At 60.9% G+C, this 56,173-nt stretch carries 55 protein-coding genes and 1 pseudogene (2 of these 56 only partly in view); 23 read left to right on the top strand and 33 right to left on the bottom strand.

Annotation, left to right across the window (positions count from 1 at the left end; translation table 11 throughout):
• The 4 genes from ACRWA7_RS10275 to ACRWA7_RS10290 form a co-directional block, all read right to left on the bottom strand.
• Positions 1-23 carry the 5' end (the start) of an amylo-alpha-1,6-glucosidase gene (locus ACRWA7_RS10275; protein WP_438392561.1) on the bottom strand. The gene continues 1,909 nt to the left of window position 1, outside the view, so 23 of the gene's 1,932 nt are visible here — the first part of the coding sequence; its start codon is at positions 21-23; its stop codon lies off the left edge, out of view.
• Positions 20-496 carry a nuclear transport factor 2 family protein gene (locus ACRWA7_RS10280; protein WP_060856671.1) on the bottom strand — a complete coding sequence of 159 codons (477 nt, stop codon included), beginning with the start codon at positions 494-496 and terminating at the stop codon, positions 20-22. The genes ACRWA7_RS10275 and ACRWA7_RS10280 overlap by 4 nt, the downstream gene beginning before the upstream one ends.
• A 44-nt stretch (positions 497-540) precedes the next feature.
• Complete coding sequence (locus ACRWA7_RS10285) at positions 541-1,821, bottom strand: DUF445 domain-containing protein (protein WP_438392562.1); 1,281 nt, start codon at positions 1,819-1,821, stop codon at positions 541-543.
• A gap of 63 nt (positions 1,822-1,884) precedes the next feature.
• Positions 1,885-2,289 (bottom strand): ACT domain-containing protein, encoded by a 405-nt coding sequence (locus ACRWA7_RS10290; protein ID WP_438392751.1) that lies wholly within the window; start codon positions 2,287-2,289, stop codon positions 1,885-1,887.
• A gap of 91 nt (positions 2,290-2,380) precedes the next feature.
• Between ACRWA7_RS10290 and cynS the strand changes: the two genes are divergently transcribed.
• Positions 2,381-2,830, top strand: a complete 450-nt coding sequence (gene cynS, locus ACRWA7_RS10295; protein ID WP_060856674.1) for a cyanase — start codon at positions 2,381-2,383, stop codon at positions 2,828-2,830.
• On the opposite strand, the gene uvrA is transcribed toward cynS, so the two are convergent.
• From uvrA to ACRWA7_RS10310, 3 genes are all read right to left on the bottom strand, one after another.
• Complete coding sequence (gene uvrA, locus ACRWA7_RS10300) at positions 2,824-8,661, bottom strand: excinuclease ABC subunit UvrA (RefSeq protein WP_438392563.1); 5,838 nt, start codon at positions 8,659-8,661, stop codon at positions 2,824-2,826. The two genes, cynS and uvrA, sit on opposite strands and share 7 nt — an antisense overlap.
• A 157-nt stretch (positions 8,662-8,818) precedes the next feature.
• Positions 8,819-9,280 carry a RidA family protein gene (locus tag ACRWA7_RS10305; protein WP_060856751.1) on the bottom strand — a complete coding sequence of 154 codons (462 nt, stop codon included), beginning with the start codon at positions 9,278-9,280 and terminating at the stop codon, positions 8,819-8,821.
• A 75-nt stretch (positions 9,281-9,355) separates the two neighbouring features.
• The gene (locus ACRWA7_RS10310) at positions 9,356-10,207 is read right to left on the bottom strand and encodes an IclR family transcriptional regulator (RefSeq protein ID WP_082850523.1); all 852 of its coding nucleotides are present in this window, start codon (positions 10,205-10,207) and stop codon (positions 9,356-9,358) included.
• A gap of 113 nt (positions 10,208-10,320) precedes the next feature.
• On the opposite strand from ACRWA7_RS10310, the gene ACRWA7_RS10315 reads away from it, so the two are divergent.
• The 3 genes from ACRWA7_RS10315 to ACRWA7_RS10325 all read left to right on the top strand — a co-directional run bounded on the left by ACRWA7_RS10315 (position 10,321) and on the right by ACRWA7_RS10325 (position 14,222).
• Positions 10,321-11,520: an aminotransferase class V-fold PLP-dependent enzyme gene (locus ACRWA7_RS10315; RefSeq protein ID WP_438392564.1), complete on the top strand. Its 1,200-nt coding sequence runs from the start codon at positions 10,321-10,323 to the stop codon at positions 11,518-11,520.
• 149 nt (positions 11,521-11,669) lie between these two features.
• Entirely contained in the window at positions 11,670-12,785 is a 1,116-nt protein-coding gene (locus ACRWA7_RS10320) for a porin (protein ID WP_438392565.1), read from the top strand.
• A gap of 66 nt (positions 12,786-12,851) precedes the next feature.
• Positions 12,852-14,222, top strand: a complete 1,371-nt coding sequence (locus tag ACRWA7_RS10325) for a GntT/GntP/DsdX family permease (RefSeq protein ID WP_438392566.1) — start codon at positions 12,852-12,854, stop codon at positions 14,220-14,222.
• 51 nt (positions 14,223-14,273) lie between these two features.
• On the opposite strand, the gene ACRWA7_RS10330 is transcribed toward ACRWA7_RS10325, so the two are convergent.
• A complete protein-coding gene (locus tag ACRWA7_RS10330; RefSeq protein ID WP_060856679.1) occupies positions 14,274-15,182 on the bottom strand; it encodes a LysR family transcriptional regulator in 909 nt (302 codons plus the stop codon).
• 277 nt (positions 15,183-15,459) lie between these two features.
• Here ACRWA7_RS10330 and zwf point away from each other — a divergent pair, with 277 nt between their 5' ends.
• Complete coding sequence (gene zwf, locus ACRWA7_RS10335; protein WP_438392567.1) at positions 15,460-16,935, top strand: glucose-6-phosphate dehydrogenase; 1,476 nt, start codon at positions 15,460-15,462, stop codon at positions 16,933-16,935.
• Between the two features lie 79 nt (positions 16,936-17,014).
• Here zwf and ACRWA7_RS10340 read toward each other — a convergent pair whose 3' ends face one another.
• Genes ACRWA7_RS10340 through ACRWA7_RS10350 form a run of 3 tightly spaced genes read right to left on the bottom strand, consistent with a single transcriptional unit; the run spans position 17,015 to position 19,512 of the window.
• Entirely contained in the window at positions 17,015-17,809 is a 795-nt protein-coding gene (locus ACRWA7_RS10340) for a MetQ/NlpA family ABC transporter substrate-binding protein (RefSeq protein WP_438392568.1), read from the bottom strand.
• Positions 17,810-17,837: 28 nt separating this feature from the next.
• Complete coding sequence (locus ACRWA7_RS10345; RefSeq protein WP_438392569.1) at positions 17,838-18,491, bottom strand: methionine ABC transporter permease; 654 nt, start codon at positions 18,489-18,491, stop codon at positions 17,838-17,840.
• Positions 18,481-19,512, bottom strand: a complete 1,032-nt coding sequence (locus tag ACRWA7_RS10350; protein ID WP_438392570.1) for a methionine ABC transporter ATP-binding protein — start codon at positions 19,510-19,512, stop codon at positions 18,481-18,483. Before ACRWA7_RS10350 ends, ACRWA7_RS10345 begins: the two co-directional genes overlap by 11 nt.
• A gap of 343 nt (positions 19,513-19,855) precedes the next feature.
• Here ACRWA7_RS10350 and ACRWA7_RS10355 point away from each other — a divergent pair, with 343 nt between their 5' ends.
• Positions 19,856-20,470 (top strand): NADPH-dependent FMN reductase, encoded by a 615-nt coding sequence (locus ACRWA7_RS10355; protein WP_438392571.1) that lies wholly within the window; start codon positions 19,856-19,858, stop codon positions 20,468-20,470.
• 89 nt (positions 20,471-20,559) lie between these two features.
• On the opposite strand, the gene ACRWA7_RS10360 is transcribed toward ACRWA7_RS10355, so the two are convergent.
• Entirely contained in the window at positions 20,560-21,495 is a 936-nt protein-coding gene (locus tag ACRWA7_RS10360) for a LysR family transcriptional regulator (RefSeq protein WP_060856684.1), read from the bottom strand.
• Between the two features lie 132 nt (positions 21,496-21,627).
• Positions 21,628-21,843, bottom strand: a complete 216-nt coding sequence (locus ACRWA7_RS10365) for a hypothetical protein (protein ID WP_060856685.1) — start codon at positions 21,841-21,843, stop codon at positions 21,628-21,630.
• A gap of 343 nt (positions 21,844-22,186) precedes the next feature.
• Here ACRWA7_RS10365 and ACRWA7_RS10370 point away from each other — a divergent pair, with 343 nt between their 5' ends.
• Both ACRWA7_RS10370 and ACRWA7_RS10375 read left to right on the top strand, forming a co-directional pair.
• On the top strand, positions 22,187-22,402 hold the full coding sequence (locus ACRWA7_RS10370) for a hypothetical protein (RefSeq protein ID WP_060856686.1): 216 nt from the start codon (positions 22,187-22,189) through the stop codon (positions 22,400-22,402).
• A 113-nt stretch (positions 22,403-22,515) separates the two neighbouring features.
• Positions 22,516-23,319 (top strand): MetQ/NlpA family ABC transporter substrate-binding protein, encoded by an 804-nt coding sequence (locus ACRWA7_RS10375; protein ID WP_060856687.1) that lies wholly within the window; start codon positions 22,516-22,518, stop codon positions 23,317-23,319.
• A 52-nt stretch (positions 23,320-23,371) separates the two neighbouring features.
• On the opposite strand, the gene ACRWA7_RS10380 is transcribed toward ACRWA7_RS10375, so the two are convergent.
• The 6 genes from ACRWA7_RS10380 to ACRWA7_RS10405 form a co-directional block, all read right to left on the bottom strand.
• Complete coding sequence (locus ACRWA7_RS10380) at positions 23,372-23,587, bottom strand: TOBE domain-containing protein (protein ID WP_056365821.1); 216 nt, start codon at positions 23,585-23,587, stop codon at positions 23,372-23,374.
• A gap of 80 nt (positions 23,588-23,667) precedes the next feature.
• Positions 23,668-24,498, bottom strand: a complete 831-nt coding sequence (locus ACRWA7_RS10385; RefSeq protein WP_438392572.1) for an ATP-binding cassette domain-containing protein — start codon at positions 24,496-24,498, stop codon at positions 23,668-23,670.
• A complete protein-coding gene (gene ssuC / locus ACRWA7_RS10390) occupies positions 24,495-25,289 on the bottom strand; it encodes an aliphatic sulfonate ABC transporter permease SsuC (protein ID WP_438392573.1) in 795 nt (264 codons plus the stop codon). Before ssuC ends, ACRWA7_RS10385 begins: the two co-directional genes overlap by 4 nt.
• A gap of 14 nt (positions 25,290-25,303) precedes the next feature.
• Entirely contained in the window at positions 25,304-26,452 is a 1,149-nt protein-coding gene (ssuD, locus tag ACRWA7_RS10395) for an FMNH2-dependent alkanesulfonate monooxygenase (RefSeq protein ID WP_060856689.1), read from the bottom strand.
• A 234-nt stretch (positions 26,453-26,686) separates the two neighbouring features.
• The gene (locus ACRWA7_RS10400; protein WP_438392574.1) at positions 26,687-27,691 is read right to left on the bottom strand and encodes a sulfonate ABC transporter substrate-binding protein; all 1,005 of its coding nucleotides are present in this window, start codon (positions 27,689-27,691) and stop codon (positions 26,687-26,689) included.
• Between the two features lie 125 nt (positions 27,692-27,816).
• A complete protein-coding gene (locus ACRWA7_RS10405) occupies positions 27,817-28,854 on the bottom strand; it encodes an aliphatic sulfonate ABC transporter substrate-binding protein (protein ID WP_438392575.1) in 1,038 nt (345 codons plus the stop codon).
• A gap of 189 nt (positions 28,855-29,043) precedes the next feature.
• Here ACRWA7_RS10405 and ACRWA7_RS10410 point away from each other — a divergent pair, with 189 nt between their 5' ends.
• The gene (locus ACRWA7_RS10410) at positions 29,044-30,081 is read left to right on the top strand and encodes a S1C family serine protease (RefSeq protein WP_060856691.1); all 1,038 of its coding nucleotides are present in this window, start codon (positions 29,044-29,046) and stop codon (positions 30,079-30,081) included.
• 23 nt (positions 30,082-30,104) lie between these two features.
• Here ACRWA7_RS10410 and ACRWA7_RS10415 read toward each other — a convergent pair whose 3' ends face one another.
• From ACRWA7_RS10415 to ACRWA7_RS10435, 5 genes are all read right to left on the bottom strand, one after another.
• Positions 30,105-30,656, bottom strand: a complete 552-nt coding sequence (locus tag ACRWA7_RS10415; RefSeq protein ID WP_060856692.1) for a cytochrome b — start codon at positions 30,654-30,656, stop codon at positions 30,105-30,107.
• The gene (locus ACRWA7_RS10420; RefSeq protein WP_438392576.1) at positions 30,653-31,762 is read right to left on the bottom strand and encodes a catalase family peroxidase; all 1,110 of its coding nucleotides are present in this window, start codon (positions 31,760-31,762) and stop codon (positions 30,653-30,655) included. The genes ACRWA7_RS10415 and ACRWA7_RS10420 overlap by 4 nt, the downstream gene beginning before the upstream one ends.
• A gap of 95 nt (positions 31,763-31,857) precedes the next feature.
• Positions 31,858-32,712: an anti-sigma factor family protein gene (locus ACRWA7_RS10425; RefSeq protein ID WP_438392577.1), complete on the bottom strand. Its 855-nt coding sequence runs from the start codon at positions 32,710-32,712 to the stop codon at positions 31,858-31,860.
• Entirely contained in the window at positions 32,709-33,227 is a 519-nt protein-coding gene (locus ACRWA7_RS10430) for an RNA polymerase sigma factor (protein ID WP_060856695.1), read from the bottom strand. Before ACRWA7_RS10430 ends, ACRWA7_RS10425 begins: the two co-directional genes overlap by 4 nt.
• Before the next feature lie 110 nt (positions 33,228-33,337).
• Positions 33,338-34,054: an anti-sigma factor family protein gene (locus ACRWA7_RS10435; RefSeq protein ID WP_438392578.1), complete on the bottom strand. Its 717-nt coding sequence runs from the start codon at positions 34,052-34,054 to the stop codon at positions 33,338-33,340.
• A 284-nt stretch (positions 34,055-34,338) separates the two neighbouring features.
• On the opposite strand from ACRWA7_RS10435, the gene ACRWA7_RS10440 reads away from it, so the two are divergent.
• From ACRWA7_RS10440 to ACRWA7_RS10460, 5 genes are all read left to right on the top strand, one after another.
• Positions 34,339-34,605, top strand: coding sequence for a DUF4148 domain-containing protein (locus ACRWA7_RS10440; protein ID WP_060856697.1), 267 nt, complete (start codon positions 34,339-34,341; stop codon positions 34,603-34,605).
• A 98-nt stretch (positions 34,606-34,703) separates the two neighbouring features.
• Positions 34,704-35,021, top strand: coding sequence for a DUF4148 domain-containing protein (locus ACRWA7_RS10445; RefSeq protein WP_060856698.1), 318 nt, complete (start codon positions 34,704-34,706; stop codon positions 35,019-35,021).
• A gap of 79 nt (positions 35,022-35,100) precedes the next feature.
• Positions 35,101-35,520, top strand: coding sequence for a secondary thiamine-phosphate synthase enzyme YjbQ (locus ACRWA7_RS10450; RefSeq protein WP_438392579.1), 420 nt, complete (start codon positions 35,101-35,103; stop codon positions 35,518-35,520).
• A 43-nt stretch (positions 35,521-35,563) separates the two neighbouring features.
• Positions 35,564-36,844, top strand: coding sequence for an aspartate carbamoyltransferase (locus ACRWA7_RS10455; RefSeq protein WP_438392580.1), 1,281 nt, complete (start codon positions 35,564-35,566; stop codon positions 36,842-36,844).
• A gap of 95 nt (positions 36,845-36,939) precedes the next feature.
• On the top strand, positions 36,940-37,278 hold the full coding sequence (locus tag ACRWA7_RS10460; RefSeq protein ID WP_060856701.1) for a hypothetical protein: 339 nt from the start codon (positions 36,940-36,942) through the stop codon (positions 37,276-37,278).
• A 19-nt stretch (positions 37,279-37,297) separates the two neighbouring features.
• Here the strand turns inward: ACRWA7_RS10460 and ACRWA7_RS10465 are convergent, their stop codons facing one another.
• The 3 genes from ACRWA7_RS10465 to ACRWA7_RS10475 form a co-directional block, all read right to left on the bottom strand.
• Positions 37,298-37,996 carry an aspartate/glutamate racemase family protein gene (locus ACRWA7_RS10465; RefSeq protein WP_438392753.1) on the bottom strand — a complete coding sequence of 233 codons (699 nt, stop codon included), beginning with the start codon at positions 37,994-37,996 and terminating at the stop codon, positions 37,298-37,300.
• A 111-nt stretch (positions 37,997-38,107) separates the two neighbouring features.
• Entirely contained in the window at positions 38,108-38,869 is a 762-nt protein-coding gene (locus ACRWA7_RS10470; protein WP_438392581.1) for a CDP-diacylglycerol diphosphatase, read from the bottom strand.
• A gap of 75 nt (positions 38,870-38,944) precedes the next feature.
• Positions 38,945-40,336 carry a PLP-dependent aminotransferase family protein gene (locus ACRWA7_RS10475; RefSeq protein WP_438392582.1) on the bottom strand — a complete coding sequence of 464 codons (1,392 nt, stop codon included), beginning with the start codon at positions 40,334-40,336 and terminating at the stop codon, positions 38,945-38,947.
• Between the two features lie 426 nt (positions 40,337-40,762).
• Between ACRWA7_RS10475 and ACRWA7_RS10480 the strand changes: the two genes are divergently transcribed.
• From ACRWA7_RS10480 to ACRWA7_RS10515, 8 genes and pseudogenes are all read left to right on the top strand, one after another.
• Positions 40,763-41,245: an MSMEG_0572/Sll0783 family nitrogen starvation response protein gene (locus tag ACRWA7_RS10480; RefSeq protein ID WP_056365868.1), complete on the top strand. Its 483-nt coding sequence runs from the start codon at positions 40,763-40,765 to the stop codon at positions 41,243-41,245.
• Positions 41,246-41,277: 32 nt separating this feature from the next.
• A complete protein-coding gene (locus ACRWA7_RS10485) occupies positions 41,278-42,297 on the top strand; it encodes a Nit6803 family nitrilase (RefSeq protein ID WP_438392583.1) in 1,020 nt (339 codons plus the stop codon).
• Positions 42,290-43,366, top strand: coding sequence for an MSMEG_0568 family radical SAM protein (locus ACRWA7_RS10490; protein WP_438392584.1), 1,077 nt, complete (start codon positions 42,290-42,292; stop codon positions 43,364-43,366). The genes ACRWA7_RS10485 and ACRWA7_RS10490 overlap by 8 nt, the downstream gene beginning before the upstream one ends.
• 3 nt (positions 43,367-43,369) lie before the next feature.
• Positions 43,370-43,930 carry an MSMEG_0567/Sll0786 family nitrogen starvation N-acetyltransferase gene (locus tag ACRWA7_RS10495; RefSeq protein ID WP_438392585.1) on the top strand — a complete coding sequence of 187 codons (561 nt, stop codon included), beginning with the start codon at positions 43,370-43,372 and terminating at the stop codon, positions 43,928-43,930.
• Positions 43,927-44,895 carry a sll0787 family AIR synthase-like protein gene (locus ACRWA7_RS10500; protein ID WP_438392586.1) on the top strand — a complete coding sequence of 323 codons (969 nt, stop codon included), beginning with the start codon at positions 43,927-43,929 and terminating at the stop codon, positions 44,893-44,895. The genes ACRWA7_RS10495 and ACRWA7_RS10500 overlap by 4 nt, the downstream gene beginning before the upstream one ends.
• A pseudogene (locus ACRWA7_RS10505) lies at positions 44,895-46,016 on the top strand (MSMEG_0565 family glycosyltransferase); the annotation flags it as partial. The gene ACRWA7_RS10500 and the pseudogene ACRWA7_RS10505, both read left to right, overlap by 1 nt.
• A gap of 27 nt (positions 46,017-46,043) precedes the next feature.
• Positions 46,044-46,328 (top strand): MSMEG_0570 family nitrogen starvation response protein, encoded by a 285-nt coding sequence (locus tag ACRWA7_RS10510; RefSeq protein WP_167353927.1) that lies wholly within the window; start codon positions 46,044-46,046, stop codon positions 46,326-46,328.
• 29 nt (positions 46,329-46,357) lie between these two features.
• Complete coding sequence (locus tag ACRWA7_RS10515; protein WP_438392587.1) at positions 46,358-47,632, top strand: MSMEG_0569 family flavin-dependent oxidoreductase; 1,275 nt, start codon at positions 46,358-46,360, stop codon at positions 47,630-47,632.
• Between the two features lie 47 nt (positions 47,633-47,679).
• On the opposite strand, the gene hydA is transcribed toward ACRWA7_RS10515, so the two are convergent.
• From hydA to ACRWA7_RS10540, 5 genes are all read right to left on the bottom strand, one after another.
• The gene (gene hydA, locus ACRWA7_RS10520) at positions 47,680-49,158 is read right to left on the bottom strand and encodes a dihydropyrimidinase (protein ID WP_438392588.1); all 1,479 of its coding nucleotides are present in this window, start codon (positions 49,156-49,158) and stop codon (positions 47,680-47,682) included.
• 43 nt (positions 49,159-49,201) lie between these two features.
• Complete coding sequence (locus ACRWA7_RS10525) at positions 49,202-50,710, bottom strand: NCS1 family nucleobase:cation symporter-1 (protein WP_438392589.1); 1,509 nt, start codon at positions 50,708-50,710, stop codon at positions 49,202-49,204.
• Positions 50,711-50,829: 119 nt separating this feature from the next.
• Entirely contained in the window at positions 50,830-52,122 is a 1,293-nt protein-coding gene (gene preA / locus ACRWA7_RS10530; RefSeq protein ID WP_438392590.1) for an NAD-dependent dihydropyrimidine dehydrogenase subunit PreA, read from the bottom strand.
• 28 nt (positions 52,123-52,150) lie between these two features.
• Positions 52,151-53,512: an NAD(P)-dependent oxidoreductase gene (locus ACRWA7_RS10535; protein ID WP_438392591.1), complete on the bottom strand. Its 1,362-nt coding sequence runs from the start codon at positions 53,510-53,512 to the stop codon at positions 52,151-52,153.
• A gap of 42 nt (positions 53,513-53,554) precedes the next feature.
• Complete coding sequence (locus ACRWA7_RS10540) at positions 53,555-54,814, bottom strand: Zn-dependent hydrolase (protein WP_438392592.1); 1,260 nt, start codon at positions 54,812-54,814, stop codon at positions 53,555-53,557.
• A 341-nt stretch (positions 54,815-55,155) separates the two neighbouring features.
• On the opposite strand from ACRWA7_RS10540, the gene ACRWA7_RS10545 reads away from it, so the two are divergent.
• Entirely contained in the window at positions 55,156-55,839 is a 684-nt protein-coding gene (locus tag ACRWA7_RS10545) for a TetR/AcrR family transcriptional regulator (RefSeq protein ID WP_060856756.1), read from the top strand.
• 127 nt (positions 55,840-55,966) lie between these two features.
• Here ACRWA7_RS10545 and ACRWA7_RS10550 read toward each other — a convergent pair whose 3' ends face one another.
• Positions 55,967-56,173, bottom strand: partial view of a DUF4148 domain-containing protein gene (locus tag ACRWA7_RS10550; RefSeq protein WP_438392593.1) — the 3' portion only. It continues 120 nt past the right edge of the window; the window shows 207 of its 327 coding nt (coding positions 121-327); the start codon falls outside the window, past its right edge; the stop codon is at positions 55,967-55,969.

Consider the following 56,173-nt stretch of genomic DNA (forward strand, 5'->3'; position numbering starts at 1 on the left):
GCGGGAGAATCGATGCACGTCATGTCTTCGGTTGCTGCCTGTATGTTCTGAGACCCTTCGCCGCCTGCGCCCGGATCCTGTTTTGCACGAGCGACGTCCACCCAAGCAGCAAACCCTTCAATCCCAGCGCCTGACGGCTCCAGGCCCAGAGATCGAAGCTGTCGTGATGTTCGACAATCAGGCCGTCGCGAATCACGAAGCGCGCGTTGATGCGGTTCACGACCATGCGGCCGGTCTGAGAAAAGCGATAGGTCGCGACCCAGTTCGCCGTCGCCGTCTGCCCGATGGTTTTGATGTCGCCGAAGGTCAGCGAAAACTCCGCCGCCCGCGCGAGCAGCATGCGCCACATGTCGGAGGCTTCTCGGCCGCGCAGCATGCCGAACACGGGATCGCTGAATTCGATGTCGGGCGCGTAGCAAGCGGCCATCGCTTCAGCGTCGCAACGCTGGAAGGCTTCATAGAAACGCTGGATCAAGGCGGCGTTCGGGTCCGTCATGTTCGGTCTCGTCAAGGAGAATCAGAGCACTGCTGGTCGAAAGCTTAAACCATCAACATGGACACGGCGTGGATGATCAGGCCAACCAGGCCGCCGACCAGCGTGCCGTTCACGCGGATGAACTGCAGGTCGCGGCCCACGCTCAGTTCCACGTCGCGCACGAGCGTGGCGTCATCCCAGTTGCGTACGGTCGCGGCAATATGCCTGGCAATACCCTCGCGCAGTTCCGGCGCGAGCGAACGAAGCGCGTCGCGCATATGCTCGTTGATCGATTCGCGCAGCGCGGGATCGTCGCTCAACGCTGACGCAAACGACGAAGCCGCGCCCGTCACCTTCCTGTTCAGAGTGGAATCAGGTTGGGAAAGATCGCGGCGCAGCCAGTCCTTGAATTCGTCCCACAGGCTATTTACGTAGGTGCGCAATTCCGGACGTTCGAGCCATTCGCGCTTGTGCTGGTCAATACGTTCGCGAAACGCCGGGTCCGATTTCAGCCGTTCTATAAAGCCTTCCACCGAGCGGTCAAACGCCTTGCGCCGCTCGTGTTCCGGGTCGTCGCTGATGTCATGCAGCCATTTGTTCGCGCCACGCACCAGGCCGCCGGCAAACTTGTTGCCGAGGTCTTCGGCGCTCAGGCCAACAAAGCCCAGCATGCCGATCAGCTTCGGATATTCCTCACCGGCCACTTCAATGATCTTCCCGGCGAGAATGCCCTGCACTTCTTCGCGGTCGAGCCATTGCGCGAGTTCGCGCAGGCCTTCGTCGAGCAGCATCTGATGGCGGCGATCCGCCGTCATGGTCGACAGCAAAGCGCCGACCGCGCCCGCCAGATCGAACTGTCCGGCGCGACGGCGCAGCGCTTCGTGGAGCATCGACTTGACGCGTTCGTCGTCGATGAACTCAAGCATCTGGCTTGCCGCCGCGACCGCCTTCTTGCCCAGCAGCGCCGCGTTTGCCGGTTCGGCGAGCCATACGGCGAGACGGCCCGCGGGATCGAAGGTGTTCACGCGGGCGACCAGCGCGTCGGTGCCGAGGAATTTATCCCGGACGAATTCCGCGAGGTTGTCTGCGACGCGCGCCTTGTTCGCCGGAAGAATGGCCGTGTGCGGGATCGGCAAACCGAGCGGATGACGAAACAGCGCAACGACCGCGAACCAGTCGGCCAGCGCGCCGACCATGGCCGCTTCAGCAAAAGCCGCGACCCATGCCCAGGCGCCCGCCTCGTGCTGGCTTCTCGCGAGCACGAACAGCGCGGCGGCCGCCAGCAACAGGCCGGTGGCGAACCATTTCATTTTCTTCAGTGCGACTGCTTTGTCCTGCGTTGCCATTGCGGTTCGATGGTGATGTTCAGTGGAATAAGGGCGCCAGCATACCAGCGCAAAGGCGATATCTCACAGCCCGTCGAGTTGAAGTTGCCGCAACGCGGCCATCGCGGCATTGGCCGACTCGACAGGCACGAACAGGTGATCGTGATACGCCGCCGCGACCACGTTGCAACTGACATTCGCCTTTCCGAGCGCGGTCGCGAATGCCGCCGTCAGCCCGACCGCCTGGAGATCCGAGTGCACGGTCAACGTGATCCAGGCCGCGCGGAACAGCGGTTCGAACCCCGACTTCAACGCCTCGGCTTCCTCCACGATGACCGTCAGGCCTTCGCGCTCGCGAAAGGTCGCGACTGGCGTCAGGCCGGATAAATCGGTGTCGAACGGCACGCTCGCATACACATAGACGCCTGGCTGCAATTCCGGCGACATCGATGCAAGCAATGTGTTGAGATCGCTGACCGGCTTCGACATGACATAAACCTCCCGCAGTATTTTTGTCCGCCAGCCGGCCGCGCGTTTGATCGATACACTCGCTTCAGGCAACCCTCGAGGAGTGACAGACATGATTTCCGATCGCAGCGAAGTGACTCGCATGATTCTCGCCGCCAAGGTGAGCAAAGGGCTGAAATGGGCCGACGTGGCGGAGAAAGTCGGCTTGAGCAAGGAATGGGTGACGGCCGGCTGCCTGGGGCAGATGACCTTTTCCAAGGCGCAGGCCGAAGTCGTCGGCGCATGCTTCGATCTCTCCGACGAAGCCGTCGCCTGGTTGCAGATTGTGCCCTATAAAGGCTCGCTGCCAACCGCCGTTCCGACCGACCCGCTGATCTACCGATGGTACGAGATCGTGAACGTCTACGGGACGACGATCAAGGAACTGATCCACGAGGAATTCGGCGATGGAATCATGAGCGCCATCGACTTCTCGATGGACATCCAGCGCGAACCCGATCCCAAGGGGGACCGGGTCAACGTGGTTTTATCGGGCAAGTTCCTGCCCTACAAAAGTTACTGAACTTCCTCGGCCGGAACTGCCGTGCCACGCTCCAGAACCGGCCGCAGCGCCGCGCCGGTGTGGCTGCGCGGATTCCTGGACAGCGTCCCGGGATCGGTCGATGCCACGATCGATCCACCTTCTGTGCCGCCTTCCGGCCCCAGGTCGATAACCCAGTCGGCCTCGGCGATCACATCCAGGTCGTGCTCGATCACAACCACCGAATGGCCGCCGTCCACCAGCCTGTGAAGCACGCGAATCAGCTTTGCAACGTCGGCCATGTGCAGCCCGACGGTGGGCTCATCGAGCACGTACAGCGTGTGCGGCGCTTTCTGCCCGCGCCGGCCGATGTCGTCCCGCACCTTCGACAATTCCGTCACCAGCTTGATCCGCTGCGCCTCGCCGCCCGACAACGTAGGCGACGGCTGGCCAAGCGTCAGATAGCCCAGCCCGACATCCTTCATCAGTTGCAGCGGATGCGCGATGCTCTGCATTGCCGAGAAGAACTCGACGGCTTCGTCTATCTCCATGGTCAGGACTTCGCCGATGTTCTTCCCGCGCCACGTCACCGCCAGCGTCTCGGGATTGAAGCGCTGGCCGTGGCAGACGTCGCACGGCACTTTCACGTCCGGCAGGAAACTCATCGCGATGGTGCGCACGCCCTGGCCCTCGCAGGCCGGGCAGCGTCCTTCGCCGGTGTTGAACGAGAAACGCGACGGCGTATAGCCGCGCGCGCGCGATTCGAGCGTGTCGGCGAACAGCTTGCGGATGGTGTCCCACATGCCGATGTAAGTAGCCGGGCACGAACGCGGCGTCTTGCCGATCGGCGTCTGGTCGACTTCGAGCACCCGGTCGATGGTCTCGAAGCCGGTCACTTCCGTGCAACCTTGCCAACGATGCGTGACATCGAATTTCGGACGCGGCGCTTCACGCGACAACACGCTCGAACGGTTGCGCGCCGGCATGTCGGCCTGCGCGGTCTTGCGGGCGCGGCGGGTAGCCGGCGACGACAACACCGAGCGCCCGACGGCATCGAGCAGATTGGTCATCAGCACGTCGCGAGCAAGCGTCGACTTGCCGGAACCGCTTACGCCGGTGATGGCGATCAGGCGTCCGAGCGGCATGCTCGCGGTTACGTTGCGCAAGTTGTGCAACGTCGCGCCATGCACCGTGAGCCAGTTTTCCGGCGTGGCGGCGCGTTTTGCCGTTGCCGTCTTTACGTCGCGACGCGGCTGCAGCGGATGCTGGATCGGGTTCGCCAGATATTGGCCCGTGAGCGAATCAGGCTGCGCCGACAGGTCGGCGACCACGCCTTGCGCCACGACCGTGCCGCCGCGCTTGCCCGCACCCGGACCAATGTCGATGATGTGATCCGCGCGGCGAATGGTGTCCTCGTCATGCTCCACGACAACCAGCGTATTGCCCTTGTCGCCGAGCTTCTTGAGCGCGTCAAGCAGAATCTTGTTGTCGCGCGGATGCAGTCCGATCGTCGGTTCATCGAGCACGTAGCACACGCCCTGCAGGTTGCTCCCGAGCTGCGCCGCGAGACGGATGCGCTGCGCTTCGCCGCCGGACAGCGTGGGCGCCGCGCGGTCGAGGCTCAAATAACCGAGGCCAACTTCTTCGAGGAATTGCAGGCGTCCTTCGATTTCGCTGACAACGTCGCGCGCAATATCCGCATCGCGCCCCTTGAGCTTCAGTTTGTTGACCCAGCCGCGCGTGGCGCTGACCGTCCATCGGCCGACTTCCGTGATCGGCTGATTGCCGAACGTCACCGCGCGCGCGACTTCGTTCAGGCGCGTGCCTTCGCAATCCGGGCACGGCTGGTCGCCGACGTCATCGGGCTCCTGTTGCGCCGATGGAATCGTCTGTTCCCGGCCGCGAACGTCTTCGGACAGCAAGGTGTCGTCATACGCCTCGCGCTGCTCGCGCGTGAGCTTGACGCCAGTTCCCACGCATGTATGGCACCAGCCATGCTTGCTGTTGTACGAGAACATGCGCGGATCGAGTTCCGGGTAGCTCGTGCCGCACACCGGGCATGCGCGCTTGGTCGAGAACACGCGGATTTCACCGACGTGCTTCGTGCCCTTCTTGCCGCCATTGAGCGCGCCATGCAGGTCGTCGAGCGGCGCGAGCAGATGCATCACGCCCTTGCCGAGTTCGAGCGTGTCCTCGAGCATCTTCCTGAGCGATGCTTCGTCGTTCACGCTGACAATCAGGTCGCCAACCGGCAACTCGATGGTGTGCTCCCTGAACCGGTCGATCTTCGGCCACGGGTCGACCGGCAGGAACTCGCCATCCACGCGCAAGTGCGTGTGGCCGCGGGTTTTTGCCCATTTTGCGAGGTCTGTATAGATTCCCTTGCGGTTCACGACAAGCGGCGCAAGCAAGCCGATATGCTGGCCCTTGAAGTCACGCAGGATCTGCGCGACGATTGATTCAGCGCTTTGCGCCGTGACCGGCGCGCCGTCGTGAATGCAATGCTGAATGCCGAGCTTCACATACAGAAGCCGCAGGAAATGCCAGACTTCCGACGTGGTGGCGACCGTGCTCTTGCGCCCGCCACGCGATAAACGCTGCTCGATGGCAACGGTCGGCGGAATGCCGTAGACGGCATCGACTTCGGGCCGTCCCGCCGGCTGCACGATGGAACGCGCATACGCGTTGAGCGATTCCAGATAACGGCGCTGCCCTTCGTGGAAGAGGATATCGAAGGCGAGCGTGGACTTGCCCGAACCCGATACGCCCGTAATCACGTTGAACTTGCCGTGCGGGATATCCACATCGAGCGACTTCAGATTGTGTTCACGTGCATTGACAATACGCACCACGTCCTCGCCCTGCAACGCGCGCCGCGCGGCAGCAACTTCGGCCGCGAGTTGTAACGGTACGCCAGAAGCGCGCTTTTGCGCGGCGCCTGGCGCCATTGCTTCTTCATAATCGAGCAGAGCCTTGCCGGTATGCGATTGTTCGCATGCCGAAACATCGTCCGGCGTGCCGACGCAAACAACCAGGCCGCCGGCGTCGCCGCCTTCGGGACCCAGGTCGATGATCCAGTCGGCGGCGCGGATCACATCGAGATTGTGCTCGATCACGATCAGCGAATGGCCACGCTCGAGCAGACGTCTCAACGCCTGCATCAGCTTGGCGATATCGTCGAAATGCAGACCGGTCGTCGGTTCGTCGAACATGAACAGGCGCCCCGGCTTGTTGCCGCTCGCCTGCGCCGTTTCCGCGAGGAAACCCGCTAATTTAAGGCGTTGCGCTTCACCGCCGGAGAGCGTGGGGACGGGTTGCCCAAGCTTCACGTATTCGAGTCCAACGTCCACAATGGGTTGCAACACGCGCAGCACTTCCTTGTCCTGAGCAAAGCACGCAACGGCTTCGCTCACGGTCAGGTCAAGCACGTCGGCCACGCTCAGCGAGCGTCCATCGCGCTCGATCTGCACATCCAGGATTTCCGCCCGATACCGCCGGCCATCGCAATCCGGGCAACGCAAGTAGACGTCGCTCAGGAACTGCATCTCGACGTGCTCGAAGCCCGACCCGCCGCAAGTCGGACAGCGTCCGTCGCCAGAGTTGAAACTGAACATGCCTGCGCTGTAGCCGCGTTGCGCCGCAAGCGGGGCCTTCGCGAACAGCTTGCGGATTTCATCGAACGCGCCAACGTAGCTTGCCGGATTCGAGCGCGCCGTGCGTCCAATAGGCGATTGATCCACGAAGATGACTTCGCTCAGCGCATCGGCGCCTTGCAACGCGCGGAACGCACCCGGCGTTTCCGTCGCCTTGCCGAAATGGCGCAGCAAGGCCGGTGCGAGCACGTCCTGAATCAGCGTCGATTTACCCGAGCCCGATACGCCCGTCACGCATACCAGACGCTGCAACGGAATCTCGACCGTGACGTCGCGCAAGTTGTGCTCCGTCGCACCTTCGAGCACGAGCCGCGGCGTCTTTGCATCGACCGCGCGGCGCTGCCAGTTCGACGCGTGCGCCACGTGCTTGCGGCCGCCGAGATACGCGCCCGTGAGTGTTTCGCTGTGCTCGATGTCGTTCGGCGAACCGTCATAGACAATCGAGCCGCCGCGTTCGCCCGGTCCCGGACCCATGTCGATAAGACGATCCGCCGCGAGCATCACCGACGGATCGTGCTCCACGACCACGAGCGTATTGCCCGCGTCGCGCAACCGGTGCATGGCCTCCACAATGCGGTTCAGATCGCGCGGATGCAGGCCGATGCTCGGTTCATCGAGCACGAACAGCGTGTTCACGAGCGACGTGCCGAGTGCGGTGGTCAGGTTGATCCGCTGCACTTCGCCGCCCGAAAGCGTTCGGCTCTGACGATCCAGCGTGAGATAACCCAGGCCGACATCGCAGAGATATTTCAGGCGCGTGCGAACTTCGTTGTGCAGCAGCTTGAGCGCGTCGTCGAGCAAGGTGCTCGGCAATGTGAGCGAATCGAAGAACCGTCGAATCCGGTCGATAGGCATCAACATCAGGTCATGCAGCGTCAGGCCGGGCAGTGCTTCCAGTTGCGGACGCGTCCACTCGACACCGGCCGGAAGGAAACGGTCAGCCGGATTCAGCACGGCGTCAGCCTGCTCCTTCGTGCCGAGACGCCATAGCAGCGCTTCGGTTTTCAGCCGCGCGCCTTCGCACACCGGACACTTGGTATAGCTGCGATATTTCGACAGCAATACGCGAATGTGCATCTTGTAAGCCTTCGACTCAAGATAATCGAAGAAACGCTGCACGCCGTACCACTGGTTCTGCCACTTGCCCGTCCAGTCCGGCGAGCCGTTGATGACCCAGTCGCGCTCCTTCTGCGTCAGTTCGCTCCATGGCACCCCAAGGCGAATACCCGCCTTCGCGCCATAGCGCAACAAGTCGTCCTGGTTTTCCTGCCATGCGGGTGTCTGCAACGTCTTGATCGCGCCACCGCGCAGGGTCTTGCGCTCGTCGGGAATCACAAGGCCGAGATCCACGCCGATCACGCGGCCAAAACCACGGCACGTTTCGCACGCGCCGTACGCCGAGTTGAATGAGAACAATGCGGGTTGTGGATCGGCGTAGCGAATATCGCTCTCCGGGCTGTGCAGGCCCGTTGAAAAACGCCACGTCGGAACGTCCGCTTTTTCAGGCGCTTCTTCGCCCGATTCCGGCAGCACGTAAACGTTCACGCGCCCCGTGCCGCGCAGCAACGCACCTTCGATGGCCTCGAGCGCTCGCGAGCGTTCCGTGTTCTGCAAACGGAACCGGTCGGCGACGACGTCGAGCATCTGCCGTCCGTCCTGATGCCGTTTCGCCTGCACGCGCGTATAGCCGCTTGCGGAAAGCCACTGCGCGACTTCTTCGTCGCTCGCGGATTCCGGCAGCTCAACGGGGAAGGTAATCGCAATACGCGGGTCGTTCGCCTTCGTGCGCTCCAGCAATTCCACGTAGATGGTTTCGGGCGTGTCATGCCGGACCTGATGCGAGGTCTTTTTATCGAAGAGTTCGGCGGCGCGTGCGTAGAACAGCTTGAGGTGATCGTTCAACTCGGTCATTGTGCCGACCGTCGAGCGCGAACTGCGCACCGGATTCGTCTGGTCGATGGCAATGGCCGGCGGCACGCCATCCACGCGGTCGACCTGCGGACGATCCATCCGGTCCAGGAATTGCCGCGCATACGCGCTGAAAGTCTCGACGTAGCGGCGCTGGCCTTCGGCGTAGAGGGTATCGAAAACGAGGCTCGATTTACCGGAGCCCGAAGGACCGGTCACCACGGTCATCTGGCCCGTGTACAGGTCCAGGTCGATGTTCTTGAGATTATGCTGGCGAGCGCCGCGAATGCGGATTGCGTTGTTGGATGCCAATTTTTCCTAACCGGTTCAATGAGTTAGATCGTCCACCCGTGCGCCCTTCAACAATCCGGCTCGCTTGACAGCCGCCATGACAAGGCATGCAAGGGTGAGATAACCGCGGATGAAGTCGATACTGTACACCCATACAGTGCTTTCGGGAGGCGTCGGCCTAATCGCGAACCGCGACAATGGCTTCAATCTCCACCGTGATATTTCCCGGCAAGGATCCAACGCCGACAGCTGAACGCGAATGCCGCCCGGCTTCGCCGAATACGTCGATGAAAAGATCCGAGCAGCCATTGATCACGCGCGGATGGTCGGCGAAATCCGGCGTTGCGTTGACCATGCCGAGCAGCTTGACGATGCGCGTCACGCGGCCGAGATCGCCCAGTTCCGCATGCAGCACGGACAGCAGATTGAGGCCAACAAGCTGCGCGTGGTTGTACGCTTCGTCGGTGGAGACGTCATTGCCGACCTTGCCTTTCATCAACCGGCCGGAGTCGTCGAGCGGTCCTTGCCCGGACAAGAACAGCAGGTTGCCTTCGCGTGTGCAATGAGTGAAGTTGCCTATCGGCGCGGGCACGTCCTGAAGTTTCAATCCGCGAGCCCGCAGTCGGTCGTAGCAGTTCATCTCAGTCGAAATTACCATGTTGCGTCAGTTCTCTTTCAGTGTTGAAGACAAGGGGAAAAGCCGGACGGCCGGCGTTCAAGCCACGGATTCCGATGCACGGCGATGCCAGCCGAGGCGCGTTTCTATGCGTGCGGCGACGACCTTCAGTTCATCGCCGAATTGTTCAGTACTCTGAAGCGCTTTGGCTTCGGGCATCACAATCGAAATGGTGAAAACGCAGTCGCCCGCCTGATCGAGCACGGGCGCGGCGAGGCACGCAACCGATGCATCTGATTCACCGATCTGGATGGACAAGCGCGCGTCCAGCGCTTCACGGGCCATGCGTGCGAGTACATCGGGCCTCGTTTCGGCGCGCGCGGTAGGCGACGATTTCGCATGCCGCGCGAAATACGCAACACGTTCGGCATCGGGCAAATGCCCCACGAGCAATCGCCCGGATGCTGTCCAATTGAGCGGCACGCGGCTTCCCACACGCGACGTCACGCGAAAATGTCCCGGTCCTTCCGCCATTTGCAGCACGACCATCATTCCCTCTTCGAGCCCGCAGACCTGCACGGTTTCACCAACCTGCGCCGAAAGGCGGTTCATTTCTTCGTGCGCGACCGCGAGGTAATCGAGCGAACTGGCGTACGTCAAACCATAACCATACAAGCGCGAGCCCAGCCAGATGGCGCCATCGGGCGTACGTGCAAGCAGGTTCTTCTCGACCAGGTCATTGATGATGGAATACACAGTGGAAAGCGGTGCGCCGACACTGCGCGCGATTTCATACGCAGTGGTCGGCCGGCCGGCTTCCTGCAAGGCATCGAGGATCTGCACCGCACGGTCGATCGCACTGGTGCGAGTACGCGGCGCGGCGACATCCTGACTGGTTCGCGCCACGTTCGCGTCAGGTTCCTGCACGGGATCACGGGGCTTGCGAGTCATTGCACTCCTCAGGGCTGATTGTTTTTGTCTAGTTGACGCAGGGAAATCGTATGCTAATCTAATACACAATTACAACATATGTTCCATAATAAAGGAACATCAGGAGCCGCACGATGGATTTTTATTCTCGCCTGGGCCTGCGCCCCGTCATCAATGTGAACGGCACGATGACGAGTCTTGGCGCGTCCATCGTGGCGCCGCCGGTGATTGAAGCCGTGGCTTCGATCCTGCCGCAGTTCGTCGAGATCGACGACTTGCAGCGCAAGGCGTCGGCCGCAATCGCTCGAGCTTGCGGCAGCGAAGGCGGCTACGTCACGGCGTCGTGTTCGGCAGCGATCACCCTAAGCATCGCCGCGACCATGACGGGCGACGACGCCGGCCTGATCGAACGCCTGCCGGATACCAGCGGCATGCGTAACGAAGTTGTCATCCAGACGGGTCATCTCGTCAATTATGGCGCACCCATCGACCAGGCGATCCGCCTCGCCGGCGCGCGCGTTGTGCCGGTGGGCGCCGCGACCGAAGCGCACGGTTATCAACTGGCGTCCGCCATCACCGAACGCACGACCGCGGCGCTGTACGTGGTCTCGCATCACACGGTGCAGTTCGGGCTGATCCAGGTCGAGGAATTCATTGCCGAAGCGCATGCCAGGGGCGTGCCGGTCATTGTCGATGCAGCCTCCGAATACGACCTCACGCGCTTTATTGCAGCCGGCGCCGATCTCGTGCTGTATTCGGCGCACAAGTTTCTTGGCGGCTTGACGGCCGGGATCGTGGCGGGCCGGAAAACACTCGTGCGTGCCGCGTATTTCCAGAATGGCGGCATTGGGCGCGGCATGAAAGTCGGCAAGGAAGGCATCGCGGGAGCGATCGCCGCGCTCGAACAATGGCAGCATCGCGACCATGCGGCGGCACGCGCACGCGAGCGCGGCTATCTGGACCTGTGGATTGCCGGACTGAGCGGCCGTCCGGGCATACGCGCGGAAATCGATGCCGATCCGACCGGCAATCCGCTCGATCGCCTGAAGCTTTCCATCGATCCACGCAATGCGCGTATCAGCGCGTGGGATCTCGCCGACGCGCTCTCGCATCCGCCGGCGGGCAGCATGCCCGTGATCGTTCGTGACCACGAAGCCGAACTGAATTTCTTTTTCATCGATCCGTGCAATTTGCATCCCGGTCAGGAACATGTTGTTCTTGAACGCCTGCTCGCGGAACTCGAGCGCGCGCAACGCGCGCCGGAACCGTTGATTACGCCGTTTTATCAGCGCGATGCGCGACGTCTTTCGGGCCGCCGCAACTGGCCTGACTGAGCTTTTCCTGCACGACTTTTCTTGTATGACCGCTTCGCCGGAGTAATTTCCGGCGTTGCTTCGCCCTGCATGTTTAGTAATCCTTATGCCCGTTGAAGACAATAAAAATTCGTCGACGGACGCCCTTCTTTCGACCAGAGGAAACCCAGATGCACAAGCAGATTCTTCGCACGGCGATTGCCGTCGCCGTGACCGGAAGCTTCGCGCATACCGCTTTTGCGCAAAGCGGCGTGACGCTCTACGGTATCGTGGATGCAGGCTTTACCTATACCAACAACCAAAAAGGCAGCAGCGCCTACCAGGCGACGCAAGGCAACGTGCAAGGATCCCGCTGGGGCTTGCTCGGCACTGAAGACCTGGGCGGCGGCAACAAGGCGTCGTTCAGGCTCGAGAATGGTTTCAGCCTGGAATCGGGCGCGTCGGGCCAGGGCGGACGCATCTTCGGCCGCAGTGCATGGGTCGCGTTGAGCAATGACAAGGCGGGTACGATTACGCTCGGACGCCAATACAACAGCGTGCAGGATTATTTGTCGAACCTGCAGATCAACGGCGTTGGCGCGCTCAGCCAGTACGGCAACGCCATCTATGACAACGACGACCTGAACAACACGTACCGCACGAGCAATGCGGTCAAGTACACCACGCCGACGTTCGCCGGTCTGACCGCCAACGCCATGTACGCGTTTTCGAACACTGCGGGCGACTTTGCGAACAACCGGGCGTGGAGCGTAGGCGCCGATTATGCCGCCGGGCCGGTGCGTCTCGACGCTGCTTACTCGCTCGTCAATCGCCCCGCGTCGAACACGGCGGGTGCGGCGCCTTCGGACAACTACTACAGCACCAGTTCGTCCATTATCAGCAACGTGGCGCGCAATCAGGTGTGGGGTGCGGGCGGCGCGTATGCGTTCGGCCCCGCGACCGTCGCACTGCTTTATACGAATTCACACTTCGACCTGCTGACCGGCGGCAGCTTGCGCTTCGCCAACTACGAAGCGAGCGTGCGTTATCAGTTCACGCCGGCCACGCTGCTGTCGCTCGGCTATATCTACACGAGCCAGAACAGCAGCTCTGCCACGGCAGCAAACGCCCACTACAACCAGCTTGCACTGGGCGGCGAATATTTCCTGTCGAAGACCACCGATCTTTATTTGAACGGCATCTACCAGCGGTCGTCGGGCGCCAAGGCATGGGTTGAAGGCGTCACGAATCCTTCGAGCAACAACGGCCAGATCGTGGCCGTTGCGGGCATTCGTCACAAGTTCTAATCCCGTATGCCGGACCGTGCGCTTTGCACGGTCCGGTTTCTCTCCGATCGATATCTTGGAGCCTCCATGGCGACTGTCCAGGGAAGTCTGTTACTTGTCTACGCGCTGGTCGCGATCATTGCGCTCGTCGTGCTGATCGCGCGTTTCAAGCTCAATCCGTTTATTACGCTGATGGTGGTGTCGGTCGCGCTCGCGCTCGCCGTCGGCATGCCGATGACGTCCATTCTCAAATCATTCGAGACGGGCGTGGGCGGCACGCTCGGACACATTGCGATCGTCGTGGGACTGGGCACCATGCTCGGCAAGATGATGGCCGAGTCCGGCGGCGCCGAACGCATTGCGCGCACGCTTATCGATTTGTTCGGCCCGAAGAACGTGCATTGGGCCATGATGTGTATCGCGTTTCTTGTCGGCTTGCCAGTGTTCTTTGAAGTCGGTTTCGTGTTGCTGATTCCAATTGCGTTCAACGTCGCGCAGCGCACCGGCACGTCGATGATCCGCGTCGGCATTCCAATGGTCGCGGGTCTTTCGGTCGTGCATGGCCTGATTCCGCCACATCCGGCCGCGTTGCTGGCGGTGACCGCGTACAACGCAGATATCGGGCATACGATTTTCTATGCGCTGATAGTCGGCATTCCCACGGCCATCATCGCCGGACCCTTGTTTTCCAGGCTGATTGCGAAGTTCGTGGTGCTGGAAGGCGTGAATCCGATGGCGAAGCAGTTCATCGAACAGGACGCGGCACGCGCCACACAAAAACTGCCGGGCTTCGGCATCACGCTGCTGACCGTGCTGTTGCCGGTACTGCTGATGCTGGTCGGCAGTTGGGCGGATCTGATCGCGCCGCCGCAGTCCACGGTGAACAACGTCTTGCGTTTGATCGGCCATCCCGACATGGCGTTGCTGCTCGCGGTGCTGCTCAGCTTTTATACATTCGGTTCCGCGCGCGGCTTCAATCGGGAGTCTATTCTCAAGTTCACCAACGAGTGTCTCGCGCCCACGGCAAGTATCACGCTCGTGGTGGGAGCGGGCGCGGGATTCGGCCGTATCCTGATCGACAGCGGCGCGTCCAAGGCTATCGTGGATGTCGCGACCGGCGCGCATGTGCCCCTCTTGATTCTTGCATGGCTCGTGGCTGCGCTGATTCGCGTTGCGACCGGCTCCGCCACCGTCGCCATGGCGACCGCAGCGGGCATCATTGCGCCCATAGCGGCAGCGGCGGCATCGACGGCGACCGGCGTGCGTCCCGAATTGCTCGTGCTTGCCACGGGCGCGGGTTCGCTGATCCTGTCGCATGTGAACGACGGCGGTTTCTGGCTGGTCAAGGAATATTTCGGCATGACCGTCACCCAGACCTTCAAGACATGGACTGTCTGTGAAACGATTATCTCCGTGACAGCATTGGCATTTACGCTGGGTCTTGCGGCTGTCATCTGACTGCATGTCCGATGAAGATGCCCAGAGTGTTCCGGGCATCTGTTTATATTTTCAAGCGGGTCCCGCCAGATAGCCCGTGATCCGCTGCTGCAGGAAATCGCGCAACGCATTGATCGTGGGAGAAAGCATCAGCCTGTGCGCGCAAACCAGACTCAACGGCGCGCGCTCGCCTTCCAGCTCTGTCAACAACGCCTGAAGCGCGCCGCTGCGCAGGTCGCCAAGCACATCGATTCTCGATTTATATGCGAGACCATGCCCCGCGATTGCCCATCGACGGACCAGTTCGCCGTCGTCACTGCTGCGATTGCCACGCACATTGACCGAAGCCGGTTCGCCGCCGGAATAAAACGTCCAGTGGTCATGCACCGTATCGCTTAGCGAAAAGCGCAGGCAGTTGTGCTTGAGCAAATCTTCCGGGACAAGCGGGTAATCGTGCTGGGATAAATAAGTCGGCGACGCACACAACACCCGCCGGTTTTCCGGGGCCAATGGCAATGCAATCAGGGTCGAATCCTCGGGCGTTCCATAGCGGACCGCGAGGTCGACCGCGTTGCTGAACATGTTGGTCACGCGGTCGCCAATACGAACCTGCAGCGTGACGTCCGGATATTTGGTCTGGAATTCATCGAGCCAGGGCGCGAGCACGTGCCGTCCAAGATCCGATGGAATAGAGAGCGACACTGTCCCGCCTATAGCCTGGCGACCCCGCGCCACAGCGTGCCGCCCGGCTTCGACTTCCCCAATGACATTGCGCGCGTACTGAAGATATCGCTCGCCATCCGGCGTGAGCCGCAAGCTGCGCGTCGAGCGCGCCAGCAACCGGACGCCTAGCTCGTTTTCCAGCCGCTTGAGCCCGGCACTCGCTACGGACGGCGTCAAGTTCAGTTGCCGCGCGGCCGCCGACAAGCTGCTGCTATCTGCCGCTGTCACGAAGATAAGCAGGTCTTCAAGTTTGATCATGAGAACAGGAAATTAAAAAGACATGGCTTTATTGCACAATACGGCTGAAGTGTTTCCGGTATTTCGATGAACATTCGGGAAATAGTTTGTCCGTTAGCCGCTTTCGAAGCAGGCACGCCGGAAAATCGGGCCAGGTGCGAAAGATATCGGGTTCCCTGGCCGCAAGCCGGGCAAGCCCGATTGGAGCGTAACTGGTATAACGACATACTTAGCGTCGTAAAAGGCCGCTCCCACGGAGCGCAAACTTGGCTGCATCAACCGCGATTCCCTACGCACCATGACCACTCAGACTCCTTCCGCTGCGCCCGACCTCCCTGTCGACATGATCATTTTCGGCGGCGCCGGCGATCTGTCCGCACGCAAGCTTCTGCCCGCGCTGTATATGGCGCATCTGCACGATAACCTGCCAGCGCAGACGCGCATTATCGCCATTGGCCGCCGCGACTGGTCGCGCGAACAGTACGTGCAGTTCGTCCAGGAACAGTCCAAACCTTTCGTCGATGCAAAGGCGCTCGAACCGCAGGCGTGGGACACGTTTCTCGGCCTGTTCGAATACGTGCGCATCAACATCGACCAGCCGGGCGATTACCTGAACCTCGCCGAAGCCGCGCGCAAGGATGTCTGCCGCGTGTTTTATCTCGCGACGTCGCCGGAACTCTTCACGACCATCTGCGACAACCTTGCGGCGTCCGGCCTTGTCGATGCGAATTCGCGCGTCGTGCTGGAAAAACCGCTGGGTCACGACCTTGCTTCGGCGCAGGCTATCAACGCGTCGGTGGGACGTCATTTCAACGAAGCGCAGATTTATCGCATCGATCATTATCTGGGCAAGGAAACGGTGCAGAACCTGATGGTGCTGCGCTTTGGCAACGCGATCTTCGGGCCATTGTGGCAAGCGCCGTACATCAAGAGCGTGCAGATCACGGTAGCGGAAACAGTGGGCGTGGGCAGCCGTGCGGGCTTCTATGACCAGACCGGCGCATTGCGCGACATGGTGCAGAACCACCTGCTGCAACTGTTGTGCATCGTGGCCATGGAACCGCCAGTGTCGCTCGATCCCGACGCGGTGCGCGACGAAAAACTCAAGGTGCTGCGCTCGCTGCGCAAGATGACCGTTGCCGATATCGCCCGCGATACCGTACGCGGTCAATACAGCCCGGGCGCGATTGGCGGCGAGCCGGTCAAGGGTTATCTGGAAGAAGACAACGTGCCAACGGAGAGCCGTGCGGAAACCTTCGTAGCCATTCGCGCGCATATCAACAACTGGCGCTGGGCGAACGTGCCCTTTTTCCTGCGCACGGGCAAGCGGCTGCAGAAGAAGCAATCGGAGATCGTGATCGAATTCGCCGACCTGCCGTTTTCGATTATCCCAAGCGGTCCGCGTAACTACGGCAACCGCCTGATTATCCAGTTGCAGCCGGAAGAATCGATCCAGTTGCAGATGCTCGCCAAGGAGCCCGGCAGCGGCATGCATATGCTGCCCGTGAACCTGAATCTCGACTTGCAGCAGGCGTTCACCGAACGTCGCGCGGAAGCGTACGAGCGTCTGCTGATCGACGTGATGCGCGGCCGGCTGACGCACTTCATGCGTCGCGATGAACTGGAAGCGGCGTGGGCGTGGGTCGAACCGATTCTCGACGGCTGGAAAGAACTGAACGATCGTCCGCGCACGTATACGGCGGGCACGTTTGGACCGGCGGCGTCGTCGGCCTTGATGGCGCGGGAAAACATGGCGTGGGCCGAAGAGAGCTGAGGCGCAAGACCCGCTTTCAGTTGAAACAAAACGCGCGGCCGTCATGGCCGCGCGTTTTTTTCATACGTCGATACGTTGATTACCAGGCAGCGATCACCGCCCCCGCGTACTTCCCTTCGATGAACTGCTTGACCTCCGCCGAGTGATAAGCCGCGACGAGCTTTGCTACCCACGGCTTGTCTTTATCGGCGGCGCGAATGGCGATGATGTTCGAATACGGGCCGTTCGGATCTTCAATGGCGATTGCGTCCTGCTTGGGCTTCAACCCCGCTTCCATCGCAAAGTTCGTATTGATCGCGGCTGCGTCGACGTCGGCGAGCGAACGCGGGATTTGCGCGGCATCGAGTTCAACGATCTTCAGCTTCCTCGGATTCTCGACAATATCGAGCGGTGTCGCTTTCAAGCCGGCGTCCGCGCGCAATTTCAGCAAGCCGTTCTTCTGCAGCAGCAACAAAGCGCGGCCGCCGTTGGTCGGATCGTTCGGCACCGCGATGCGCGCGCCCGCGGGCAACGCTGAGAGCGACTTGAACTTCTTCGAATAGATGCCCATGGGGAACGTGACGGTATCCGCGATCTTGATGATCTTGTAGCCGCGGTCCTTCACTTGCGCGTCCAGATATGGCGCGTGCTGATAACTGTTGGCGTCGAGATCGCCCGATGCCAGCGCCGCGTTCGGCTGCACGTAGTCCGCGAATTCCACGATCTTGATGTTCAGGCCATTCTTCGCGGCCACTTGCCTGACTACTTCCATGACCTGCGCATGCGGACCGCCGGTCACGCCGACCTTGATGGTTTCGTCGGCTTGAGCGACGTTGGCGAAAAGCGCTGCTGCGCCAATCACGGCGGCCAGCTTGAAGATGAATCGACGTTGCATTACCAACCCCTGAGCTTTATATGAAAACTTATTTATGACTAAGACGACGCACGAGCCAGTCGCCAAATGACTGCACCAGTTGCACGAACACAATCAGGATTACGACCACCGTCAGCATCACTTCTGGAAGGAAACGCTGGTAACCGTAACGAATCCCCAGGTCGCCGAGACCACCGCCGCCAATTGCGCCCGCCATCGCCGAATAACCGACCAGCGACACGAACGTAATCGTCAATCCCGCGACCACGCCCGGCAACGACTCCGGCAGCAGCACCTTGAACACGATCTGGCTTGTCGTGGCGCCCATGGCTTGCGCTGCTTCGATCAAGCCTCGATCGACTTCGCGCAGCGCCGTTTCAACGAGCCGCGCAACAAACGGCGCGGCCGCGATGGTCAGCGGAACGACGGCCGCCATGGTGCCAATGGACGAACCGACCACCAGCCGCGTGAACGGAATCACCGCGACCAGCAGGATGATAAACGGTGTCGAGCGCACGGCATTCACAATGCCGCCCATGACACGGTTCACGCCGAGATTGCGCAACACGCCGTCGCGGTCGGTGAGATAAAGCAGTATGCCGAGCGGCACGCCCAGCGCCGCGCCGACGAGTCCGGAAATGCCCACCATCACGAGCGTTTCCCAGAACGACTGGACGAACATATCGAACATTTCACTCAACATGGGACATCTCCTCCACCACTACACCTTGTTCACGCAAGTACGCAATCGCTTCGGCCACGTTCGCCGGCTGGCCGCCCGCGAGCACGGCAAGCGAGCCGAACGCCTGGCCCTGGATCTCGTCGATCTGCCCGTGCAGGATATTGAAATCGAGTTCGAAGCGGCGGATGGTCTCGGAGAGAATCGGCTGGTCCACGCCCGACCCGGTGAACGCGAGCCGCAACAAATGGCCGCCGGTCTTCAGGCGCTCGGCCACGCGTGCTTTCAACGCGGGCGGCAACTCGTGCGCAATGACATCGCCAATCAGCGCGCGCGTGACTTCATGATGCGGCTGCATGAAGACATCGACCACGTTGCCTTCCTCCACCACGCGGCCTGCGTCGAGCACGGCGACGCGGTCGCAGACCTGCTTGATCACGTCCATCTGGTGCGTGATCAGGACGATGGTGAGGCCGAGTTCCTTGTTGATCTTGCGCAGCAGATCGAGAATCGAACGCGTGGTCTCGGGGTCGAGTGCGGAGGTGGCTTCGTCCGAGAGCAGCACCTTCGGCTTGCTGGCGAGCGCCCGGGCAATGCCCACGCGCTGCTTCTGGCCGCCGCTGATCTGCGCCGGAAAACGGTCCTTTTGTGTCGTCAGGCCAACGAGATCCAGCAGCGGCAGCACGGTCGCTTCAATCTCGCCGCGCTTCATGCCGGCCAGTTCGAGCGGCAGCGCGACGTTGTCGAAGACGGTGCGCGACGACAGCAAATTGAAATGCTGGAAGATCATGCCGATATCGCGGCGCGCCGTGCGCAACTGCGCGGCCGAGAGCGTGGTGAGGTCGTGGCCGTCCACGATCACACTGCCTTCGCTCGGCCGCGTCAGCAGGTTGATGGTGCGCACCAGCGTGCTTTTCCCGGCGCCGCTGCGCCCGATGATGCCGAACACTTCGCCCGGCGGTATCGTCAAGTTGACGTTATGCAATGCTTCGATCCAGCCTCGTGGGCCTGCGAAACGTTGCGACAGATTGCGTATTTCGATCATGTAAACGAAAAAAAGCGACGAACTCCCCATTGAGCAACATCGCTCGGGCAAGCCGGCCGCCGTTCATCCCTGGTTCTAGAGAGGCGAAAGTTTAACGTAACCGGTGCGATCGCCTTAATAATCAATTGCGAAGCGCTAATTACTTAAGCGTATGAGCGCCCTGCGGCGAGGCTTGGCAGGGGAGAAATGTGCGTTGAAATACGCAAAACGCATATCGATTCAAGCAAAGCTCGGTTCCATCGGAGAAAATCGGTCGCTAAGATGAAGAAATGATCCGCTGCGTTTCTTTGGCTCGCTTTGTTTCGGCCGGCCGCAGCCCCACCGCACTCCTGGGAGTATTTCGTTGAAGAGCTTCGAATTTCGCCGCCCGCTCGTGGTTGGCATTGGCGGCACGACCCGCGCGGCTTCATCGACCGAACGCGCACTCCGTCTTGCATTGCTCGGCGCTGAAGCCGAGGGCGCGCGCACGCGCCTGTTCGGCGGCACCTTCCTGCACAGCCTGCCGCACTACGCACCCGAGCACAAGGAACGCAGCACGGCCCAGGTCGAACTGATCGAAGCCGTTCGTGAAGCGGACGCGGTGATCATCGGCACTCCGGGATATCACGGCGGGGTCTCGGGGCTCGTCAAGAACGCGCTGGACACGCTGGAAGAGCTTAGCAACGACCGGCGCCCCTATCTCGACGGCCGGGCCGTTGGTTGCGTGGTGACGGCGTATGGATGGCAAGGCGGCGGTGCCGTGCTGACCTCCCTGCGTTCCATTGTCCATGCGCTGCGCGGCTGGCCGACGCCCTATGGCGCGGCCGTGAACTCGCTGGAAACACGCTTTGAGACCATCGATACCTGCTCCGATCCGAAGGTCGCCGAGCAACTCGCAACCGTAGGCCGGCAAGCTGCGCAATTCGCGCTGGCGTTCAATGCCCGCGAGGCAATCGCCGAACTCGATACGGCGCGTTGAGTTTGCAGCGCGACGAAAGCAAAACGCCTGGCCCGTTCACCGCGCCAGGCGTTTTGCTTTTTGCCTTTTTGCTTTTGGCGTCGCAATTCTCAAGCGACCGAGCGGGTTTCCGGCAGACTCATTCGCGTGATCCGGGCGGCGTCGAAGCTGCGTTGAATACTTGACGCCAATACGTCGACGGCAGCCTGGAGCTTCCCCGGTTCATACGGCTGGACCAGCCAGATGTCGACGGCCGGGTCGAAATCCGCCGCCTTCACAACTTCTAGGCGCCCGGCGTGTTCACTTGTTTCGAGCAACGGCAAGGGTACGAGACCCAGGCCTACGCCGTCGGCAACAAGTCCGAGCTGCAACTCGGACCCGAGCGTTTCCAGGTTGATCTTGAGCGGCAGACCCTGCGCGGCAAGCGTCCTTTGCAGTCCGGCACGAAAACCGCAACCGTCCGGATTGAGCACCCAGCCATGCTGATGCAGATCCTTCAGGCGATGCACGCGCGGTTTCAACGCACCTTTCTGAGCGACGATCACCACCTCGATACGGCCTAGCGACCGTGCCGCGAGCGGCGCTGCGAAATGCTGATTGGAAGGCAGCAGCATGACAGCCGCATCGAATGCGCCGTCTTCCGCTTGCTGAAGCAACTGACCGCCCCAACCGGTGGAGACGCGGGCTTTCAGATCGGGATGTACGCGCTTGAGTTCACGCAGGGCATCGACCAATGCGAGTTCCGCGACCGTTTGCACCACGCCGATACGCAAGGGGCCGGCAAGCGGCGCGTTGCTCGCGACCAATCCGCGCAACACGCCAGATTCGCGAACGATCACCCGGCACTGCTCGTAGAGCGCGCGCCCCGCCGATGTCGGTTTCAGAGGCTTGGTCCTGCGGTCGAGCAGTTCAACGCCGAGCGCTTCTTCCAGGCTCTGGATGCGCCGTGTGACGGCGGGCTGCGTTGTTTCAAGCCACTCGGACGCAAGCGTGAGCGACTGGCAACGTACAACCGCGACAAATGCCTCGATATCATCCAGCTTCATTGGAAGGCGTTCCCGCGAGTCGGAACGAAAGACAGCGGGCAATCCAGGTCACAGCGTTTTTTCATACATCGGTCAAATTGAGTCTCGGGACCTAAAAGTCTGATCATTGTTCAGGGATGCGCGCCGGTGGCGCTAGTCCTTGAACGGCAATTCCGGAGTAAATACAAAGGAGTCGACCACATATCCCATATGGAAATACCCGCTGCACGCGCATGTGGCGATGCGTTCAAGATGATATGGCTCGCGCGCTGTTTCTCGCGCAAGACTGGCGGCCGCGGCGCGCCGTGCACGCCACTGACGCAGCACCTCACTGCCCCAGCTCCTGAAGATGGCTTTCTGTTCGGACATCGCTGTTCTCCTTGAACGCCTGACCGGCGCGGCGCGCTCCGGCCACCGCACTTATAAGGTAGGCGAAAGTTAATCGTGCGGATACCATCTTTTATTCATTTGCATATCTGCCGATCATTCTGTAGCTAAGGCCGGGATACCGTGGCCTACGTTCGTTATCCAAAGCAGTGGCGTCCGGATTGAACGCTTGCGTCCTGCGCATCGCCTTCACCACATTTGCTTCTTTCCAATCCCCTCTTCGAGCGGCTTTGCTTCTGCCAATTGCTTGTTTCCCTTGTCAAGCGGCGCTGGCTAATCTGGGTGCGTGCAATTCACTGCATCGAATACCGGAGGTCAAACAAGCATGCACTACAAGGGCTATGAAGTCGCTCCCGCTGCACAACCGCTGCCGAGCGGTCTGTTCGCCGCCAACCTGGTCATTCAGGACGAAGCGTCGCTGCAAAAACGCGCTTATGTTTTCGACGCGCTCGACTACTTCTTCGAATCCGACCTCGCCGTGGCCTACGCGGCGCGCTGGGCGCGCATGTGGATCGATAACCGGCGCTTGTCGCGTGCGTGATGCGAGCTTCCATGCATCCTTTCAAATTTGCATAACGACATGAAAACAGATTCGTTCCAACACCGCGAAAGTCGTGAGACGATGCGGCCCTGCTAACCAGAAAGAGTTTCCACATGCATCGCAGAACTATCATTGCAAGCGTCGCGTTCGCCGCGCTTGGCGCAGTATTCGGCACGGCCCATGCGGAAGACGCGCCCCTGCGCGTCGGCACCATGAGCGGCCCGGACGCGCAGATCTGGACCGAGGTGTCGAAGGTCGCGGCCCGTGAAGGCCTCAAGATCAAGGTGATCGAATTCAACGATTACATCCAGCCCAACGCGGCGCTCGACGCGGGCGACCTGGACGCCAACGGCTTCCAGCACCAGCCGTTCCTCGATAGCCAGATCAAGCAGCGCGGCTACAAGATCGTCAACGTGGGCCTGACCTATGTCGCGCCCATGGGCTTCTACTCAAAGAAGATCAAGTCGCTGAAGGACCTGCCCCAAGGCGCCAAGGTCGGTATCCAGAACGATCCGTCGAACGGCAATCGCGCGCTATTGCTGCTGCAAAAGAACGGCGTGATCAAATTGAAGGCGGGCGTGGGCAAGGACGGCGTGAATGCAACGCCGCTCGACGTGGTTGAAAATCCGAAGGGTATCAAGCTGGTTGAACTCGATTCGGCTCAGTTGCCGCGTTCGCTGGACGACCTCACCGCTGCGTCGATCAACACGGACTACGCAGTGAAGGCCGGCTTGCAGCCAACCAAAGACGCTATCGCCATTGAAGACCTGAAGGGCCCGTACGCCAACCTGATCGCCGTTCGCGAGAAGGATCGCAATGCACCCTGGGTCAAGAAACTGGTATCGGCCTATGAGTCGCCCGATGTGAAGAACTACATCGATACGCAGTTCAAAGGCTCCATCATTCCGGCCTTCTGATCTGAACGGGGGTCAAGTAAAACGGGGCGAACCAAGGTTCGCCCCGTTTGCATTAGAGCCGTGCAATCGAGACTTCTGTCGACTTCACGAACGCGATGACTTCGCTGCCCACCTTGAGCTCGAGTTCGTCGACCGAGCGCGTGGTGATCACCGACGTCACAATGCCGTGCGGCGTCTCCACATCGACCTCGGATACCACCGAGCCGCGAATGATTTCCTTGATGTGGCCTTTGAACTGGTTGCGTACGTTGATTGCTGTGATGCCCATGTGATGCTCCCTTTTTTAACGAGTCATGCCGGGGCCGGTCGACATCGGCAAAGTGTTGCCATGGCTTAATTGACCATGACCTAGGCAACCTGCACGCCATGCTTGAGCACACGAGACAGAACCTGTTCTTCCAGCTCTGCAAAACCTTCCGCCGTGCGCGTGCGCGGACGTGCGAGCGTGATGGCGGCGTCGAAGGAAATCCTGCCTTCTTCGATCAGCACGATGCGCTCGCCCAGCGCCACGGCTTCCTGAACGTCGTGTGTGACCAGAAGCGCCGTAAAACCATGCTCGCGCCATAGCCGCTCGATCAACGCGTGCATTTCGATGCGCGTCAACGCATCGAGCGCGCCAAGCGGCTCATCCAGCAACAGCAAATCCGGCCGATGCACAAGCGCGCGAGCAAGCGCCACGCGTTGACGCTGGCCGCCTGACAATTGCGCCGGCCAGTCGTCCTCGCGCGCGCTCAAGCCAACTTCCGCAAGCGTAGCCCGCGCGTCCTCACGCGACGATTTCGGCAAGCCCAGCATCACGTTTTGCAGCACGCTTTTCCATGGCAACAGCCGTGCGTCCTGAAACATGATGCGCGTCTGCAATTCGCTCGAACCTTCAGCCGCGTTGCGACGCACGACACCGCCCGTGGCTTTCTCAAGCCCGGCAATCAGGCGCAGCAGCGTGGACTTGCCGCAACCGCTGCGTCCGACTATGGACACGAAACTGCCGCGCTCAATGGCGAAATCGAAATTGGAGAGCACCTTTCGGCTGCCGAAATGTTTATCGACGCCCTGGAGCGCGACGGCCATGTCCGCGGGATTCGAACGCGGCGAAGGAGACGCCGGCGTGCGCTCGCGTGCAACGACCCGCGGTTGGTCATTGGCGAACGCGACGTTGCCCGATGAAAGAATCGATGTCACGATTTTGCTCCCTTCTGATAGGCAGGATGCCAGCGCAGCGTCGCGCGCTCGATGGATTTTGCGAGCATGTCGGCGAGCTTGCCGAGCAACGCATACAGCAAGATGCCGACCACCACTACGTCGGTCTGCAGGAACTCACGCGCGTTCATGGTCATGTATCCAATCCCCGATTGCGCCGAGATGGTTTCCGCCACGATCAGCATCACCCACATGAGGCCGAACGCGAAACGCACGCCCACGAGAATGGACGGCAACGCCCCCGGAAGTATGACGTCGCGATACAACGCGAAACCCGAGAGTCCATAGCTGCGCGCCATTTCGATCAGGTCTGCGTCGACAGAACGAATGCCGTGATATGTATTGGTGTAAACCGGAAAGAACACGCCAAGAGCAACGAGGAACAGCTTCGCTTCCTCGCCAATCCCGAACCACAGGATCACCAGCGGAATCATGGCGAGCGCGGGGATGTTGCGGATCATCTGCACGGTCGAGTCGAGCGCGACTTCGGCCGGTTTGAAGAGACCCGTACCCAGTCCGAGCACAAAACCAATGCCGCCGCCGATCGCAAAACCCGTCAACGCGCGCCACGCGCTCACCTTCACGTTCGCCCACATATCGCCGGACTGGATCAGTTCCCAGGCGGCCTTGACGACCGCGAGCGGTTCAGGCAGGACACGCGACGACAGGCCGCCTGTTCGCGCCGCCAGTTCCCATGCAACGAGGATCAGGATGGGCACGAGCCATGGCGCTGCCTGCACGCCGGCACGACGAAGAAATGGAAGTCCGTTCATTGTGCTTCCCTGTTTCAGCTCTGCGATGCACGCGGCAGATACGACGTGCCCACGATCTCGCCGAACGGTCCCGACAACGGACCCGCCGCGCGCTCTTTCTGCTCGCGCGGCAGCAGCGGGAACACGAGTTCGGCGAACCGGTACGACTCTTCAAGATGCGGATAGCCGGACAGGATGAACGTATCGATACCAAGCGCCGCGTACTCCTTCATCAGGCCCGCGACCTGTTCCGGATTGCCGACAAGCGCCGTGCCCGCGCCACCGCGCACGAGACCGACGCCGGCCCACAGGTGCGGGTAGACTTCGAGCTTGTCGCGCTGGCCGCCATGCAACGCCGCCATGCGTCGCTGGCCCTCCGAATCCATCTTGGCGAACGACGCCTGAGCGCGCTGGATGGTTTCGTCGTCGAGCTTGCTGATGAGCTTGTCCGCGTCCGCCCATGCCTCTTCTTCCGTCTCGCGCACGATCACATGCAGGCGGATGCCGAACTTGATCGTGCGGCCTTTTTCTGCGGCGCGGCGGCGAATGTCGCTGATCTTCTTTTCGACTTCCGCGGGCGGCTCGCCCCAGGTCAGATACGTGTCGATATGATCGGCCGCGATCTCGTGAGCCGCCGGCGAGGAACCGCCAAACCACAGCGGCGGATGCGCTTTCTGCACGGGCGGATAAAGCACCTTGCCGCCCTTCGACGTCAGATGCTTGCCTTCGTAATCGATCGAACCGCCTTCGTGCGACGACTCCAGCAAGCCACGCCAGATGCTCAGGAATTCGTCCGTGACTTCATAGCGCGTATCGTGATCATTGAACACGCCGTCGCCCGCCAGTTCGACCGGATCGCCGCCCGTCACCACATTGATCAGCAAACGCCCATGGGACAAGCGGTCGAACGTGGACGCCATGCGCGCCGACAACCCCGGCGAACTCAGTCCCGGACGGATCGCCACCAGGAACTTGAGGCGCTTCGTTGCCGGAATCAGGCTCGACGCCACGACCCACGCGTCTTCGCACGAACGGCCCGTGGGCAGCAGGACGCCTTCATAACCGAGCGTGTCGGCAGCTACCGCGATCTGGCGGAAGTAGTCATAGTCCGCGGCGCGCGCGCCTTGGGTCGTGCCGAGATAACGGCTGTCGCCGTGCGTCGGAATGAACCAGAAAACATTCATTGTCGTGCTCCTGCCTTGCTTATTGAATCGAGGTTCAGCGCGTGCCGTGCGGTCTATCCGCCAAGCGGAAATGAGTAGCCGTAAATGCGAGTGCATACGCCGGACCCGCGCCCGTTCCGATGAATCATCTTAGCGACGCGCACTTTTCCCATGAACGATTTATTTGAGCTAAGGTTCTCGCCAATTCTGCTTACGCGTCTCAAGTGACGCCTTAGCGATGGTTCCGTGAACGCATTAGCCGACGTTCCAGCGTGCATCGGCGACGGCCAGCTTTTTCGGAATCAGCTTGAGGCCCGTAAATACGTCGGCGATCTGCTGTTGATAGGCAATCGTCTCCGGCGTGATCGGCTGCACGCCATAGGCCGTACGTTTCAGCGCGCGTTCGAGCGTGGGTGTGTCTAGCCCGACCAGCGGCGATAAAAGTTTGGCGACATCGGGGATATTGTCCCGGCCCCATTGATCGACGTGATCCAGTTCTTCCAGTAGCGCGCGCACGAGAAGCGGCTGGGCCGTCGCGAACTTGCGCGTCGCGAGGTAATACTGCGTGTTGCGCACGAGATTCGTGCCATCCGCGATCACCCGCGCGTTTGCCTGCCGTTCCACGGCGGCGAGATACGGATCCCAGATCACCCATGCGTCCACGCTGCCTTGCACGAATGCAGCGCGTGCGTCGGCAGGAGCCAGGTAGACCGGCTGGATATCGGTGTAGGAAAGCTTGGCATTCTTCAATGCTTCAACAAGAAGGTAATGGACGTTCGAACCCTTGTTCAAAGCCACTTTCTTGCCGCGCAGATCCCCTACGGAGCGGATCGGCGACCCTTGTTGCACGACGATTGCCTCGCCCTGCGGCGCGGGCGGTTCGTTGCCCACATAGACAAAATCCACGCCCGCTGCCTGCGCGAAAATAGGCGGCGTTTCTCCGACCGTGCCTGCATCGACCGCGCCTGCATTGAGTCCTTCGAGCAGTTGTGGACCCGCCGGGAATTCAAGCCATTGCACCGTGATCCCTTGCGCGGCAAGCCGCTTGTCGAGCGTGCCGCGGGCTTTCAGAACCACGAAGTTGCCATACTTCTGATAGCCAATACGAAACACCTTTTCCGAACCGTCGGCAACCGCGTTCTGGCTGGTCAGGAGCGCCGCGGTTCCGGTCAACGCGCTGGTTGCGCCTGCACCAAGCGCCGCGAGTTTGAGCAATGCTTTACGACGCGATGCAATGGCAAGTGATTTTTTATCGGGCATGGGAATGCCTCCCTGGATGAATGAATGCTCAGGCCGGTGTGGTCGGAAAGCCCGGTTCACTTGAAGCAAAACCGCCTGCAAGCGCGGGCGGTTTTGGGAACACGGCTTTGTCGATTGGTCATTCGCTAAGGTTGTTTGACAACACCTTCCGCGGCGACGTTGGCGCTGGTTGCCGTATTCGCCGCAACCGCCTTGCGCGATGCAAAGTCCCAGACGAGTGCGCTCGCGGTATCGACGGGCTTTGGCAAGAGCTTCGCCTGGTAGAAACTGTCGGCTATGGCCTGTTGCTCGCCGAAATTCTTCGCCACGACCGCGCGCACTGCATACGTGCGGCGTGAATTGGCGCGCTCCACCGTCGCCTGATCGAGTCCCCACACCGGCGCTAGAATCCTGGCCGCATCTTGCGGGTGCGCCTTGGTCCAGACACCGGCCGCGACCAGTTGCTTGAAGACGATATCGACGATCTGCGGGTACTTTTGCGCGAACGGAGTCGATGCGAGGTAATAGCGCTGATAGGACGCGAGCCCATCGCCACGGATCAGAATGCGTGCGCCCGGATCCAGTTCCACCGAGGCCACGTACGGGTCCCATGCGAACCACGCGTCCACGTCATTGCGCTCGAACGCCGCTCGCGCGTCGGCGGGTGCGAGATAGCTGATCTTGACATCGGCGGGCGTCAACTTCGCGCGGGCAAGCGCGGACAGCAACAGATAGTGGACGCCAGCCGCCTTGGTCACGGCAATACGCTTGCCCTTGAGGTCGGCGAGCGAATGAATGGGTGCATCGCGATGAACAATTACGGCCTGCGCCGAAGGCGACGGCGTTTCCTGCGCGACATAAACAAAATTGGCGGTCGCTGCCTGCGCGAAGACCGGAACCGTGTCGGCCACGTCGGCGCTAACGTCCACGGCGTCGGCATTCAGCGCCTCCGTAAGCGGTAATCCACTTGCAAACTCGCTCCACTCTATTCGCACGTTCAGCGGCGCGACCGCCTTTTCCAGCGTGCCGCGCGCCTTGAGGATTGCAATCAGCGTGGACGATTTCTGAAAGCCGATGCGTAGCTTGACGGGGTCGCCCGATGGCGTTTGCGCAACCGCGTTAATGGCAAAGGAAGCCAATAACGCCATTGCAACGCAGGCGGCAAGGCGGTTAAGGATTTTCATGGAGACGAGCAGGAAAGGAAGCCAGCCGATGATGTTAGCAATGCACGCAGGCGCGACTAAACGATCATTCCTGATATCGATCGCATCGAAAATGCTGACGGTGGCTTTCCAAACGGAAGCTGTCTGGTCACCGCTTGAAATCGGCGGCCTGATCCCGCATCTCAAGTTCCATTTATCCGGAGCACGACCATGGGAAGCCGTCCCCAATTTATCGATGACATGTCGCGCGGCGCCGCCGAGGCCGCCCTTTCGACTCCCCTCGGCGACGAAGCGCTCCTCGACGCATACTCGCGCACGGTCATCGGCGCGCTTGAACGCGTGCAGCAAGCAGTTGCGTTCATCTCAGTCGAACGGCACGTGGCTAGCGGAGCCAATGGCCGCAATCCACGCGGTACGCAAGGTGGAACCGGATCGGGTTTCATTTTCACACCCGACGGCTATCTCCTGACCAATAGCCACGTCGTGCACGGCGCGACGCATATTCGCGTCACGCTCGCCGACGGGGGTACGTTCGACGCCGATCTGGTCGGCGACGACCCCGACAGCGACCTCGCGGTGCTGCGCATCGGCTCAGCCGAAGTATTGCCGCATGTCGAACTCGGTGAATCCGGCAAGCTTCGCGTTGGACAGATCGCGATTGCCGTGGGGAATCCGCTTGGCCTCGCCCAGACCGTTACGACCGGCGTTGTCTCGGCGCTCGGCCGCTCCTTGCGATCCAATTCCGGACGCATGATCTACGACGTGATCCAGACCGACGCGGCGCTGAACCCGGGCAATTCGGGCGGTCCGCTGATCAACTCGGCGGGACAGGTCATTGGCGTGAACACGGCGATCATCGCGGGCGCGCAGGCCATTTCGTTCGCGACCGCCATCGATACCGCCAAGTGGGTCATCATGCAGCTCTTCGCTCACGGACGCGTGCGGCGCGCGTACATAGGCGTAGCGGGGACAACGTCGCCCATCTCGCGACGCGTGCAGCGCTACTTCGGCTTGCCTTCGGCCAGCGGCGTGCATGTGATGGAAGTGGTGAAAGCAAGTCCCGCAGCAACCGGCGGATTGCGCACGGGCGACCGCATTGTCGCTATCGACGCGTTGCCCGTGGACAGCGTCGACAGCTTGCAGCGGAGCCTGGATGTAACGCGTATTGACCGCGTCGTGAACGTCACCGTGCTGCGCGGCGCGCAAAAACTCGAGCTGGAGGTCACGCCTGTCGAGCAGGCTGCATGACCCTTTGTCATGAAGCCGCCCGCTTACTCGTGACCTCGCGCGCGGCCTCGCGCCATGCTCGAAAACACGCCATCGCGTTTGATCAGGCCGTGGAACATGGCCGCGCCCAAATGCGCGAGGAAGGTCGCGAACAGCAATAACCCAAGGGTCGTATGCGCCGAGCGCAAGAACGCGTAGAGCCGCACGTCTTGTGGCGCGATGGGCGGCAAGTAGACCGATCCGAACAGATGGACTGGAAAGCCGCCCGCCGACAGCATCGACCAGCCGACGAGCGGCATGGCGAACAACAGCGCATAAAAGACCCAGTGCGAAAGATGGGCGATGTGCTGCTGCCAACGCGGCATGTCATCGGGCAAAGGCGGCGTGCGGTGCGTCAATCGAACGATGAACCGCATGCTCACCAGCACGAGGATCGCAATGCCGAGCGGCTTGTGGATTGCAATCAGCGTCTGATGCCACGAAGACAACGTGGCCACCATTCCCACTCCAATGAACAACATGGCTATGACAAGCGGCGCCATCAGCCAGTGGAAAAACCGCGCGGCGGGACTGAAATGTCGATGTTCGGCGCTCATTGGGGATTCCGTGTCGATGCTTGAGAGGACGCCTGAGCGGATACCTGAGCACGCGCTTCCTCATGCGTGCGGCGATTATAAGAGACCGCGTAGGCCGACGAGCGTGCCGCCAGTAGCGGATCGTCGGACGATTTCAGGCCGGTGGGAAGAATGGTCGGATCGTAGTTGATATCGCGGCAATCGCCATCGGCTTGCGGCGTTTCGCGTTCGATCACAAGCGTACCCGCGTCAATGTGCGGCCGGTCTTCGGGCCACGCCTGGGTTGCGTCGTTGGTCACGTCGCCGGGTTGGGCAACAGTCAGCACGAGATGCCAGCGCAACGGGCCATTTGCCAGGCGGCCGCGCAATTCGGCATCGAGGAAATCGTGCTCGCCCTTCTGGTCGGCAGTGACCGGCGAATACTGCGCCTCGGGCACCATGAACCAGCGGATGAAATGCGTCTTGCCGCTTGCATCGATAGCGCGAAACGCATTGATGCCGTAGTACGCGGCGTTTCCAAAACTCGATGACGGCGGATGGTTTTTCACCCATGCCTGAAACGGTTGGGTCTCCGGATGCGCGGCAAAAAACGTCTTGAGCTTGGCGGGATCGGGTTTGCCGGTCGCGGGATCCGGTTGCGATGCGACCAGTTGAGCAAAGAAAGCCTGCGGCGTATTGACAATAAACACCGGCGTATTATTCATGCCGGTGCGCCATTGCTGGCCGTCGGGCAGCTTGAAATCAAGCGCAAGACTGCGCACCGGGACGCTGGCATCCGGAGCGGAGGGATTGCTTCCGGGAATCGCAAAACGGCCTACAACCGGAGTACGCATTGCCGTGAACACGCTTGCACTCGATATATCCGACGCTTGCCCGTTCCCTTCGAAATACCCCTCCACGCAAACGCCTTTAGCGTGATTGCGGCGAAATCCCGGATGAACGCCCGCATTCGCTTCAAACGTATTGACAATACGTTGCGGCGTCAGGCGCTCGGGCGCGGCGAAGCCCGATGCATACACAAAAGCGCCGCCCATTGCAGCCACAACCGCGCCTATGACCGCCAGCCGGAATAGCGGAATGGATTGCCGTGAGCGATGCCGGTCCGAAGGGGGAGGATGTTTGTTCATGGCTGATTTTTTGATTCGATATCCTGATGGACCAGGATTTCACTTTGATGTCGACGGCTGACTCCGGCGCATCACGCCGGAGTCAGCCAGAAGTTTTACTGAGTGGACGTCTGCGGCTTGACGTCGCCCATCTGTGTCAACTGCGAATAGACGTCATGCGAAAGCTCGAGCAATACCTTGCGGTCGATCGCGCCCGAAACCGCATAGCCGAAGTCGCCATCGATCCAATAGAACACATTCACCGAGCCATCCTGATACAGCTTGAACGCGGTCGTGTCCGAGCTGATCTTTCTATGCGAAATGCATAGCGTAATGCGTTCGCCCTTCGCGTCGTGATACATGAACTGCGCGACCGGACCATCGTCGCCGGGCAACAGGCGCCCGCCCATCAGTTCGAAACCGACACGCGTGAGCACAGGCGGCCGGACGTCGGTGCCAAGCCTCTTGGAGACCCACGTCACCAGTTCCTGCTCGCGATCGGCGCCAACTTCGACGGGCCGCATCACTTCGGGCGCATACATCACGTGCGCAACGGCAGACTGGCGCGCGAACGATTCGCCGGGCGTGAAGCTCGCGCGTTCCACATGCCCGCTGCCACCGCTGCCCGGCATCAACGCACGACCGCCCACGTTGCTCATCATGCCGCCCACGCCAATGCCCACGCCTATTACGAGCGCCGCCGCCATTCCGGCGAACTGTGGCCAGTTTGCAGCGTCGCGCCAGCGGCGGCGCTCGGGCGGCAACAGCCGTTGCGGCACGGGTTCGCTCAGCACGCGATCGTAGCGGTCGTGGAACATGCTGTTCAACGAAAAATAGTCGCTGATCTTGGTGGCGAGTCCTTCGTCGTGTTCCAGCAGCCGATCGATCTCATCGCGGCGATGTTCGGCCAGCGATCCGTCCACGTAGGCGTGGATTTCGTCTTCGGTAATCGGTGTTTGTTGTTCGCTCATCGCACCACCTGTAATTTAGCGCCGGGTTGCGCGCCCGCCATCAGCGCGCGCAGTCTCTCACGTCCGCGCGAAAGCCGCGACATGACGGTCCCTATGGGAATTTCCAGCGCCTGCGCGACATCGGAATAACTCATTTCTTCCAGGCCTACCAGCAGCACGACCTGGCGTTGATCGAGCGGCAGCCGCTGCAGCGCGAAATCGAGATCGCGCATTTCAAGCGACTGCGTTTGCGTGCCGGCCACGGCGAACTCGCGCTCGGAAATATTCTCGTCATCGACGGAAACATGCACCGCCTTCACGCCCGCGCGGCGCGCCTGATTCGCGAATACGTTATGCATGATGGTAAAAAGCCACGCGCGCATGTCGGTGCCGGTCTGGAATTTCTCGGTATGCCGGAGCGCGCGTTCGAGCGTGTCCTGAACCAGGTCGTCGGCAAGGTCGCGATTATTGATCAACGCTCGCGCGTAGCGGCGTAATCGCGGTACATGTTCCATTAACTCGTCACGGACGCCCATTGGCCTTCCTTCATTTTGTAAGCTTGCGCCGGCGCTGAGCAAAAAACGCCGCTGTGAATGATCGGGCTAACACCGCGTTTTGCGGGTTATTCCCTTTCCTCGCGTCTTTTTTAGTTGCCCGTCATCAAGTCCGCAGCGCGCATCAGACCGCGCGTGTTCGCGCGCCCGGCCAGCACGTAGCGTTTTCCGCCCGCAGTCCACTCGAGCAGGCGCGTTTCACCTACGCGATGCGCCCGCCACTGCGGCTGCGGTTTTGCCATGATCCCGGGCGCAACCAGCAGGACCGCTGCGTCGCCCGCCGCATTCCGGTACACATACTCTGACGCCGAGGCAAACGGCCCCAGGGACATGTCGCGGCGCGCAGCCGGATGAAATCCTACGACATATAAGTTAGGCGCGTCCGCCAGCGCCTTCGCCGAGCTTGCATAACCGCTCGCGCCGGTCGCCATGTCCTGCGACGCGACCGCCTGCTCAAGCGCCATGATCGACGCATTGTCGAGCGCGGAATCCGAGATGTCGAAGGCGAACAGTCCGCTTGCGACGAGCGCCAGCGCGGCTGCGGCGGCGATCAGCGCAATGCTGATCGCTCTTCTTGGCGCCGGAGGAGCAGATTTGCGCGGGGGCGATTCGTCGGCAGGTTCGTGAAAGGCATTCTGCATTTGCTGGTTGAGCCGTCCATAGAACGCTACACGATGCGCCTCGTCAGGCCGCTTTTGCAAGTAGCGCTGGACGCTGGACGCGCGTTTCGGATCGAGCATGCCGTCGGCGTAAGCCTGGACATCGGACTCGGAGAGCCTGGATTCCGAAGGTGGTTTTGCTACGGACATGATCGATTGGAAAATTGCTGTCGGTATAAGGCGAACACAGTATGAAGCGATTTATTCCGTTTGCGCATGGCCTCAGGCTACGCGCCAGAACACCCGCCAGCGGAAAAGAAAAGCGTCCCTGAGCGCGTAAACACAATCCATCACGGCTTATTCCCGTCAAATTCAAATTTTTTCGTTCATGAAAATAATCGGCTTTGTCGGGAATATCGCGGGCTTTTGCCGGGTTCTCTCCAATGCACACAGCGCAAAAACACTTAACCCTTTTAATCTCTTTGGAGAAGAACATGAAAGTCCTCGCCATCGCTCTCGTAGCCCTTGGAACAATTGCTTCAGCTAGCGCATTCGCACAGACCAAGACCCGCGCGCAGGTCTATCAGGAATTGATTCAGGCACAGAAAGACGGCCGCGATTTTGTGACGGACACCTCTTACCCCGACGTCAATCCAATCTTCGCGCATCAACTCGAGCAACAGCAAACGCGCCTTGCTCAAGAGCGGGCAAACAACGCAGTGGCAAACACAACGCCGGCAAGCGCCAGCGAAACCAACTAACGCTCGCGCGCCCATATTGAGCCCTTGAGCCCAGGCATCGAAAAACATGTTTAGCAGTTAGCTAAATACATCGGATCACTAACTTTATTGAGGTCATCATGAAAAAATTCCTTATCTCCGCACTGGTTCTCTCGTCGGCGTTGGCAGCACCGGCTTTCACGTTCGCCCAGAGCAACGGCCCCGTGACGCGCGCGCAGGTCAAGGCCGAACTCGCTCAACTCGAAAAGGCCGGCTATAGCCCGGGCGGCGAAGACGTGAACTATCCGCAGGACATTCAGGCCGCCGAGCAGAAAGTCTGGGAACAACAAGGCATTGCGACGCGTTCGTATGGATCGTCTACAGGCAGCACATCGGCGTCGGGCGCACGGGCTGACGTTGCACGTGACGCGGCGAAACCGGTCTACTTCGGTCACTGAATGAGCGGCCTCGCCTGTGTCACTTCGCATGAACCGGTAAACTCCAGAGGCGAACGCACCTTCCTCTGGAGACATCCGTATGAAACAGGCGCTCCATCACCTGAGCGTGACCACGCGCACGCGCGGTCTGCACGAAATCACCCGCGAGACCCGTAATTGGGTCGGCGAGCAAGGTATCGAAACCGGACTGCTTACCGTATTCCTCCGGCATACATCGGCTTCGCTGCTGATCCAGGAAAATGCCGATCCCGACGTACGCACCGACCTCGAACAATACTTCGAGACGATCGCCCCGGAAGCGCCGGGCCGCTACGTTCACGACGCCGAAGGCCCCGACGACATGCCCGCGCATTTGCGCACTGCGCTGACACAAGTCCAGCTATCCATTCCAGTCAGCAACGGCCGCATGGTTCTCGGCACCTGGCAAGGTATCTACGTGTTTGAACATCGCCGCGTTTCGCACACACGCGATGTCGTATTGCACCTTTTCGGCGAGTAATTTAATATACGCAGCGCGTACATTATCTCCCGGAGCGTCCGACATGTCTCTTCAACAACAAACTCTGCTTCGCGACGCCATGCGCCGCCTGAACATGACGCGCGATGCATTTGCAAACCGGATCGGCGTGGCGCGACGAGCGCTCGATACCTGGTTGCTTCCGGATGAGTCAGCCGAATCGCGCGCAATGCCCGAGATTGCAAGCCGCTACGTCATGGAGATATTGGAGAGGACACCCGCCGGCGACGAATATACGCAACGCGTACAATCTCCTTCCATTCTGTACGAAGGCCGCCCGCACCTGCTTTCAGTCGATCAGTTCTCGCGCGATTCTGTTGAAGCCTTGTTCCGGGTCGCGGACACCATGCAACCTATCGCGCGGCGGCAAAAAATTACCCGTGTGCTGGAAGGCGCGGTGCTCGCCAATCTTTTCTTCGAGGCAAGCACCCGCACGCGCGTGAGCTTCGGCGCTGCCTTCTGCCGGCTCGGCGGCTCGGTATGCGACACGACGGGCTTCACGTTTTCATCGATGGCGAAAGGCGAGTCCATTTACGATACCAGCCGCGTGATCAGCGGTTACGCAGACGCACTCGTGGTGCGCCATCCCGAGAAAGGATCGGTCGCTGAGTTCGTACGCGCGACCAATGTGCCGGTGATCAACGCCGGTGACGGCCCCGGCGAACACCCGAGCCAGGCGTTGCTCGATCTCTACACCATCCAGCGGGAATTTTCACGTGTGGGCAAGATCGTCGACGGCTCGCACATCGCAATGGTGGGCGACCTCAAATACGGGCGCACGGTCCACTCGCTTGCTAAGCTGCTGGCGTTGTACCGCGGGATGAAGTTCACGTTGATCTCGCCGGCGTCGCTTGAAATGCCCGCGTCCATTCTCGATCAGATCACGCGCGGCGACCATGTGGTCGAGCAGACAAGCGACTTGCACGCCGGTCTGAAAGGCGCCGATGTGGTGTATGCCACGCGCATTCAGAAAGAGCGTTTCGCCGATGAATCCATCGAAGGCTATACGCCTGACTTTCAAATCAATCAGGCACTGGTTGAAAGCGTATGCGGGCCCGACACGCTGATCATGCATCCGCTGCCACGCGATGGCCGTCCCGGCGCCAACGACCTGAGCACCGATCTCAACCATGATCCAAGGCTTGCCATCTTTCGGCAAACCGATAACGGCATTCCGGTGCGCATGGCCATTTTCGCGGTCTTGCTGGGCGTGGAAAAACAGGTCCAGCATTCCATGCGCGATGCCGCCTGGAAGGCGCCGGCTTACATCGGCCCGGATGACGCGGTTTTTCACGGCATCGACTAAGTCCGTTTATACGGCGGCGCTGGAAAATTTAACGCGACGTTTACGCGCGAAAAGATACGCTGCAAGTCATCCCGAACACAGGAGCTTGCAACGTCATGAACCTTGTACTCGAAAGAATCATCGGCTCGGCAACCAACGGTAAATCTGCGGAGCGGGAAACCGCGGCAACGCCGTGCGCGTCGCGGGTTCATCTTTCTGCCGTGCTTCGCAGCGCCCAGGACGAAGCCGCGAGGGAGCGCCTTCGCCGCCTCTTTCATTCACCGCTCGGCGTATATGTGAGCCAGGCGTCGCGCGATCACGACGATCTGAGGCTTGTATTCGACGTTGCAATGGAAGATCTCGACTTCACCGTTCGCACCTTGCATCAGGTGCTGCCGGAGGCTGTTATCGAGGCCGTGCGTCCGCGCGTGTTCACCCACAGGCGCGAGCACTGACCTACGGCGCTTCAACCGATCAGGCTTGCGCCAGCGAGAAATCGACTGCGGCGCGGGCGTGGAGCGCGGTGGTATCGAGCAGGGGTACGGGGCTGTCCTCCGCCTTCACCAGCAGCATGATTTCCGTGCATCCCAGCACGATAGCTTCGGCACCGCGCGCCGCCAACGCATGAATGACATCGCGATACAGCTTGCGCGATTCCTCTGCCACGATCCCAAGACACAACTCGCGATAGATGATGTCGTGAACGACCGCCTGCTCCGCAGCCTCGGGGACCACCGTGGCGATTCCATGCCGCTCCAGAAGCCGGTCGCGGAAGAAACTTTCGCGCATGGAGAACGCGGTGCCAATAAAGCCGACTCGGCGCACGCCGCGTCTTTGAGCTTCGATGCCAGTCGGATCCACGATATGCAGGAACGGCACGGACACCGCGGCGGCGACTTGAGGCGCGACCAGATGCATGGTGTTCGTGCAGAGCACGATGCAATGCGCACCGCCCGCCTCGAGATGACGCGCAGCCTCGCTCAGCCGGATACCTGCAACGTTCCATTGTCCGTCGCGTTGCAGCCGTTCGATGGGCGCGAAATTCACGCTATGCAACAGCACTTGCGCCGAGTTCAGTCCGCCAAGCCGCGCGCGGACATCCTGGTTGATCAGCCGATAATATTCAGCGGTCGATTCCCAACTCATCCCGCCGATCATGCCTATGGTTCGCATCGTAGTCATGCCGCCGTCCCGTCTTTCTGATTAATAGAAACGACATAGTGCAGTCAAGTGCGGCGGGCCGCCAGAGCAAAAATTTCGAGGCAATCGACGGCCACGTTTAACCTAGTGTTTGCGCGCAATCGCACAACTGTGATCCTGCAACTCCTCCGACGATGCGAAGTCGCCCTCCGCCCGGCGCACGTGATCGTTGAGCAGGAAAAATGCAGGCTTGCCGTCGGGCGTGGTCGTGCCGGTCAGCAACAACGTCTGGTCCGCCATCTTGCCGCCCTCCCTCGCAACATCGGCCGCGAGCAACTTGAACGGATCGACGGAATCGAGCGTGGCGTCATCAATGCGCCTGATCCTGTATGCATGGCCGCGCAACGGCGTGGGGAACACAGACCATTGCGTACCGATCTTCGGGCCCTGTTCGCGCAACGCATCGACGACATCGGGCGCCAGGCAATCTATGTGGATATGCAACTGATTCTGCGAACGCCCGCTGGTGGAATTGATCGCGAGCGAGAGTTCGTCCCGAGGCAATTGCTCGCCGAGTTTCGCTGTAACGAAGCGTCGCGATTCCCATGCGGCGCGCCAGTAATTCGGCGAGTCCGCGCTCAACAATTCAGGACTTTCGATGCCGCCAATGCGCTTTGTCGGAATCAGCAAATACTGCGCAATACCGTTGATGTCTTTGAGCACCGCGTAGCCTTGAGCCGCATCGACATCGACACACTTCTGCGGCACGTCCGCCCCACGCGCGGCCGGTTCACATGAGTTGTGAACGATCTGCCATAGCGCATTGGGATTGCCGGCACACGCCGTAGCAAGAAGCGCAGCCGCGAGCGCGCTCGCGAAAAAACAAAGAAGCCGGAAGTTCCGCATTGGGGCGAGCGATTGAAAAGGACAGGCCGCATCGTAGCAAGAGCGCATTACGTCTGCTTGACACGACTTCCGGCGTCACATGACGGGCAGGTGCAGATGATGCGGATGCTCGACCGTGTCCGCTATCAGCCTTAGCGCGTCTTCGCATTCATCCAGGTTCTTCGGTCCGCCAAGACATACGCGAATAGCTTCGGGCGGATTGCCGTCGGTTGCAAACGCCGTGGCGGACACCGCTCCAATCCCTTGCGAACGCAACTGCAGGGCAAGCTCCGACGCTTGCCATCCGCACGCGGAATCAATCGGCATCCAGAAATGAAAGCCGGCGGGATCAGCGTCGAACTTCCATTTCGACAACACGCGCGATGCGATTTCCTGTCGCGCGGCGGATTCGGCCCGAATGGCGTCGAGCATGAGGTCGGCGGTGCCGTCCCTCACCCATTGCGTGGCAAGCAGCATGGTGAACGGACTCGCCATGACCGTGGTTGCGCGCAATGCGCCGGCAAGATGCTGCGCGCGCCGCGACGATGGCGCGCGGATATAGGCGACCCGAAGCCCCGCGCCAAAGCTCTTCGAGAAACCCGTCACGTAATACGTCAGATCCGGTGCGAACGAGACCATTGCGTCAGGTGCGTTCACGGGCAGCATGCCATATGCATCGTCCTCGATGATCGGCACGCTGTATCTCAGCGCAACGTCGGCCAGCGCCTCGCGTCGTTTCGATGAAAGCGTGACCGTGCTCGGGTTCTGGATGGTCGGATTGCAATAGAACGCGTTTGGTTTGTCGCTTCTGCACAGCGCTTCGAATGCGCGAGCGAGCGGACCGTCGTCGTCGCGCGCGAGCGCCTGCAAACGCACGCCGAGTTGCGCGGCGATTGCCTTGATGCCGGGGTACGCCAGCGTATCCAGACAGATCGTGCCGCCCGGCCGCGCAAGCTGCGAGACAAGCGCCACGAGCGCGCTGTGAATGCCGGGGCAAACGAGCACCTTGTCTTCATCGCAGTCGTCGAAACGCCGCTTAAGCCATTGCGTTGCGGCTGCGCGATCGTCAGGAGTCCCGCCGAAATCCTGATACCGCAGCAGACGATAAGGATCGGTCGCCGCAAAAAGACGCGCCGCCGACTCGCGCAATCGGGCGGCAAGCTCGGCGGGTTCGGGCGGCATGTTCATGGTCATCTCGACACTGCTTCCGCCCGACAACGGCAGCGTCGCCGTCCTGCCGCGAACGAAGGTTCCGCTTCCCGCACGGGAATCGAGCAGACCACGCTTGCGCGCTTCGGCGTAGGCCCGTGCGACCGTCGTGTAGTTGAGTTGCAGTTCGTCGGCGAGATCGCGCAAACCAGGCAGCCGGTCGCGTGGACGCAAGCGCCCGCTGGCCAGATCTTCTTCGATTAATTCCGGAATCAGCAAATAAGCCGGCTTGCGGCTTTCTGTTAATTTTCTGATCCAGTGATGAGTAAGACTGGTCATTAAACGATCCCTGATTTAACGCGGTTGAAAAACGATAGCACGAGGCGCATAGGAAAAAATAAATTGATTGCATTGAATGATCGTATGGCGAATCGTTGGAAGACCCATCAATGCACGGATTGAGCGTTTATTGCACCAACAGGGAGCGGCTGCACCATGAAATTCAGCCCGTATTGGTGCGCCTGGAACGCGCCTCCGGCGCTCGATCCATGCCCTGCAAGGGTTCCAGCGCGCGCTCCGAAAAAATTTGCACCCCGGCCGAGTCCTGATTGTCTGAATGATCGTGTATTGATCGCATTAACACAGCGACTCAATGGCATGCCCGTTGCATTTAGCTTCCTTGCAAGCCGTCTGTCGGGTATCGATTAAAAAACCGGATACCCATGATTATCGATGTATTAAATCGTCTATTTAATGGAGATTAGAATGCCTGCCGTCAATATCCCGATGCACAAGAAAGGCGATTATCTTGTCGACTATGAAGAGAAGGTATTTGAAGACGTAAAGGCCGCTCCAGGCGAAAAGGCGCTGGTGACGTTTCATACCGTCGCTTTCGAAGGTTCCATCGGCTTTGTGAATCTGCTGCAGGCCACCCGACTCTTGCGCAAGGGCTTCGAGACATCGGTGCTGCTCTACGGTCCCGGCGTGACGCTCGGGCTGCAACGCGGCTTTCCCACGCTCGGCGACGAAGCATTCCCCGGCCATCTGAACTTCAACAAGCAGATCCAGAAGTTCATGGAAGAAGGCGGCAAGGTCTACGCATGCCGCTTCGCGTTGCAGGCGCTTTATGGCCAGGGCGAGGCGTCGCTGATCGAAGGCATCAAGCCCATCAGCCCGCTCGACGTGCTCGACATCCAGTTGCTGCATAGAAAAGACGGCGCGTTGATCATCAATACGTGGACCGTCTGACATCGTTTGCAACTCACGACCACGGAATGACCATGCCCGACAAGAGAATCGTCCGTGCCGCTGCGGTCCAGATCGCACCGGATCTGGAGCGGCCCGGCGGCACGCTCGAGAAAGTCCTCGCAACACTGGACGACGCCGCGCGCCAGGGCGTGCAGTTGATTGTCTTCCCCGAGACCTTCTTGCCCTACTACCCGTACTTCTCATTCGTGCGGACGCCGGTTGCGTCGGGAGCCGAGCATATGCGGCTCTACGACGAAGCCGTCACGGTGCCGGGCCCGGTTACGCACGCGGTGTCCGACCGGGCCCGCCGGCACGGCATGGTCGTCGTGCTCGGTGTGAACGAGCGCGATCATGGGAGCCTCTACAACGCGCAACTCATCTTCGACACAACCGGCGAGCTGCTTCTCAAGCGCCGCAAGATCACGCCCACGTTTCACGAGCGAATGATCTGGGGCATGGGCGACGCGGCGGGCCTGAAGGTGGCGCAAACGAGTATCGGGAGAGTGGGCGCGCTCGCGTGCTGGGAGCACTACAACCCGCTCGCGCGCTACGCGCTGATGACGCAGCACGAAGAGATTCATTGCAGCCAGTTTCCCGGCTCGCTCGTCGGTCCCATCTTCGGTGAACAGATCGAGGTGACCATCCGGCACCACGCGCTAGAATCCGGCTGCTTCGTGATCAATTCAACAGGATGGCTAACCGAATCGCAGATCGAGTTCATCACGAGCGAGCCTGGTTTGCAGAAAGCCCTTCGCGGCGGCTGCAACACCGCCATCATCTCGCCGGAAGGCCAGCACCTCGCGCCGCCGTTGCGCGAAGGCGAAGGTCTGGTGATCGCCGACCTGGACATGTCCCTCATCACCAAACGCAAACGCATGATGGATTCGGTCGGCCACTACGCCCGGCCTGAATTACTGAGCCTTGCGATCAACGACCGGCCCGCCGTTACGTCGGCTCCCATGAACAGCTTCTCACCTTCAACCGGGGGATTGCATCTTGAACGCGAACGCGAGCGAGACACTGTCGGCCACGAGCCGGCAATTGATGACTGAACTGCAATCGGCAGGCTTGCGTCTTGCCGATCCTGGCGCGGGCGTCAGCGTGGCGAGCCGGCGCGGCGGCGCGGGGCCGTCGGACCACAAGGCGGTGACCATCGACGGGGTGACGATCATGGTGCCGGTGCATACCAGCACGGCATGGCGTTCGCCGTTCGTCGCGTCCGCGCCGGATGCAAGCGGCAGCAGCGCGTTGCTGCGTGGCGCCATTCCTATCGCGAATATCAGCTTCCCGAAGGCGCCACGTTTCTACGCAATGCAAACCTTCGACGGCGTGCCCTACTCGCACATCGCGACCTTGCACGGGTCCGACGTGCTCGCGACAACGGTCCTGCAGACCTGCATCCGTTACGAGAGCCGAAAGAAGACCTGCAAGTTCTGCGCGATCGGCCAGTCGCTGGCGGCGGGCCGCACGATCGCGCGCAAGACGCCGGAGCAACTGGCGGAAGTCGCGCGTGCCGCAGTCCTGCTCGACGGCGTCAAGCATATGGTCCTCACCACCGGCACGCCATCCACGAAGGATCGCGGCGCACAGATCCTGTGCGAGAGCGCGTTTGCAATCAAGGCGGCGGTCGACTTGCCAATCCAGGCGCAATGCGAACCGCCCGACGACGACAAGTGGTTCGAGCGCATGCGTGCAAGCGGTATCGATACGCTCGGCATGCACCTCGAAGTGGTTACGCCCGCGCTGCGCGAACAGATCATGCCGGGCAAGGCGAGCGTGCCGATCTCGCGCTACATGGAATCGTTCAGGGCGGCTGTCGCCGTGTTCGGTCGCGGCCAGGTGAGCACGTACATCCTTGCGGGGCTGGGAGACACCGCTGAAGCCATTCTGTCGATATCGCGTGAACTCGTTGATATTGGCGTGTACCCGTTCGTGGTGCCGTTCGTGCCGATCAGCGGCACGCCGCTCGAAGATCATCCCGCGCCCTCGCCCGAATTCATGAAGTCCGTGCTGCAGCCGCTCGGCGCAATGGTGTCCGCAGGCGGCATGCGTTCGGGCGATATCAAGGCGGGTTGCGGCAAATGCGGCGCGTGTTCGTCGCTGTCGTCCTATGAGGTCTGAACCATGCTCGCCGATACCGAAGACCTCGCCCGGCTCTACATGCCCGCCAGCTACACGATCAAGTGGATCACGCTGCCGTGGGAGGCGCGTGAGGCGTACAAGCTGCGCCGCGCGGTGTTCTGCGTCGAGCAAGGGATTTTTCCAGGCGATGACCGCGACGAAATAGATGATCGCGCACAACTACTCGTGGCTGTGAGCTGCGTGGGCGGAATGCCGGAACAGGTGGTCGGCACAGTGCGGATCCACGAGGACGAACCGTACGTCTGGACCGGTTCGCGGCTCGCGGTGCACGCGGCGTTCCGGCGCCACGGGAAGATCGGCGCGACATTGATCAGGCTTGCAGTCAGCAGCGCGCATGCGCTGGGATGCAGGACCTTCCTCGCGCACGTGCAGAGCCAGAACGCGCCCTTGTTTCATTCGCTGCACTGGACCACGTTGTCTGAGGAACTCATGCACGGACGGCCGCATCATCTCATGCGCGCAGACCTCGATTTTTACCCGCCGTGCATCACGCCCCAGAGCGGTTTCGTGACACACTATTCGTCCTCGCGGAGCGCCGCATGAACGTGGCCGACCTCGTCGCGGCGCTGAGGGAGACGCGCGGCTTTCGCCACAAGACGGACATAGCCGGCGTGATGTCCTCGCTCGCGCGGCACGGTTCAGGTTTGCCATCGGCCATTGCCAATGGCGACGACTGCGCAGCTATTCCCGACGGCGACGGCTACCTGCTGTTCGCCATCGAAGGCATGGTCAGCGACTTCGTGCGCGACATGCCGTGGTTCGCGGGCTACAGCAGCGTGATGGTCAACGTCAGCGACATCTACGCGATGGGCGGCCACCCCGTTGCCGTAGTCGATGCGCTCTGGAGTGACGGCTTGCAGCGTGCCGAAGATGTGCTTGCCGGCATGGCGGCGGCATCGCTGGCATATGGCGTGCCCATTGTGGGCGGACATAGCAATACGCGCGGCGACCAGGTGCAACTGGCGGTATCGATTATTGGACGCGCCAGGAAATTGCTGTCCAGTTTCAACGCGAGGCCCGGCGATCGTCTGATGATGGCGATCGATCTGCGTGGGCGCTTCGAAGATCCCTATCCATTCTGGAACGCGTCGGTGGGTGCGCCTGCAGAACGCTTGCGTGCGGACCTCGAAATCCTTTCCACACTTGCAGAAAGCGGTCTCTGCGATGCCGCCAAGGACATCAGCATGGCCGGAGCCTTGGGCACGGCGTTGATGCTGCTGGAATGCTCGCGGGTTGGCGCAAGCATTGATCTATCACGCTTGCCTGCGCCCGCTGGGGTCGAGCGCTTGCGATGGCTGACCGCGTTTCCCAGCTTCGGCTTTGTGATGTCCGTGCGTGAAGAAAACGTTACGCGCGTCGAACAGATGTTCAAGGAACGCGAACTGGCCTGCGCGGTAATCGGCACCGTGGACGCGTCGCGCAAGGTCTCGCTTCATGATGGTGACGACACAGCGCAGTTATGGAACTTCGAGGATGAAGCGTTCATAACGTCAGGGGGAACGACGTAATGCGCGTCGCTCTCACCACGCATTCGGTCAATCCGCGCGGCGGCGTGGTGCACGCGCTCGAACTTGCCAGCGCGCTTGTGGAAGCAGGCCACGACGTCACGATCTTCGCGCCTGCAGCGCCGGGAGAATCGCTCTTTCGCGAGCCGCCATGCAGGGTGATTCTCGCCACCATCGAAGGCTCGCAGCAGAACACGGTGGCCATGGTGGATGCGCGGCTGCGCGCCTTGAAGGCCAGCTTGAAAGCTTGCGATCCTGGCAGCTTCGACGTGTTGCACGCACAAGACAGCATCAGCGGGAACGCGCTCGCCGAACTCAGGGAAGAAGGAGCAATAGCGGGTTTTATCCGCACGGTTCACCATCTGGACCACTTCGACAACCCGCGCCTCGCCACGTGGCAAACACGCGCATGGAGAGACGCGGATCGCGTGCTGTGCGTAAGCGAGATGTGGACACGCGTCATGCGAGACACGTACGAAATCGATGCCGTCACGATATCGAATGGTGTCGACCTGTCACGTTACTCCGCCCAGCGCACACATCAGGACGCGGCTTTGGATATCCACGGATCGCCGGTTGTCCTCGCCGTTGGCGGCATTGAAGCCCGCAAGAATACAGCCACGCTGCTCGACGCATTCGCGGAACTCATCCAACGCTTCCCGCAAGCCCGACTTGTAATCGCGGGCGGTGCAAGTCTGCTTGACCACAACGCCTACGCGCTCGCCTTCATGCAACGCGTAGCAGCGCTTGGCCTCGACCATGCGGTGACAGTAACAGGACCACTTGACGACGCGCACATGCCAGCGCTGTTCCGCCGGGCCGATGTCCTCGCGATGGTTTCGCTACGCGAAGGCTTCGGCCTCGTCGTGCTCGAAGCCCTTGCTAGCGGCACGCCGGTGGTGGCGTCCAGCATTGCGCCGTTCACCGAATATCTCGACGACACAACCTGTTGCTGGGCAACGCCCACCGATGCTGCATCGATTGCAGACGCCCTTGAGCGCGTTATCCGTGGCCGTCATCAGACCGATTTCACGCACGCCGTGCCCGCGCTGCTTGCGCGCATGAGCTGGCAAGCGTCGGCGCGAAAGCATCTCGACATCTATGGCAGCTTGCTCGCAAGCCGCACTCTCAACACACTTCAGGAACCCGCCATGCCGGTCATGCACTTTCGAATCCAGTGGCCCGATAACAGCGAAGAGAACTGCTATTCGCCTTCCCAGGTCGTCAGCGATTTCTTCACGCCGGGCCAGGATTATCCCGTCGATGACTTCCTCTTGCGTGCGCGCGAAGCATTGAACATCGCGTCCGAACGCGTGCGTGAGAAGTACGGCTTCGCGTGCTCGGCAGCCATGGACCAGCTCGCGAAAATCGAGGTCGACGCAGAACGTTTCATGGACGAACCCGACGCCCGGGTCAAGGTCATCGCGCTCGTCTGAGCGCCGCCATTTTTTATCGAGGACGCATCATGTCGCACCTATCAGCGAACACGACGCACTACAGCGTGATAGTAGTGGGCGGCGGACAAGCAGGTCTGTCCGCGAGCTACTATCTCAAGCAGGCGGGTATCGATCATCTCGTGCTGGAAAAAAATACCATCACGCACACGTGGCGCTCGCAACGCTGGGATGCGTTCTGCCTTGTCACGCCGAACTGGCAATGCGCATTGCCTGGTTATCCGTACGCTGGCGACGACCCTCATGGTTTCATGAAAAAGGACGAGATCGTTGCGTACCTCGACGGCTTCATCAAGGCCGTCGATGCGCCCGTGATGGAGCATACGGAAGTTCAGCGGGTCGTGAGGAATGACGAAGGCGGCTTCAGCGTGTCGACCAGTCAGGGGCAGTTCACAGCGGACCAGATCGTGATTGCATCGGGCGGATATCACACGCCGATCGTGCCGCGCATGGCCGAGCGGCTGCCGCGTTCGATCATGCAGGTGCAGTCGTCGGAATATCGAAATCCGCAGTCACTGCCTGGCGGCGCCGTGCTTGTTGTCGGCTCGGGCCAGTCGGGCGCGCAAATTGCCGAGGACCTGCATCTCGCGGGAAGAAAGGTGATCCTCGCCGTAGGCGAAGCGCCGCGATGCGCACGCTTCTACAGGGGCCGTGACGTGGTCGACTGGCTTGCAGACATGAAGTACTACGACATGCCCGTGGAGCAGCATCCGTTGCGCGAAGGCGTGCGCGACAACACCAATCACTACGTGACCGGCCGTGATGGCGGACGCGATATCGACCTGCGCAAGTTCGCCGCCGAAGGCATGGAACTGTATGGCCGGTTGCAGGATTTGCGGGACGGCGTGCTGCACTTCGCGCCGAACCTTACCGAGAATCTCGACAGCGCCGACAAGACATTCAATGGCATCAACGCGGGAATCGACTCGTTTATCGAAAAGAACGGTATCGACGCGCCGCCGGGGTGGCGCTACGAACCCATATGGTCGCCTGCTGAAGAACGCACCACGCTGGACCTTCAGGCGAGCGGTATTGGTTCAGTCGTCTGGTGTATCGGCTTTACGCCGGACTTCAGTTGGCTCGACGCGCCCATCTTCAATGGCCGTGGTTACCCCGCCCACACGCGCGGCGTGACACCGGTCGACGGCATCTATTTCGTTGGCTTGCCGTGGTTGCACACATGGGGTTCGGGACGTTTTTCGGGCGTGGCGCGCGACGCCGAGTATGTCGTGAACAAGGTTGCTGCGTATCGGAAGGTCACGGCGCACGATGAAATCACGGCGTGAAAAAGCCGGCGCACAGAGGCGCCGGCTCCCGGAATCCCTCGTGAATCTCAAGCCGCCTTCACGACCTTATCCCCTTCGCGATGAATCGGATGCGGCTCCTTCAAGTGATTGGCGATCCGCGTTGCATCGAAGTAAGCGCCGTTTGGCGGACGCTTCAGGTATTGCCCCGCGCCCTTGACGGCACGCAGGTCGCCATCGGCCCACGCATGCGCGCCACGCGTGAGCGTATGCGTCGCGAGACCCAGCACGGTCAAGCCTTCGAACACGTTGAAGTCCACCTTCTGATGATGCGTCTTTACCGAGATCGTCTTGCTCGCGGCCGGGTCCCAGACAACCAGATCGGCATCGGCGCCCACTTGCACCGCGCCCTTGCGCGGGAACAGATTGAAGATCTGCGCGGCATTGGTTGACGTCACGCGCACAAACTCGTTTGGCGTAAGACGTCCCTGATTCACACCGTAATGCCAGAGAATCGCCATGCGGTCTTCCACGCCGCCGCAACCGTTAGGAATGCGTGTGAAATCCTCACGCCCCATCGCTTTCTGCGAGGCGCAAAACACGCAGTGATCGGTCGCCGTGGTATGCAGTTGCCCGGACTGCAGGCCGCGCCACAATGCCTCGCGATGCTCGCTCGTCCGAAACGGCGGACTCATCACGTGCGCGGCCGCACGGGTCCAGTCGGGATCGCTATACACGGATTCGTCGATGACCAGATGCCCCGGCAGCACTTCCGCGAACACGCGCTGTCCTTCGCTGCGCGCACGCGTGATGACATCGACAGCATCTTTCGACGATACATGCACGATGTAGATGGGCACGCCCAGCACCTGGGCAATCCGTATCGCGCGATTGGCCGCCTCGCCCTCGACTTCGGGCGGCCGCGACAACGGATGCGCTTCCGGTCCCGTGAAGCCTTTCGCAAGCAGCTGCTTCTGAAGCTGAAAGACCAGTTCGCCGTTCTCGGCGTGCACGGTCGGCAATGCGCCCAGTTCCAGCGAGCGGGCGAAGCTGTTCACGAGCACTTCGTCGTCGGCCATGATTGCATTCTTGTAGGCCATGAAATGCTTGAAGCTGGACACGCCATGCTCATGCACGAGCGTGCCCATGTCCCGATGCACCGACTCGTCCCACCACGTCACGGCCACATGAAAGCCATAATCCGCCGATGCCTTTTCCGCCCAGCCGCGCCATTCGCTGAACGCTTCCATGAGCGGCTGCTTCGGACTTGGAATCACGAAGTCGATAATGCTCGTGGTGCCACCCGACAGACCCGCCGCCGTGCCGGTATAAAAGTCGTCGCTGGCCGTCGTTCCCATGAACGGCAGCTCCATGTGGGTATGCGGATCGATCCCGCCGGGCATGACATATTGCCCGGATGCATCGATGGTTTCGGTGCCCGCCGGCGCATCCAGGTCGAGCCCGATCTGCAGGATCGTGCCTCCCTCCCTGGAGTCTGCGCACAGCACGTCTGCACGATACGTGCGCTCGGCGTCTATGATCGTGCCGCCACGAATCAGGATCGTCATCTGCCTGTCTCCTGTGAAGTCCTGTTTTGAATCCCGTTAAATCTCAGGCGCGAACCACTCGCGCCGTCGGGCTCTTGCCCATCTTCATCCATGCGCCATACACAATCGACGCAAGCGCCAGTCCCACGAACCACGCGTAGGTATAGAGCGTGTTGAAAAACGCTGGCACGTTGGGAAACGATGCGGGAAATGCCGTATGCAGGAAGCCCGGCAGGTTCGGCAGGACGCCCACGATCAGCGCGACCACGGCCGCCATGTTCCATCCTCCGGTGTAGCTGTACTCGCCGTTTTCATCGAAGAGTTCGCGCGTGTCAAGCCGCGTTCCGCGGATCAGGAAGTAGTCGACCATCAGAATGCCGGCAACCGGTCCGAGCAACGCGGAATACCCCACGAGCCACGTAAAAATATAGCCCTGCGTGGTCGCGAGAATCTTCCACGGCATCATCACAATCGCGATCAACGCCGTGATCATCCCGCCCACGCGATACGAAATGCGCCTGGGCCACAGGCTCGAAAAGTCATACGCGGGGCCCACGAGATTCGCGGCGAGGTTGCAGCTCATGGTGTCGAGCGTCAGGATGATCAGCGCCACGCCCACGCCTATGCCCGTCATGCGGCTCGTGAGATCTATCGGGTCCCAGATCGCCTTGCCATAGATCACCACCGTCGCCGACGTCACCACGACCGAGATCACGGACAGCAGCGCCATGGGCGCTGGCAAGCCGATCGATTGCCCGATGATCTGGTCTTTTTGCGAGCGCGCGAATCGCGTGAAGTCGGGAATGTTCAGCGCAAGCGTGGCCCAGAAACCGACCATGGCGGTGAGTCCCGGCCAGAATGTGGCCCAGAACAAACCTTCCTTCTTGCCGCCGGCCACGAACTGCGAAGGCTGCGCGAGCATGGCGCCCACACCGCCCGCCTTCGATGTCGCCCACCATACGAGCGCGAGGCACATGACTATCTTGATCGGCGCGGACCAGCTTTCAAGGAAGCGGATGGAGTCCGTACCACGCAAGATAAAGTAAAGCTGGATCAGCCAGAAGAACAGGAAACACGCGAGTTGCCCGAGCGAGATGTCGAGAAAGGGCAATGGCGCGCCGTGCGTCGTGTTACCGGCCAGGATATTGAGCAGGGTATAGATGGCGCTGCCGCCCAGCCACGTCTGAATGCCGTACCAGCCGCACGCAACGATTGCCCGCAGCAAGGCAGGAAGTCGCGCGCCCTTCGTCCCGAAGGACGAGCGCACCAGCACGGCGTACGGAATGCCGTGCTTGGCGCCCGCGTGGCCCACGAGCAGCATGGGAACGAGCACGATCATGTTGCCGAGCAACACGGTTATCACCGCCTGCCACGGCGACATGCCCTCTTCGGTCAGGCCGGCGGCGAGCATGTACGACGCAATGTTCATCACCATGCCAACCCAGAGCGCCGCGAAGTGATACCACTTCCAGGTGCGCTGCGCGGCGCTGGTCGGCGCCAGGTCGTCGTTATATAAACTGCTGCTGGCGCCGGCCGCGAACTGCGGGTCGACGTAATGCGCTGTCTGCTTCATCGGGTTGATCTCCTCAAGATCGTTGCGGTCCGCGCCCGGATCGGTTTGTAACTCATTTCGGGCGTCGGCCGTCTGGGGACGTTTGGTGACAAGCGCTGTTTATCGAAAACTTCTGAACGCTAGGCGGCCTTGACGCTTTCTTCAACGTCGGCGGCCACGCGCGCCGGATTGTTCGGGTGTGTAGTCCAGTTCGCATAGCCGCCCGCGTCCACGCGTTCCATGGTGATGCATTGCTCGACCGGACACACATGCATGCATAAATTGCACCCGACGCATTCGGAATCCATCACCTCGAAATGGCGCTTGCCGTCTTTCTCGCGCATGATCGCCTGATGCGCGGTGTCTTCGCAAGCGATGTGACAAAGACCGCATTGAATGCACTTGTCCTGGTCGATGCGCGCCTTGATGTCGTACTTCAGGTTCAGGTATTTCCAGTCGGTGACATTCTGCACCGCACGTCCACGAATATCGTCGAGCGTGGCGTAGCCTTTTTCATCCATCCAGTTGGACAGGCCATCGGCGAGATCGGCGACGATCCGGAACCCGTAGTGCATCGCGGCCGTGCAGACCTGCACGTTGCCCGCGCCCAGCACCATGAATTCGGCGGCGTCGCGCCACGTCGAAATACCGCCGATTCCCGAGATGGGCAAATCCGGCGTTTCAGGATCACGCGCAATTTCAGCGACCATGTTCAAGGCAATCGGTTTTACAGCCGGGCCGCAGTATCCACCATGTGTGCCCTTGCCGTCGACTGTCGGCATGGGCGCCATGACGTCGAGATCGACGGCGACGATCGAATTGATGGTATTGATGAGCGACACGGCGTCCGCCCCGCCCTTGTACGCGGCCCGCGCGCTCGTGCGGATATCGCTGATATTCGGCGTCAGCTTCACAATGCATGGCAACCGCGTGCCTTCCTTGACCCAGCGCGTGACCATTTCCACGTATTCGGGCACCTGGCCGACCGCCGCGCCCATGCCGCGCTCGCTCATGCCGTGTGGACAGCCGAAATTCAGTTCCACGCCATCGGCGCCCGTGTCTTCCACGAGCGGCAGGATCCATTTCCAGTCGCGCTCGTTGCACGGCACCATCAGGGAGACGATCAGCGCGCGATCCGGCCAGTCGCGTTTGACCTCCCTGATTTCTTTCAGGTTGATATCGAGCGGACGGTCCGTGATCAACTCGATGTTGTTCAACCCCGCGATGCGCTGGCCGTTCCACTGGACCGCGCCATAACGCGAACTCACGTTCACCACGTGCGGATCGAGGCCCAGCGTTTTCCAGACCACGCCGCCCCAGCCCGCCTCGAACGCGCGGTTGACGTTGTAGGCTTTGTCGGTGGGCGGTGCGGATGCGAGCCAGAAAGGATTCGGCGATGTGATGCCAACAAACGTGCTGCGAAGATCGGCCATGGGCTGGCTCCGTTATCGTGGGATATTTTTAGGCAGCCTTGATGGCCGTCGCTGCAAAGGACGCATGGATGGCTTGCGCCGCGAGCTTGCCGTCCTGCACGGCCTGCACCGTCAGATCCATACCGTCATGCGCCGCGCAATCGCCTCCTGCCCAGACGTCCGGAAGCGTTGTGCGGCCGCTGGCGTCCACTGCAATGCGGCTGCCGTCGAGTGTGAGCATGGCGCTTTCCATGGCATCGGAGACGAGGGTTTGCCCGATCGCCTTGAGCACCATGTCGGCCTCGATCACGAACCGGTCGCCGTGCGGGTTTTCGAATTCGACGCCCGTCACCTGATCGCCCGCGTTCAATAAACGCACGGGCTTCGCGTGCGTGATGATCGACACGCCGTTATGCTGTGCGAACTCGCGCTCGGCCCAGGTTGCGCCCATTGTTTCCACGCCGCGCCGGTAGCCCATGGTCACGGTTTGCGCGCCAAGCTTGCGGCTTTGCACAGCGGCGTCAATAGCCGTATTGCCGCCGCCGATCACCACCACGCGACGTCCAACCGGCACGCTCGCGAGGTCATCGGCCTGACGCACCTGTTCGATGAAATCAACCGCGTTGTACACCCCATGCAGCATTTCGCCTTCCACTTCGAGCGCACGCACGCCGGCCAGGCCAATGGCGAGGAATACCGCGTCATGCTGCTTGCGAAGCGTATCCAGCGTGACGTCGCGGCCAAGCATCACGCCGTTTTTCACTTCAATGCCGCCAACCGAATACAGCCATTCGACTTCACGCTGCGCGAAGTCCTCCACGACCTTGTATGCGGCGATTCCATACTCGTTCAAGCCGCCAGGCTTGGGCAATGCATCGAAAATGGTGACACGATGCCCGCCAAGCGCGAGCGTGTGCGCACATGCAAGGCCGGCCGGCCCCGCGCCCACGACAGCCACGTGACGTCCTGTCTCGGCGGCGCGTTTGAAGAGCGGTTCGCCGCGGCTCATCGCCCAATCGGTTGCGTGCCGTTGCAACGCGCCGATCGCAACTGGTTTGTCACCCTGATGATTGCGGACGCACGCACCTTCGCAGAGGATTTCCGTGGGACAAACCCGGGCGCACATGCCACCGAGCGGATTGGCCGACAGAATGTCACGCGCCGCGCCCTTCAGGTTGCCGTTGCCGATCTTGCGGATAAAGCTGGGAATATCGATCTTCGTAGGACACGCATTGATGCAAGGCGCGTCGTAGCAATAGTGGCAACGGCTGGACGCAGCCGCGGCCGCGGTGGCATCCAGCAATGGCGCAACGTCTGAGAACTCACACGCCAGTTGTTCTTGCGACAGCCTGTTCGAGGCTATGTCGCCGAAGGGCTCGCCGAATGGCTCGCCGGAGGGCTTCATGGTCATACGCGTCCTTCCTGAACGTGGGGATATTTATGAGCGCGGTTCTTATTGACCGGCGCGTCCCAGCATGGCGTGAAGCAGCACGTTGGCGCCCGCCTCGATCCATTCCTCCGACGCATCCTCGATCTCGTTGTGACTGATGCCATCGACACACGGCACGAAGACCATGGACGTGGGCGCGACCTTCGACAAATAACATGCATCGTGTCCCGCCCCCGACACCATGTTGCGATGCGCGTAACCAAACCGCTCGGCGGCAGCGCGCACGGACGCCACGCAGGCGGTATCGAACGCGATGGGCGCGTAGTAGAAAATCTGCTCGAGCCCGGTTTCCAGCCCGATGCCGCTTGCGATCTTCTCCACGCCCTCGCGCAACGCGGCGTCCATCTTCGCCAGCACGGCGTCGTCCGGATGACGGAAATCGACGGTGAAAAACACCCGCCCGGGGATCACGTTGCGCGAGTTCGGATGGACCTGCATCATGCCGACTGTCGCGCACGCAAGCGGCGCGTGATCCAGTCCAATGCGGTTCACAAGTTCGACCACCCGCGACGCGCCCAGCAACGCGTCGCGGCGGCGCGGCATGGGCGTGGGACCCGCATGCGCCTCCTGTCCCGTCAGCGTGATCTCGTACCAGCGCTGGCCTTGCGCGTCGGTGACTACGCCAATCGTCATGTTTTCCGCTTCGAGAATTGGCCCCTGTTCAATGTGCAACTCGAACGCCGCGTGAAGCTTACGGCCGCCGCAAGGTTCGCTGCCGGCATAACCAATGCGCTCCAGCTCCTCGCCAATCGTCTTGCCATCCACGTCCTTGCGCGACAAGCCGTAGTCCAGCGTGAATTCGCCCGCGAACACGCCCGAGGCCACCATGGCGGGCGCGAAGCGCGAGCCTTCCTCGTTGGTCCAGATCACGACTTCCACCGGATGCTCGGTCTCGATGCCGCGATCGTTCAGTGTCCTGATGACTTCTATACCGCCAAGAATGCCGTAGATGCCATCGAAGCGGCCGCCCGTTGGCTGCGAGTCCGCATGCGAGCCCGTGACGACCGGCGCGGCTTCCAGATTACGTCCCGCCCGACGCATGAAGACGTTGCCCATCTGGTCGACCGTCACCGTGCAGCCGGCTTCCTTCGCCCAGCTTACGATCAGGTCGCGGCCTTCCTTGTCGAGATCGGTGAGGGCGAGGCGGCACACGCCGCCCTTGGGCGTCGCGCCGATCTTCGCCATCGTCATGAGGCTGTCCCACAGGCGCTTGCCGTTGACCCGGATCGATGTATCCAGCGCTGAATCAGTCACCGCGTTCATGTCGCGTTCTCCTTGGCGTAGTGCTCGAATGTGGGTACGTATTGGTGCATGCGCGTCGGCTTTTGGGGCGCTTGCGCACGTCTGCTGTGCAGCTTGCGCGCGTCTTTAAGCAGCGTCCAATATCCGGTTGTGATCGCTTTGCAAATCCTGTCCAACTGGACAGGTTGTAGCCGATTAATATTTGCAAATCAATGTCTTTCGGGGTTTCCGATAGTTCGAAAGCCAGAGCGAGAAGCGTGCCATTGCGACGCAGCAGAGCGCGCTCGTACTCGCGAATACGCTGTGCAGCGTGGGCGGCAAACCGAATAGAATGAGGCGCGCAGCGCCATCCGAGGATAACGATGAGAGACGACGAAGCGACAGCCGGGGCACCCAAAGACGACGTGGCGCCCGCTCCATTGCGGCGGCGCAAGGCGCACATTCGCGAGACCAATGAAGCGCATCTTCTGGCGTGCGCGGAGGCGGTATTCGCCGAACGCGGACTCGAAGGTGCGAGTACGGCGATGATCGCGGAGCGCGCCGGCTTGCCGAAAGCCAACCTGCATTACTACTTTCCGACCAAGCTTGCGCTGTATCGGCGGGTGCTGGAAGATTTGTTCGATGACTGGCATCGGGCAGCCGATACCTTCGAAACCAGCGATGACCCGGTCGAAGCCATCAGCGGTTATGTCCGCACGAAAATGGAGTTATCGCGCCGCCGGCCGCTCGGCTCGAAAGTATGGGCGAGCGAGATCATTCACGGCGCAGTGCATATGCAGGACATCCTGACCGAACGCGTTAAGCCATGGCTCGACACACGCGTGGTCGTGATAGATCGCTGGGTCGCGCGCGGACTGCTCGCGCCAACGGACGCGCAAACCCTGCTGTTCATGATCTGGGCGACCACCCAGCATTACGCGGATTTCGATGCGCAGATTCGCGCGCTGAAGGGCAAGCGGGCGTTATCGCAGAAAGCCTTCGATACCGCCACCGAAGAAGTCGTCAAGCTCGTGATCCGCGCGTGCGGCGCGAAGTCGCCGGAATAGTAAAAAGAAACAAAAAAAACTCGCCGGCCGCGTTCGTGCGGAGGGCGAGTTTTTTTATGTGGTGCGTCAAGCCGGTGAATGGGCCTCGCGCCGCCTTACTAAATTACCGCTGTTCGATCCAATCGGCTTAGTGACCGAAGAAAACCGAGCCGGGAGCGTTTTGCACCGGAGCAGAACCGCGAACGCCGGCTGCCGATGTGCCGCTCGTCGACGGACCATACGACGTTGCTGCCTGGTTTTGTGCGTCCACACGCGCCTGAGCAGCCTGGATGTTGGCCGGATAGTTGATCTGGTCGCCCGCCGGGTTATAGCCGGCCTTTTCCAGTTGAACCAG

Origin of the sequence: Caballeronia sp. DA-9 (assembly GCF_051615025.1) — a bacterium.
Taxonomy (GTDB): domain Bacteria; phylum Pseudomonadota; class Gammaproteobacteria; order Burkholderiales; family Burkholderiaceae; genus Caballeronia; species Caballeronia sordidicola.

Bases quoted from the DNA above. Each gene is read 5' to 3' on its own strand.
- ACRWA7_RS10410 (WP_060856691.1), top strand. From the start codon at position 29,044: ATGGGAAGCCGTCCCCAATTTATCGATGACATGTCGCGCGGCGCCGCC.
- ACRWA7_RS10320 (WP_438392565.1), top strand. From the start codon at position 11,670: ATGCACAAGCAGATTCTTCGCACGGCGATTGCCGTCGCCGTGACCGGA.
- ACRWA7_RS10330 (WP_060856679.1), bottom strand. From the start codon at position 15,182: ATGATCAAACTTGAAGACCTGCTTATCTTCGTGACAGCGGCAGATAGC.
- ACRWA7_RS10305 (WP_060856751.1), bottom strand. From the start codon at position 9,280: ATGAACTGCTACGACCGACTGCGGGCTCGCGGATTGAAACTTCAGGAC.
- ACRWA7_RS10430 (WP_060856695.1), bottom strand. From the start codon at position 33,227: ATGGGCGTCCGTGACGAGTTAATGGAACATGTACCGCGATTACGCCGC.
- ACRWA7_RS10445 (WP_060856698.1), top strand. From the start codon at position 34,704: ATGAAAAAATTCCTTATCTCCGCACTGGTTCTCTCGTCGGCGTTGGCA.
- ACRWA7_RS10310 (WP_082850523.1), bottom strand. From the start codon at position 10,207: ATGACTCGCAAGCCCCGTGATCCCGTGCAGGAACCTGACGCGAACGTG.
- ACRWA7_RS10425 (WP_438392577.1), bottom strand. From the start codon at position 32,712: ATGAGCGAACAACAAACACCGATTACCGAAGACGAAATCCACGCCTAC.
- ACRWA7_RS10495 (WP_438392585.1), top strand. From the start codon at position 43,370: ATGCTCGCCGATACCGAAGACCTCGCCCGGCTCTACATGCCCGCCAGC.
- zwf (WP_438392567.1), top strand. From the start codon at position 15,460: ATGACCACTCAGACTCCTTCCGCTGCGCCCGACCTCCCTGTCGACATG.
- ACRWA7_RS10525 (WP_438392589.1), bottom strand. From the start codon at position 50,710: ATGAAGCAGACAGCGCATTACGTCGACCCGCAGTTCGCGGCCGGCGCC.
- ACRWA7_RS10350 (WP_438392570.1), bottom strand. From the start codon at position 19,512: ATGATCGAAATACGCAATCTGTCGCAACGTTTCGCAGGCCCACGAGGC.
- ACRWA7_RS10500 (WP_438392586.1), top strand. From the start codon at position 43,927: ATGAACGTGGCCGACCTCGTCGCGGCGCTGAGGGAGACGCGCGGCTTT.
- ssuC (WP_438392573.1), bottom strand. From the start codon at position 25,289: ATGAACGGACTTCCATTTCTTCGTCGTGCCGGCGTGCAGGCAGCGCCA.
- ACRWA7_RS10515 (WP_438392587.1), top strand. From the start codon at position 46,358: ATGTCGCACCTATCAGCGAACACGACGCACTACAGCGTGATAGTAGTG.
- ACRWA7_RS10340 (WP_438392568.1), bottom strand. From the start codon at position 17,809: ATGCAACGTCGATTCATCTTCAAGCTGGCCGCCGTGATTGGCGCAGCA.
- ACRWA7_RS10465 (WP_438392753.1), bottom strand. From the start codon at position 37,996: ATGCGAACCATAGGCATGATCGGCGGGATGAGTTGGGAATCGACCGCT.
- ACRWA7_RS10510 (WP_167353927.1), top strand. From the start codon at position 46,044: ATGCCGGTCATGCACTTTCGAATCCAGTGGCCCGATAACAGCGAAGAG.
- ACRWA7_RS10280 (WP_060856671.1), bottom strand. From the start codon at position 496: ATGACGGACCCGAACGCCGCCTTGATCCAGCGTTTCTATGAAGCCTTC.
- ACRWA7_RS10540 (WP_438392592.1), bottom strand. From the start codon at position 54,814: ATGAACGCGGTGACTGATTCAGCGCTGGATACATCGATCCGGGTCAAC.
- ACRWA7_RS10370 (WP_060856686.1), top strand. From the start codon at position 22,187: ATGCACTACAAGGGCTATGAAGTCGCTCCCGCTGCACAACCGCTGCCG.
- ACRWA7_RS10535 (WP_438392591.1), bottom strand. From the start codon at position 53,512: ATGACCATGAAGCCCTCCGGCGAGCCATTCGGCGAGCCCTTCGGCGAC.
- ACRWA7_RS10475 (WP_438392582.1), bottom strand. From the start codon at position 40,336: ATGACCAGTCTTACTCATCACTGGATCAGAAAATTAACAGAAAGCCGC.
- ACRWA7_RS10400 (WP_438392574.1), bottom strand. From the start codon at position 27,691: ATGCCCGATAAAAAATCACTTGCCATTGCATCGCGTCGTAAAGCATTG.
- ACRWA7_RS10360 (WP_060856684.1), bottom strand. From the start codon at position 21,495: ATGAAGCTGGATGATATCGAGGCATTTGTCGCGGTTGTACGTTGCCAG.
- ACRWA7_RS10470 (WP_438392581.1), bottom strand. From the start codon at position 38,869: ATGCGGAACTTCCGGCTTCTTTGTTTTTTCGCGAGCGCGCTCGCGGCT.
- ACRWA7_RS10315 (WP_438392564.1), top strand. From the start codon at position 10,321: ATGGATTTTTATTCTCGCCTGGGCCTGCGCCCCGTCATCAATGTGAAC.
- ACRWA7_RS10365 (WP_060856685.1), bottom strand. From the start codon at position 21,843: ATGTCCGAACAGAAAGCCATCTTCAGGAGCTGGGGCAGTGAGGTGCTG.
- cynS (WP_060856674.1), top strand. From the start codon at position 2,381: ATGATTTCCGATCGCAGCGAAGTGACTCGCATGATTCTCGCCGCCAAG.
- ACRWA7_RS10345 (WP_438392569.1), bottom strand. From the start codon at position 18,491: ATGTTGAGTGAAATGTTCGATATGTTCGTCCAGTCGTTCTGGGAAACG.
- preA (WP_438392590.1), bottom strand. From the start codon at position 52,122: ATGGCCGATCTTCGCAGCACGTTTGTTGGCATCACATCGCCGAATCCT.
- ssuD (WP_060856689.1), bottom strand. From the start codon at position 26,452: ATGAATGTTTTCTGGTTCATTCCGACGCACGGCGACAGCCGTTATCTC.
- ACRWA7_RS10455 (WP_438392580.1), top strand. From the start codon at position 35,564: ATGTCTCTTCAACAACAAACTCTGCTTCGCGACGCCATGCGCCGCCTG.
- ACRWA7_RS10490 (WP_438392584.1), top strand. From the start codon at position 42,290: ATGACTGAACTGCAATCGGCAGGCTTGCGTCTTGCCGATCCTGGCGCG.
- ACRWA7_RS10420 (WP_438392576.1), bottom strand. From the start codon at position 31,762: ATGAACAAACATCCTCCCCCTTCGGACCGGCATCGCTCACGGCAATCC.
- ACRWA7_RS10460 (WP_060856701.1), top strand. From the start codon at position 36,940: ATGAACCTTGTACTCGAAAGAATCATCGGCTCGGCAACCAACGGTAAA.
- ACRWA7_RS10450 (WP_438392579.1), top strand. From the start codon at position 35,101: ATGAAACAGGCGCTCCATCACCTGAGCGTGACCACGCGCACGCGCGGT.
- ACRWA7_RS10375 (WP_060856687.1), top strand. From the start codon at position 22,516: ATGCATCGCAGAACTATCATTGCAAGCGTCGCGTTCGCCGCGCTTGGC.
- ACRWA7_RS10440 (WP_060856697.1), top strand. From the start codon at position 34,339: ATGAAAGTCCTCGCCATCGCTCTCGTAGCCCTTGGAACAATTGCTTCA.
- ACRWA7_RS10485 (WP_438392583.1), top strand. From the start codon at position 41,278: ATGCCCGACAAGAGAATCGTCCGTGCCGCTGCGGTCCAGATCGCACCG.
- ACRWA7_RS10380 (WP_056365821.1), bottom strand. From the start codon at position 23,587: ATGGGCATCACAGCAATCAACGTACGCAACCAGTTCAAAGGCCACATC.
- ACRWA7_RS10480 (WP_056365868.1), top strand. From the start codon at position 40,763: ATGCCTGCCGTCAATATCCCGATGCACAAGAAAGGCGATTATCTTGTC.
- ACRWA7_RS10435 (WP_438392578.1), bottom strand. From the start codon at position 34,054: ATGTCCGTAGCAAAACCACCTTCGGAATCCAGGCTCTCCGAGTCCGAT.
- ACRWA7_RS10415 (WP_060856692.1), bottom strand. From the start codon at position 30,656: ATGAGCGCCGAACATCGACATTTCAGTCCCGCCGCGCGGTTTTTCCAC.
- ACRWA7_RS10290 (WP_438392751.1), bottom strand. From the start codon at position 2,289: ATGTCGAAGCCGGTCAGCGATCTCAACACATTGCTTGCATCGATGTCG.
- ACRWA7_RS10545 (WP_060856756.1), top strand. From the start codon at position 55,156: ATGAGAGACGACGAAGCGACAGCCGGGGCACCCAAAGACGACGTGGCG.
- hydA (WP_438392588.1), bottom strand. From the start codon at position 49,158: ATGACGATCCTGATTCGTGGCGGCACGATCATAGACGCCGAGCGCACG.
- ACRWA7_RS10405 (WP_438392575.1), bottom strand. From the start codon at position 28,854: ATGAAAATCCTTAACCGCCTTGCCGCCTGCGTTGCAATGGCGTTATTG.
- ACRWA7_RS10325 (WP_438392566.1), top strand. From the start codon at position 12,852: ATGGCGACTGTCCAGGGAAGTCTGTTACTTGTCTACGCGCTGGTCGCG.
- ACRWA7_RS10285 (WP_438392562.1), bottom strand. From the start codon at position 1,821: ATGGCAACGCAGGACAAAGCAGTCGCACTGAAGAAAATGAAATGGTTC.